This is a genomic window from Streptomyces sp. NPDC096193 (assembly GCF_040302905.1).
Taxonomy (GTDB): Bacteria; Actinomycetota; Actinomycetes; order Streptomycetales; family Streptomycetaceae; genus Streptomyces.
This window is the reverse complement of record NZ_JBEOSJ010000026.1, coordinates 1-56404: the sequence shown is the minus strand read 5'-3', so window position 1 is coordinate 56404 and position 56404 is coordinate 1. Positions and strand designations below refer to the sequence as shown.

Annotated in this window: 53 protein-coding genes and 1 pseudogene (1 of these 54 cut by a window edge); 24 read left to right on the top strand and 30 right to left on the bottom strand. The window is 72.5% G+C overall.

What is annotated here, in order from left to right; all coding sequences use genetic code 11:
* The 6 genes from ABTX78_RS29470 to ABTX78_RS29445 form a co-directional block, all read left to right on the top strand.
* Positions 1 to 355 carry the 3' end of an FAD-dependent monooxygenase gene (locus tag ABTX78_RS29470; protein WP_352209819.1) on the top strand. It extends 1097 nt beyond the left edge of the window, so the window shows 355 of its 1452 coding nt (coding positions 1098-1452); its start codon lies off the left edge, out of view; it ends in the stop codon at positions 353 to 355.
* A 121-nt stretch (positions 356 to 476) separates the two neighbouring features.
* Complete coding sequence (locus tag ABTX78_RS29465) at positions 477 to 1022, top strand: hypothetical protein (protein WP_352209818.1); 546 nt, start codon at positions 477 to 479, stop codon at positions 1020 to 1022.
* Between the two features lie 4 nt (positions 1023 to 1026).
* A complete protein-coding gene (locus ABTX78_RS29460) occupies positions 1027 to 2223 on the top strand; it encodes an MAB_1171c family putative transporter (protein WP_352209817.1) in 1197 nt (398 codons plus the stop codon).
* A gap of 159 nt (positions 2224 to 2382) precedes the next feature.
* The gene (locus ABTX78_RS29455) at positions 2383 to 3444 is read left to right on the top strand and encodes a phosphatidylinositol-specific phospholipase C domain-containing protein (protein ID WP_352209816.1); all 1062 of its coding nucleotides are present in this window, start codon (positions 2383 to 2385) and stop codon (positions 3442 to 3444) included.
* 290 nt (positions 3445 to 3734) lie between these two features.
* Entirely contained in the window at positions 3735 to 4154 is a 420-nt protein-coding gene (locus tag ABTX78_RS29450) for an SsgA family sporulation/cell division regulator (protein WP_352209815.1), read from the top strand.
* 44 nt (positions 4155 to 4198) lie between these two features.
* Complete coding sequence (locus ABTX78_RS29445) at positions 4199 to 5008, top strand: helix-turn-helix domain-containing protein (protein ID WP_352209814.1); 810 nt, start codon at positions 4199 to 4201, stop codon at positions 5006 to 5008.
* 23 nt (positions 5009 to 5031) lie between these two features.
* Here ABTX78_RS29445 and ABTX78_RS29440 read toward each other — a convergent pair whose 3' ends face one another.
* Positions 5032 to 5451: a hypothetical protein gene (locus tag ABTX78_RS29440; RefSeq protein ID WP_352209813.1), complete on the bottom strand. Its 420-nt coding sequence runs from the start codon at positions 5449 to 5451 to the stop codon at positions 5032 to 5034.
* A gap of 476 nt (positions 5452 to 5927) precedes the next feature.
* On the opposite strand from ABTX78_RS29440, the gene ABTX78_RS29435 reads away from it, so the two are divergent.
* On the top strand, positions 5928 to 6929 hold the full coding sequence (locus ABTX78_RS29435; protein WP_352209812.1) for an NAD-dependent epimerase/dehydratase family protein: 1002 nt from the start codon (positions 5928 to 5930) through the stop codon (positions 6927 to 6929).
* A gap of 21 nt (positions 6930 to 6950) precedes the next feature.
* On the opposite strand, the gene ABTX78_RS29430 is transcribed toward ABTX78_RS29435, so the two are convergent.
* Together ABTX78_RS29430 and ABTX78_RS29425 are read right to left on the bottom strand one after the other, a co-directional pair.
* Positions 6951 to 8063: a sensor histidine kinase gene (locus ABTX78_RS29430; protein WP_352209811.1), complete on the bottom strand. Its 1113-nt coding sequence runs from the start codon at positions 8061 to 8063 to the stop codon at positions 6951 to 6953.
* Between the two features lie 2 nt (positions 8064 to 8065).
* On the bottom strand, positions 8066 to 8797 hold the full coding sequence (locus ABTX78_RS29425) for a response regulator transcription factor (protein WP_352209810.1): 732 nt from the start codon (positions 8795 to 8797) through the stop codon (positions 8066 to 8068).
* A 111-nt stretch (positions 8798 to 8908) separates the two neighbouring features.
* Here ABTX78_RS29425 and ABTX78_RS29420 point away from each other — a divergent pair, with 111 nt between their 5' ends.
* From ABTX78_RS29420 to ABTX78_RS29410, 3 genes are read left to right on the top strand one after another with little or no spacing between them, the layout of a single operon-like run.
* On the top strand, positions 8909 to 9622 hold the full coding sequence (locus tag ABTX78_RS29420) for a glycosyltransferase family 2 protein (RefSeq protein ID WP_352209809.1): 714 nt from the start codon (positions 8909 to 8911) through the stop codon (positions 9620 to 9622).
* Positions 9619 to 10338: a TIGR04282 family arsenosugar biosynthesis glycosyltransferase gene (locus tag ABTX78_RS29415; protein ID WP_352209808.1), complete on the top strand. Its 720-nt coding sequence runs from the start codon at positions 9619 to 9621 to the stop codon at positions 10336 to 10338. Before ABTX78_RS29420 ends, ABTX78_RS29415 begins: the two co-directional genes overlap by 4 nt.
* Entirely contained in the window at positions 10335 to 11096 is a 762-nt protein-coding gene (locus ABTX78_RS29410; protein WP_352209807.1) for a class I SAM-dependent methyltransferase, read from the top strand. The genes ABTX78_RS29415 and ABTX78_RS29410 overlap by 4 nt, the downstream gene beginning before the upstream one ends.
* A 322-nt stretch (positions 11097 to 11418) precedes the next feature.
* Here ABTX78_RS29410 and ABTX78_RS29405 read toward each other — a convergent pair whose 3' ends face one another.
* Positions 11419 to 12657, bottom strand: a complete 1239-nt coding sequence (locus ABTX78_RS29405; RefSeq protein WP_352209806.1) for a molybdopterin-dependent oxidoreductase — start codon at positions 12655 to 12657, stop codon at positions 11419 to 11421.
* A gap of 125 nt (positions 12658 to 12782) precedes the next feature.
* On the opposite strand from ABTX78_RS29405, the gene ABTX78_RS29400 reads away from it, so the two are divergent.
* From ABTX78_RS29400 to ABTX78_RS29390, 3 genes are all read left to right on the top strand, one after another.
* Positions 12783 to 14171, top strand: coding sequence for a hypothetical protein (locus tag ABTX78_RS29400; RefSeq protein WP_352209867.1), 1389 nt, complete (start codon positions 12783 to 12785; stop codon positions 14169 to 14171).
* A 144-nt stretch (positions 14172 to 14315) separates the two neighbouring features.
* Positions 14316 to 14747, top strand: a complete 432-nt coding sequence (locus ABTX78_RS29395) for a hypothetical protein (protein ID WP_352209805.1) — start codon at positions 14316 to 14318, stop codon at positions 14745 to 14747.
* Positions 14731 to 15216 (top strand): peroxiredoxin, encoded by a 486-nt coding sequence (locus ABTX78_RS29390; RefSeq protein ID WP_352209804.1) that lies wholly within the window; start codon positions 14731 to 14733, stop codon positions 15214 to 15216. The genes ABTX78_RS29395 and ABTX78_RS29390 overlap by 17 nt, the downstream gene beginning before the upstream one ends.
* 48 nt (positions 15217 to 15264) lie before the next feature.
* On the opposite strand, the gene ABTX78_RS29385 is transcribed toward ABTX78_RS29390, so the two are convergent.
* From ABTX78_RS29385 to ABTX78_RS29355, 7 genes are all read right to left on the bottom strand, one after another.
* Positions 15265 to 16077 (bottom strand): hypothetical protein, encoded by an 813-nt coding sequence (locus tag ABTX78_RS29385; protein ID WP_352209803.1) that lies wholly within the window; start codon positions 16075 to 16077, stop codon positions 15265 to 15267.
* Complete coding sequence (locus ABTX78_RS29380; protein WP_352209802.1) at positions 16077 to 17360, bottom strand: VWA domain-containing protein; 1284 nt, start codon at positions 17358 to 17360, stop codon at positions 16077 to 16079. The genes ABTX78_RS29385 and ABTX78_RS29380 overlap by 1 nt, the downstream gene beginning before the upstream one ends.
* A 72-nt stretch (positions 17361 to 17432) precedes the next feature.
* Positions 17433 to 17600, bottom strand: a complete 168-nt coding sequence (locus ABTX78_RS29375) for a hypothetical protein (protein WP_352209801.1) — start codon at positions 17598 to 17600, stop codon at positions 17433 to 17435.
* A 65-nt stretch (positions 17601 to 17665) separates the two neighbouring features.
* Entirely contained in the window at positions 17666 to 18022 is a 357-nt protein-coding gene (locus ABTX78_RS29370; RefSeq protein WP_352209800.1) for a hypothetical protein, read from the bottom strand.
* A gap of 168 nt (positions 18023 to 18190) precedes the next feature.
* Entirely contained in the window at positions 18191 to 19339 is a 1149-nt protein-coding gene (locus ABTX78_RS29365; protein ID WP_352209799.1) for a zinc-dependent alcohol dehydrogenase family protein, read from the bottom strand.
* 52 nt (positions 19340 to 19391) lie between these two features.
* Positions 19392 to 21464, bottom strand: coding sequence for a phage holin family protein (locus ABTX78_RS29360; protein WP_502993999.1), 2073 nt, complete (start codon positions 21462 to 21464; stop codon positions 19392 to 19394).
* A gap of 93 nt (positions 21465 to 21557) precedes the next feature.
* On the bottom strand, positions 21558 to 21962 hold the full coding sequence (locus ABTX78_RS29355) for a hypothetical protein (RefSeq protein WP_352209798.1): 405 nt from the start codon (positions 21960 to 21962) through the stop codon (positions 21558 to 21560).
* 250 nt (positions 21963 to 22212) lie between these two features.
* Between ABTX78_RS29355 and ABTX78_RS29350 the strand changes: the two genes are divergently transcribed.
* The gene (locus ABTX78_RS29350) at positions 22213 to 22983 is read left to right on the top strand and encodes an MBL fold metallo-hydrolase (RefSeq protein WP_352209797.1); all 771 of its coding nucleotides are present in this window, start codon (positions 22213 to 22215) and stop codon (positions 22981 to 22983) included.
* 17 nt (positions 22984 to 23000) lie between these two features.
* Entirely contained in the window at positions 23001 to 23654 is a 654-nt protein-coding gene (locus tag ABTX78_RS29345) for a DedA family protein (RefSeq protein WP_352209865.1), read from the top strand.
* 58 nt (positions 23655 to 23712) lie between these two features.
* Here ABTX78_RS29345 and ABTX78_RS29340 read toward each other — a convergent pair whose 3' ends face one another.
* On the bottom strand, positions 23713 to 24828 hold the full coding sequence (locus ABTX78_RS29340) for an MBL fold metallo-hydrolase (RefSeq protein ID WP_352209796.1): 1116 nt from the start codon (positions 24826 to 24828) through the stop codon (positions 23713 to 23715).
* Positions 24829 to 24840: 12 nt separating this feature from the next.
* Entirely contained in the window at positions 24841 to 26058 is a 1218-nt protein-coding gene (locus ABTX78_RS29335) for an aminotransferase class I/II-fold pyridoxal phosphate-dependent enzyme (protein ID WP_352209795.1), read from the bottom strand.
* Positions 26059 to 26264: 206 nt separating this feature from the next.
* On the opposite strand from ABTX78_RS29335, the gene ABTX78_RS29330 reads away from it, so the two are divergent.
* A complete protein-coding gene (locus ABTX78_RS29330) occupies positions 26265 to 27776 on the top strand; it encodes a bifunctional phosphatase PAP2/diacylglycerol kinase family protein (protein ID WP_352209794.1) in 1512 nt (503 codons plus the stop codon).
* A 190-nt stretch (positions 27777 to 27966) separates the two neighbouring features.
* Here ABTX78_RS29330 and ABTX78_RS29325 read toward each other — a convergent pair.
* Positions 27967 to 29241 (bottom strand): annotated as a pseudogene (locus ABTX78_RS29325) (MFS transporter); the annotation flags it as partial.
* Between the two features lie 337 nt (positions 29242 to 29578).
* Positions 29579 to 30034 (bottom strand): phage holin family protein, encoded by a 456-nt coding sequence (locus tag ABTX78_RS29320; protein WP_352209793.1) that lies wholly within the window; start codon positions 30032 to 30034, stop codon positions 29579 to 29581.
* Positions 30035 to 30181: 147 nt separating this feature from the next.
* Here ABTX78_RS29320 and ABTX78_RS29315 point away from each other — a divergent pair, with 147 nt between their 5' ends.
* The gene (locus tag ABTX78_RS29315) at positions 30182 to 30991 is read left to right on the top strand and encodes a methyltransferase domain-containing protein (RefSeq protein ID WP_352209792.1); all 810 of its coding nucleotides are present in this window, start codon (positions 30182 to 30184) and stop codon (positions 30989 to 30991) included.
* Between the two features lie 123 nt (positions 30992 to 31114).
* Complete coding sequence (locus tag ABTX78_RS29310; protein ID WP_352209791.1) at positions 31115 to 31465, top strand: VOC family protein; 351 nt, start codon at positions 31115 to 31117, stop codon at positions 31463 to 31465.
* Positions 31466 to 31489: 24 nt separating this feature from the next.
* Here the strand turns inward: ABTX78_RS29310 and ABTX78_RS29305 are convergent, their stop codons facing one another.
* Positions 31490 to 33460 (bottom strand): DUF5107 domain-containing protein, encoded by a 1971-nt coding sequence (locus ABTX78_RS29305; protein WP_352209790.1) that lies wholly within the window; start codon positions 33458 to 33460, stop codon positions 31490 to 31492.
* A 101-nt stretch (positions 33461 to 33561) separates the two neighbouring features.
* Positions 33562 to 34461 (bottom strand): arginase family protein, encoded by a 900-nt coding sequence (locus ABTX78_RS29300; RefSeq protein WP_352209789.1) that lies wholly within the window; start codon positions 34459 to 34461, stop codon positions 33562 to 33564.
* A 485-nt stretch (positions 34462 to 34946) separates the two neighbouring features.
* Here ABTX78_RS29300 and ABTX78_RS29295 point away from each other — a divergent pair, with 485 nt between their 5' ends.
* Positions 34947 to 35693 (top strand): GntR family transcriptional regulator, encoded by a 747-nt coding sequence (locus ABTX78_RS29295; RefSeq protein WP_352209788.1) that lies wholly within the window; start codon positions 34947 to 34949, stop codon positions 35691 to 35693.
* A 63-nt stretch (positions 35694 to 35756) separates the two neighbouring features.
* Entirely contained in the window at positions 35757 to 36824 is a 1068-nt protein-coding gene (locus tag ABTX78_RS29290) for an adenosine deaminase (protein WP_352209787.1), read from the top strand.
* 6 nt (positions 36825 to 36830) lie between these two features.
* Here the strand turns inward: ABTX78_RS29290 and ABTX78_RS29285 are convergent, their stop codons facing one another.
* The 11 genes from ABTX78_RS29285 to ABTX78_RS29235 all read right to left on the bottom strand — a co-directional run bounded on the left by ABTX78_RS29285 (position 36831) and on the right by ABTX78_RS29235 (position 51516).
* The gene (locus ABTX78_RS29285) at positions 36831 to 37763 is read right to left on the bottom strand and encodes a S66 peptidase family protein (RefSeq protein ID WP_352209786.1); all 933 of its coding nucleotides are present in this window, start codon (positions 37761 to 37763) and stop codon (positions 36831 to 36833) included.
* Complete coding sequence (locus ABTX78_RS29280; protein ID WP_352209785.1) at positions 37760 to 39763, bottom strand: S9 family peptidase; 2004 nt, start codon at positions 39761 to 39763, stop codon at positions 37760 to 37762. Before ABTX78_RS29280 ends, ABTX78_RS29285 begins: the two co-directional genes overlap by 4 nt.
* Before the next feature lie 11 nt (positions 39764 to 39774).
* Positions 39775 to 41109, bottom strand: a complete 1335-nt coding sequence (locus tag ABTX78_RS29275; RefSeq protein WP_352209784.1) for a M20/M25/M40 family metallo-hydrolase — start codon at positions 41107 to 41109, stop codon at positions 39775 to 39777.
* Entirely contained in the window at positions 41102 to 41935 is an 834-nt protein-coding gene (locus ABTX78_RS29270; protein WP_352209783.1) for a M55 family metallopeptidase, read from the bottom strand. The genes ABTX78_RS29275 and ABTX78_RS29270 overlap by 8 nt, the downstream gene beginning before the upstream one ends.
* A 111-nt stretch (positions 41936 to 42046) precedes the next feature.
* Positions 42047 to 42808 carry a PIG-L deacetylase family protein gene (locus ABTX78_RS29265; protein WP_502994003.1) on the bottom strand — a complete coding sequence of 254 codons (762 nt, stop codon included), beginning with the start codon at positions 42806 to 42808 and terminating at the stop codon, positions 42047 to 42049.
* Between the two features lie 126 nt (positions 42809 to 42934).
* On the bottom strand, positions 42935 to 43561 hold the full coding sequence (locus ABTX78_RS29260; protein WP_352209781.1) for a DUF1796 family putative cysteine peptidase: 627 nt from the start codon (positions 43559 to 43561) through the stop codon (positions 42935 to 42937).
* Positions 43562 to 43589: 28 nt separating this feature from the next.
* Complete coding sequence (locus tag ABTX78_RS29255; RefSeq protein ID WP_352209780.1) at positions 43590 to 44741, bottom strand: class I SAM-dependent methyltransferase; 1152 nt, start codon at positions 44739 to 44741, stop codon at positions 43590 to 43592.
* Between the two features lie 183 nt (positions 44742 to 44924).
* Complete coding sequence (locus tag ABTX78_RS29250; protein WP_352209779.1) at positions 44925 to 45677, bottom strand: class I SAM-dependent methyltransferase; 753 nt, start codon at positions 45675 to 45677, stop codon at positions 44925 to 44927.
* 222 nt (positions 45678 to 45899) lie between these two features.
* Complete coding sequence (locus ABTX78_RS29245; RefSeq protein WP_352209778.1) at positions 45900 to 48323, bottom strand: ATP-binding SpoIIE family protein phosphatase; 2424 nt, start codon at positions 48321 to 48323, stop codon at positions 45900 to 45902.
* Between the two features lie 123 nt (positions 48324 to 48446).
* Positions 48447 to 50837, bottom strand: a complete 2391-nt coding sequence (locus ABTX78_RS29240; RefSeq protein ID WP_352209777.1) for an MFS transporter — start codon at positions 50835 to 50837, stop codon at positions 48447 to 48449.
* Positions 50838 to 51072: 235 nt separating this feature from the next.
* Positions 51073 to 51516 (bottom strand): SRPBCC family protein, encoded by a 444-nt coding sequence (locus tag ABTX78_RS29235; RefSeq protein ID WP_352209776.1) that lies wholly within the window; start codon positions 51514 to 51516, stop codon positions 51073 to 51075.
* Positions 51517 to 51688: 172 nt separating this feature from the next.
* On the opposite strand from ABTX78_RS29235, the gene ABTX78_RS29230 reads away from it, so the two are divergent.
* The 3 genes from ABTX78_RS29230 (at position 51689) to ABTX78_RS29220 (ending at position 53768) form a co-directional block, all read left to right on the top strand.
* Complete coding sequence (locus tag ABTX78_RS29230) at positions 51689 to 52723, top strand: Rv2578c family radical SAM protein (protein ID WP_352209775.1); 1035 nt, start codon at positions 51689 to 51691, stop codon at positions 52721 to 52723.
* A 100-nt stretch (positions 52724 to 52823) separates the two neighbouring features.
* Complete coding sequence (locus ABTX78_RS29225) at positions 52824 to 53231, top strand: RidA family protein (RefSeq protein WP_352209774.1); 408 nt, start codon at positions 52824 to 52826, stop codon at positions 53229 to 53231.
* Positions 53232 to 53255: 24 nt separating this feature from the next.
* Complete coding sequence (locus ABTX78_RS29220) at positions 53256 to 53768, top strand: GNAT family N-acetyltransferase (protein WP_352209773.1); 513 nt, start codon at positions 53256 to 53258, stop codon at positions 53766 to 53768.
* Here ABTX78_RS29220 and ABTX78_RS29215 read toward each other — a convergent pair.
* Both ABTX78_RS29215 and ABTX78_RS29210 read right to left on the bottom strand, forming a co-directional pair.
* Positions 53753 to 54271 carry a hypothetical protein gene (locus ABTX78_RS29215; protein WP_352209772.1) on the bottom strand — a complete coding sequence of 173 codons (519 nt, stop codon included), beginning with the start codon at positions 54269 to 54271 and terminating at the stop codon, positions 53753 to 53755. The two genes, ABTX78_RS29220 and ABTX78_RS29215, sit on opposite strands and share 16 nt — an antisense overlap.
* A complete protein-coding gene (locus tag ABTX78_RS29210; RefSeq protein ID WP_352209771.1) occupies positions 54268 to 55422 on the bottom strand; it encodes a helix-turn-helix domain-containing protein in 1155 nt (384 codons plus the stop codon). The genes ABTX78_RS29215 and ABTX78_RS29210 overlap by 4 nt, the downstream gene beginning before the upstream one ends.
* Positions 55423 to 55601: 179 nt before the next feature.
* Here ABTX78_RS29210 and ABTX78_RS29205 point away from each other — a divergent pair, with 179 nt between their 5' ends.
* Complete coding sequence (locus tag ABTX78_RS29205) at positions 55602 to 56195, top strand: hypothetical protein (protein ID WP_352209770.1); 594 nt, start codon at positions 55602 to 55604, stop codon at positions 56193 to 56195.
* Positions 56196 to 56404: the final 209 nt, after the last annotated feature.

The following is a 56404-nucleotide window of genomic DNA, read 5'->3' as shown; positions in this document are numbered from 1 at the left end:
GCGGGCCGTCGCCCGCCCCGCCGGAGTGGCCTGGGCCCTGGCGACCGGGCAGGACATCTTCTTCCCCGGCTCCCGGGGCCGGCGGCCGCACGCCGTCGACCGGTTGCTGAGCCGCTATGTGAACCGGCTGGCCGAGACGTCCACGGGCTCCTACTACATGGCCAAGGCGGTCTCGGACGTGATGACTCTGCAGGCCGGGCTCGGCCGGCTGCTCACGCCCGGTGTGCTGCTCGCGGCCCTGCGCGGACCCCTGCGCCCCCAGTTGGAGGGACCGCCGCTGACGTCCGAGGAGCTCGCCATCCTCACCTCGGCCGACACCGGCGCGGACCACGCTCCCGCGCCGGAGGCTCCGTGACACATGCCCGGTTCGCCAGGCTGCTGCGAGGGGCCGGAGCGGGTCGGTACCGTGTGGTCTCACGCGGGCGTTCGCCGCACCGCCGCCGTCCCGACGACAACTCTCAACCGGGGGGAGTGAAGTGAGCCGAAAGAGCGCCATGCGCGAGCTCCGCAACGACCTGGCGCGCGCACTGGAGCAGGCCCGGCCGTCCGAACCCGACGAGGTGTTCGCCGTCATGTGCGCCCAGCTCGGCAAACGGCGCGGCAGGCCGGTGATCCACCGCCTGGTGGACTTTCCGCCGGAGACGGCGAGCGGGCTGTACCTGGACATGGTCGACCGGGACATCATCTGCGTCCAGGCCAACACCCGGCCCTTCCACCAACTGGTCATCTTCGGCCACGAGGTCTGGCACATGATGGCCGGGCACGGGAGTCACACGGAGCACGGCGAGGTCGGCACGTCCGTCGCGGCGCGCCTCGTCACGGACGGTGCCGACATCGATGCCACCGTGCAGAACCTGGCGGCGCGTACGGACTTCCGGCAGGCGGAGGAGACCGAGGCGGAGACCTTCGGGCTGGAGCTCGGGACCCATCTGCGGGGCTGGCTGGAGGGCTCGGCCACCGCCGCGCCGCGCAACGAACTGGCCGAGCGCATCCAGCAGTCGCTCGGCCGACGCCGGACCTGACCCCATGAGGAACTCCGACTACTACCTTCCGGCCATCGCGCTGGGCATCGCGTTCATCACCAAACTTCCCTCCCTGTGGCGTGGTTGGCGCGACCCCCTGGTGCGTTCGGTCCACTTCCTGCTCTTCACGGCGGCCATCTGCTTCTTCTTCGCCGCCCCGCCCACCATCACCGCGGTCAACCGGCTGACCGACACCCCGAACTTCTCGGGCCCGCTCGTCTACTGCATCATGTGCGCCTTCAGCTGCGCGTGCCTGGTGCTCATCGTCAACTGGCGAGGCGGGCCGCAGGAGGTGGTCCGGCGCAGTTCGTACCTCTGGATCACCGCGTACGCGGCGGCCGTCGTCGCACTGCCGGTGCTCTTCGCGCTGGGGGACGCCCCGGTCGAGCGGCTGCGGGACCTCGACACCTACTACGCGAACACACCCTTCGTCCGCGAGATGATCGTGATCTATCTCGCGGCGCACATCGTGTCCGCCGCGGTGACCACCGCCATGTGTCTGCGCTGGGCGCGTGAGGTGGGCCAGTGGCTCCGGGTGGGACTCATCGTGCTGGTCATCGGGTTCCTGTTCAACCTGTTCTTCGGTCTCACCAAACTGACCGCGGTCATCGCCCGGTGGGCCGGGCACGACTGGGACGCCCTCAGTACGACGGTGGCGCCGCCGATGGCCGCCGCCGGTGGACTGATCACCACCGTCGGTTTCCTGCTCCCGCTGCTGGGTCCGCAGGTCAGCGACGTGTGCCGGGCGTGGATCACCTACATCCGACTCGGGGCGCTGTGGCGTCAGTTGCGTTCCACCCCGGGCGACCACACGCCCCTGCCCCAGGTCGCGTGGTGGTCGGACCCCGAACTGCGCCTGACCGTCCGCGAGACGGCCATCCATGACGAACTCCTGCGGCTCCAGCCGTATCTGGACGATTTCGCACGGCAGCGGGCGTACGAGTCGGCGACCGGCCGTGGCGTACCGGCCGCGCAGGCCCACGTGGTGAGCGTCGCCGCGATGGTGGTGGCCGCGGTGGAGGAACGGCGCCGCAGGACGGACCCGGAGGCCGCCGACCGCGGACCGGCCGGCGCCGATGCCCTGACGGCGGCGCTGAGTCCGGGGCGCGAGCGCCTCGTACAGCTCTCCCGCGCGCTGCGGTCCCCGTACGTCGTGGGGGCGGGCCGGGACGCGACACCCGCGGGGACCGGTACGCGGTGACACGGGGGCTTCGTCCTCCCCCCTCCCCCGCCCCCCTCTTTCCACGCCTTCAACGGCCGAGTCCAGTCTCCCCACGGTTCACCCAACTCCCCTAGCCTTCGCTCGACTTGATCGAACCGGCGTCGTCGACGCCATCGACACAGAGGCAGGGAACCCACCATGGGGAAGCTCTCGCGTGCGGCCGTGACGACAGTGGTCGCGGCCGGTCTGCTCGGCGTCGCCCTCGCTCCGGCCCAGGCGGCCACGGACCGGGCGGCGGATCCGGGGCAGCTGCCGTACTCCTCCGCGACCTGGGTCGGTGTGCACAACGCGTACGAGAAGACCAAGTACGGCTACTTCGCGGATGCGCTCGACTCCGGCGCCGGCATGCTCGAACTCGACGTGTGGACCAATGTGTTCGGGCGCTCCTGGCGTGTCTCGCACAGCAACCCCCTCGGCAACGACAACAACTGCGAGAACGCGGCGACGGCGGACCAGCTGCGGACCAAGGCGAGAAACCAGGACCTCGGCGGGTGCCTGTCCGACATGAAGGCCTGGCACGACGCCCACCCGGGCCACCGGCCCATCCTCGTCAAGATCGAGATGAAGGACGGCTTCCAGGGGCAGAACGGGCGCGGCCCCGCCGCGCTGGACGCCCTCCTCACGGCCCGGCTCGGTGACGCGCTGTACCGGCCGGCGGACCTCGCGGCCGGACAGCCGGATCTCGACACCGCGGTGCGGACGAACGGCTGGCCCATACGATCCGCGCTCGCGGGCAAGTTCGTGATCGAGCTGATTCCGGGCACGGTGGAGGAGAGCAACCCGCTCGACACTCTGTGGACCGACCGCGAGTACGCGACGCACCTCAGGTCCCTCGCGGCTGCGGGGCGGCTGCGCGACGCGGCCGCCTTCCCCGCGGTGCACGGCGCGGCCGCCGGCGACCCGCGCACGCGGTACGCCGACACGACCATCCGCCCGTGGTTCGTCCTCTTCGACGGGGACGCGGGGACCTACTCCGGTGGGACCATCGACACCGCCTGGTACCAGCGCAACAGGTATCTCGTCGTGATGACGGACGCGCACAATGTGACGCCCGCCATCGACGGGACGAACCCGACCGAGACGCAGGCGCAGGACCGGGTCGGGCTGCTGGCGGGACGCAGCGCGAGCGTGGTGTCGGCCGACTGGTATCCCCTGCCCTCCGTCCTGGCGACGGTGGTGCCGCGGGCCGGAGCGCAGTAACAGACATCACCCCTGTCACAGCGGACCCACCGTGCGGGAACCGCCCAGGATGGTTTACCGTTCACCTATAAGCGGATGCGCATCGCTGTGCCCACCCGCCCCTTTGCCGCCCCGGCCAGAACCCCCGTCTGGCCGGGGCTTCTCCTTGCCCAGCCACCCGCCTTCCCCATGTGATGCAGGTCACATTGGACAGTGGTGGTGTCGAGAAGTGGTGAGGGCCCCGGCTGCGTCGTAGAGGCATGAGGAGCTGAACAGCCGCCAGCCGCAGCACCCGCAGAGGAGCGATGCCGATGTTCCCGACCGTCGAACAGTCCGTGCCGGCCCATCTGATCAGCGACGCCCCGCAGCCCGCTTCCCTACCGGTCACCCTGACCTACCGCGCCGACGATCCTCTGGCCGTCCGGATGGTCTTCCCGGCGGCGGTCTCCCTCAGCGGCACCACGGTGACCTGGACCTTTGCCCGCAGCCTGCTGGACGCCGGCCTGCGCACACCGTCCGGCACGGGCGATGTGCACGTGTGGCCGTGCGGACGCACCCGGACCATGGTCGAACTGCGCTCCCCCGAGGGAGTGGCGCTCCTGCGGTTCGCGACCGGCCGGCTGCGTCACTTCCTCCTGCACGCGTACGCGACCGTGCCCGCCGAACTGGAGACACGGGCGATCGACATCGACAGCGGACTGGCGTCCCTGCTGGGCGAGGCGCGCGGCTGACGGCGACGCCGCCTCCGGCCGGTGCGCCGTACTACGGTTTTGGTATGGCAACTGTTGCGCCCGGCACAGGAGTAGGACCGCTGCTGCGCGGCTGGCGGGAGCGCCGCCGGGTGAGCCAGCTGGAGCTTGCCCTGCGCGCCGACTCCTCGGCCCGCCACATCAGCTTCATCGAGACGGGCCGCTCGCGCCCGAGCGAGGAGATGATCCTGCGCCTCGCGGAACACCTGGAGGTGCCCGTACGGGAGCGGAACGCCCTGTTACTGGCGGCCGGTTACGCCCCCCGGTACGCCGAGACCTCCCTCGACGATCCGGCGCTGGGCGCTCTGCGCGAGGGCCTGGAACAGCTGCTGCACGGCTACGAGCCCTACCCGGCGATCATCGTGGACGGCACCTACACCGTGGTCGCGGCGAACCGCGGCATCGCGATGCTGCTGGACGGGCTTCCCGAGCATCTGCTCACGCCCCCGCTGAACGCCATGCGGATCACGCTCCACCCCGAAGGGCTGGCCCCGAAGATCCGCAACCTTCGGGAGTGGCGCGGCCATCTGCTGGCCCAGATGGAACGCCAGATCGCCCTGGCCCGCTCCGCGGAACTGCGCGAGCTCTACGACGAGGTCGCGGCCTACCCCCTCCCGGCCCCCACCGACGCCGAGCCGCCCCCGGCCGATCCGGCTCCCGGTCCGGTGTTCGCCCTGCCGCTGCGGATCGAGCACGAGGGCCGCGTCCTGTCGTTCGTCTCCTCGATCTCCACCTTCAACACCCCGATGGACGTGACGGTCGCGGAACTGGCCGTCGAAACACTGCTCCCGGCGGACCCCGCGACGGTGAAGTACCTCCAGTCCCTGACGCCCTAGGGACCCTCGCACGTCGGGCCGGATCAGTGCCTGGCCATGGCGCGCAGGGCGGACCACTGGAGAACGGCGAAGGCGGCGACCGTGAGAGCCTGCAAGAGGATCCACACGGTGCCGGCGGTGCTGGGCTCCAGCCAGAGCGCGAGCGCGGCGATGCTGAGGACCGACCAGGCGAGGTTGGCGTCGACGACGACCTTCACGGCGGCTGCCGGCGGCTGCGCCCGCGCGGCGAGATACCCCACGCCGGCCCCATAGACGGTGAGACAGACCCCGAGCCCCAGCACCACCCCTCCGTCGACCCCGAGCAACCGCCCGAGGGGCCCGGAAGCCACGGCGTACGCCAACCCGTTGGCCCCGGTCACCAGGGCGTCGAGCGCGAGAAACCGGCGCAGCATGATGCGCGGTTCGGTGGTGCGGGAGATACCGGCGAGCAGAGTTGCGGACATGACGAATCAGCCTCCGTCGAGGTCGTAGGGCCTGCGCTGGGAACCCGGAGCTCGGACGGAGTGCGCCGCCCGAGTTCCGGTACCGCAAGAGTGCCGGGCGGGGGCGGGGCGGTCGATTACGCGGGAGGTAATGCGGAGGATGATCGAGCAGGCCTTGCCTCGTGGCCGAAGCGCAACCGTGGCGGTCTGCGTGAAATCAACCATCTTTACGGCGGTCGTGGACTCTGCACACTCGACCCCGGCGGCACCGTCCTGGCCGAGTTCATCACCGCGCCCTACGCCTGAGAACTCCTGTCGGAACGACTTCAGGGGTCGCCGGCGGATGAGTGCGCATGCCGGCGTGAGGAAGGCTTGGAGCACGTTCCTCACCGCCGCGAACGCACAAGCCCGTCCGACTCACGCCTCCCGTCTTACGGAGTCATGACGTACCGCCGTCGCACCCCGGTACGGCGGCTCCGCCGAGCTAGCGTGGCCGTATGCGTGTACTGGTCACCGGCGGTGCCGGGTTCATCGGGTCCCATGTCGTCGCTGCTCTCCGGGAGCGGGGGCACGAGCCCGTGGTCTTCGATGTCGCAGAGGATCCCGCGGCCGACGTACGGGATCCGGTGGCCGTCGCGCAGGTGCTCGGTGGGGTGGATGCCGTGTGTCATCAGGCCGCGATGGTCGGGCTCGGCAACGGGGTCGCCGACGCCGCCGAGTACGTCTCGCGCAACGACCTCGGCACCGCCGTGCTGCTCGCCGCCATGGCCGAGGCCGGTGTCCGGCGGCTCGTGCTCGCCGGGTCGATGGTCGTGTACGGGGAGGGGCGGTACGCGTGCCCGCTGCACGGAGTCGTACGGCCAGGGCCGCGTGACGTCGCCGATCTCGACGCGGGGCGGTTCGAGCCCACGTGCCCGGTGTGCGGGGAGGGACTCTCCCCCGGGCTGGTCGGGGAGGACGCCCCGGCCGATCCGCGGAACGTTTACGCGACGACCAAGCTCGCCCAGGAGCATCTGGCCGCCGTCTGGGCCCGCTGTACCGGCGGGGCGGCGGTGTCGTTGCGGTACCACAACGTGTACGGGCCGGGGATGCCGCGCGACACCCCGTACGCCGGTGTCGCCTCCTTCTTCCGCTCGGCGCTCGCCCGGGGGGAGGCACCGCGTGTGTTCGAGGACGGGGGTCAGCGGCGGGACTTCGTGCATGTCCGGGACGTGGCGGCGGCCAACCGGGTGGCGTTGGAGGCGGAGGCGGCCCCCGGGGTGCTCGCCGTGTACAACACCGGCAGCGGTGACCCGCACACCGTCGGCGAGATGGCACGGGCGCTGGCCGCCGCGTACGGCGGGCCCGAGCCCGTCGTCACCGGGGAGTACCGGCTCGGGGACGTACGGCACATCACCGCGGACTCCTCGCGCCTGCGGGACGAGCTGGGCTGGAAGCCGGAGGTCGGATTCGCGGAAGGCATGACGGAGTTCGCGCGGGCCGGGATGCGGCAGACGTAGGGCCCGGCGAGGTCGACCGCGTCAGGAAGCGGCTGCGGGGAGCACCACCTCGAAGCGGCAGCCGCCGGGGATGTTGCGTACGCCGGCCCGGCCCTGATGCGCCTCCACGATCCCCCGGACGATGGCGAGCCCCAGGCCCGCGCCGGCCGGAGGTGTCCGGGCGTGGGTGCCGCGCCAGCCGGTGTCGAAGACGCGGGGCAGGTCCTCCTCGGGGATGCCGCCGCAGCCGTCCGAGACCGACAGCACCACGCCCTCGGGGGAACGTTCCACCGAGACCGCGACGGTGCCGTCGGCCGGGGTCCGGCGGATGGCGTTGACCAGCAGGTTGCCCAGCACCCTGCTCATCTCCTTGCTGTCCACCTCCACCGGTACCGGCTCGATGCGGCCGCCGACCAGCCGCACGCCGTGCTGCCTGGCGAGCGGGTCGACTCCCGCCAGCGCGTCGCCGACCAGGTCGTAGAGGGAGGTCCGGGTGGGCATCAGCGGCAGGGTGCCGGCCTGGATGCGGGAGAGTTCGAAGAGGTCGCCGACCATGTCGTTGAGGCGTTCGACCTCGGTGCGCATCTGCTTCAGATAGCGGTCGGGGTCGGCGGCGACGCCGTCCTCCAGGGCTTCCGACATGGCGCGCAGACCGGCCAGCGGGGTGCGCAGGTCGTGCGAGATCCAGGCGACGAGTTCTCGACGGGAGGCCTCCAGGGCGCGTTCCCGCTCACGGGACTGGGCGAGCCGGGCGCTGGTGGCCGCGAGTTCGCGGCTCAGGAACTCCAGTTCGGCGGTCGCCGGGCCGTCGGGGGCCGCGAAGTCCCCACCGTCACCGAACGAGCGTGCGGCCACGACGAGTTCATGGCTGCGCGCGACGACCCAGCGGCCCAGCAGCAGCGCGGTGGCCAGCGAGACGACGGCCGCCATCGCGACGACGGTCGTGACGACGGTCAGGTCGTGCGGCGACAGGAACATCGCCCAGGCGACGGCGAGTGTGCCCGCGAGCATCGCGACGACGCCGACCGCCGCGACCACGGCGAGTGAGGCGGTGAGCGAGCGGCGCCGGATGAGGCGCAGGAGGCCCGCTCCGGCCAGACCGGTGGCCGCGGCACCGGCGAAGGCGTACAGGGCGATGAGCAGGGTGTCGCGCACGGTCAGCTCTCCTCTGCGGCGGGGTCGAAGCGGTAACCCACGCCCCACACGGTCTGGATCAGGCGGGGCCGGGCCTGGTCGGTCTCGACCTTGCCGCGCAGCCGGCGGATGTGGACGGTGACGGTGGACAGGTCGCCGAAGTCCCAGCCCCACACCTCGCGCATCAGGTCCTCGCGGCTGAACGCCCGCCCGGGGTTGCGCAGGAAGAAGCAGAGCAGGTCGAACTCGCGCAGTGTCAGGGCGAGTTCGGCCCCGTTCCGGGTGGCACGGCGGGCCTCGGGATCGACGGTCAGGCCGGCCGCCCCCAGCCGGTGTCCGGCGGCAGGCCCGCTGCGGCGCAGCACCGACTCCACACGCAGCACCAGTTCGCGGGGGCTGAAGGGCTTGGTGACGTAGTCGTCGGCGCCGACTTCCAGGCCCAGGATGCGGTCGTCCTCGTCACCGCGGGCGGTGAGCATGATGACCGGCACGGGGCCCTGGCCGCGGATTCGCCGGCACACCTCAAGGCCGTCCATGCCGGGCAGCATCAGGTCGAGCACCACCAGGTCCGGCCGGTGCGAGGCGGCGCGGGCGAGCGCCGTCGGACCGTCGTCGGCGCGGTCGACGACATACCCGGCTCGGTCCAGATACCCGGCGACGACCTCGGCGACGGTCGGATCGTCGTCGACGACCAGGACCCGGGGGGATCCGCCGGTGGCTTGCGTCCCCAGGGACTCGTACGGCTGCTGCTGCATGCCCCCAGCCTGGCACCGTGCCGCCGGCGAACGGCACCCCGGTGCCCGACGTCCGCGTTTCGTAAGGAGTGGGAGTCCGGTATGCCCGATTCGCACTCGTAGGGTGAAGCAGTGACCACGACACCTTCCGACGTCGATGTGGTGCTGCCCTGCCTGAACGAGGCCGAGGCCCTTCCCTGGGTGCTCGAACGGATTCCGCCGGGCTGGCGCGCCATCGTCGTCGACAACGGTTCCACCGACGGCTCGGCCGCCATCGCCCGCGCGTGCGGCGCCACCGTCGTGGAGGAGCCGCGCCGGGGCTTCGGCGCCGCCTGCCACACCGGGCTGACCGCCGCCACCGCCGACGTGGTGTGCTTCTGCGACTGCGACGCCTCCCTCGACCCTTCGCTCCTCGTCCCCTTCGTCCGCGAAGTGCGCGACGGCCAGGCGGACCTGGTGCTCGGCCGTCGGCGTCCGCAGGGCCGGGGCGCATGGCCCGCGCACGCCCGGGCCGGCAATCTCGCCCTCGCCCGGATACTGCGCCGCCGCACCGGCCTGCGCCTGCACGACCTCGGCCCGTTGCGCGCCGCCCGCCGGGAGCCGTTGCTCGCCCTGGGCCTCACCGACCGGCGCAGCGGCTATCCGCTGCAGATGGTCGTCCGCGCCTCCGACGCCGGGTGGCGGATCGCCGAGCACGACGTGCCCTACCTGCCGCGCACCGGAGCGTCGAAGGTGACCGGCACCTGGCGAGGGACCTGGCAGGCCGTACGGGACATGAGCCGGGTGCTGGGCGAGACCGCCGCGTACTCGGGTGGCACCGCATCCCCAGGAGGAACCGTCCGTTGACCACGCTCCTCGTCATCGCCAAGGAGCCGCGGCCGGGTCGGGTCAAGACCCGGCTGAGTCCGCCGTTCACACCGGGAGAGGCGGCGGAGCTGGCCGAGGCGGCCCTCGCGGACACCCTGCGCGCCGTGGCGGCCACGCCCGCCTCCCGGCGCGTCCTCGTCCTCGACGGGGCCCCCGGCCCCTGGCTGCCGGCCGGCTTCGACGTCGTACCGCAGTGTTCGGGCGGGCTCGACGAGCGGCTGGCGGACGCCTTCGCGCACTGTGACGGTCCGGCCCTGCTCATCGGCATGGACACCCCGCAGGTGACGCCCGAGTTGCTCACCGTCGACTTCGCCGGCTGGGACGCCCACTTCGGCCCGGCCCAGGACGGCGGCTTCTGGGCCCTCGGCCTGGCGCACCCCGATCCCTCCCTGCTGCGGGGCGTGCCGATGTCGACCGCCGAGACGGGTGCGGTCCAGCGGGACCGACTCGTCGCCGCCGGTCTACGGGTGCACGACCTTCCGCCCCTGCGGGACGTCGACACGGCCGCCGACGCGCACGCCGTCGCCGCTCTTGTCCCGCACGGCCGCTTCGCGGCACGGCTGGCCCGGTGCACGGCGGTCACGACAGTCCCGGCGGGTACGGCGGGAACAGCGGCTATCAGCACGGAGTCCGGACCGCCCGGCCGACCGGACGCCGACAACCAGTCGCCCCCGCGACCGGCCGCACCCCGATGAGCACGCCTCCCGCCACCGCCCTCCCCTGGGCGAGCGCCGACCCCTATGCCGCCGCCCTGCGCGCCGGCGGCGGCCCGTTGTTCCTGCGCCGCGCCGACGGCTCGCTGCTGCCGCTGGAGGTGGAACGCTGGTGCGCCCGCGCCGACGCCGTCGACCGGAGCGTGCTGGACCGGTGCGAGGAGACCGTGCTCGACGTGGGGTGCGGGCCCGGGCGGCTGGTGGCCGAACTCGCCGCCCGGGGGCGGGCCGTCCTCGGTATCGATGTCAGCGAGGCCGCCGTCGAACACACCGTGCGGCTCGGCGGTCAGGCGCTGCGGCGCTCGGTCTTCGCGCCGCTGCCCGGCGAGGGCCGCTGGGGCACCGCCCTGCTCATGGACGGCAACGTCGGCATCGGCGGCGACCCGATCGCCCTGCTGGACCGGCTCGCCGGAGTCCTGCGCCCCGGTGGCCTGCTGATCGCCGAGACCGTCCCGGTGGACGTCGACGAACGGGACCGGGTCCAGGTCGTCGGGCCCGGCGGCACCGGCGGCACCGACGCCGTCTTTCCCTGGGCGCGGCTCGGCACACGGGCGCTGCTCCGCTACGCACAGGGCTGGGAGCAGGCCGGTCAGTGGACGGCCGGCGGACGGTGCTTCGTCTCCCTGCGCAGCCACAGGCGGAGCAGCAACAGCAGCGCCGCGCCACCGAAGAGAACGGCTGTGATCAGCAGCCAGCGGGCGAGGAACACGTCCGCGGAGAGCCCGGTGGCGGACCGGTAGCGCACCTCGACCCTCCCGCTGATCAGCGGGAACCACACCAGCAGGAGCAGTCCGGAGAGGGCCGTCGGTACGCGCACGTACGGGACCAGCTCCCGGCGGCGGACCGCGCCCAGCCCGCGGACGAGCGCCCGGTCGGCGACCGCGTACAGGGGCACCAGCACGAGATCGTGCAGCAGCGCCGCCCCCACGAACCAGAGGGCGACGCCGAGCCAGTCGTCCGCGAGCAGCCGCACACCCGCGTAGGCGGCAAGGGCGAACGAGCAGGCGAGCAGCAGCAGCTGCATGGGGCTGCCGACCGGGATCCGTCGAAAGAGCGGAAGCATCAGAGGTCTCCGAACGTCATCCGGGCCACCCACTTGGTGTTCAGCACACCGGGAGCCGCGGGCACGATGATCCGTGCCGGGTGGCCGTGGTCGGGGGACAGCTGCTCGCCGTTGACGTACAGGGCGAGCAGGGAACGCGGGTCGGCCACCTGGTTGGCACGCAGGGCGGCGCGCCGGAAGGCGCCTCTGCGCTGGAGGGACTCCACGAACACGTCGGGCGGGTCGCCGTCGTGACCGACGAGTGCCGCGAGGTCGCGCAGCCGTACCCCGCGCCACCATTGGTCCGACGTCGACCAGCCCTCGACGCAGGCGATGGGCAAGGCCGCGCTGTGTGTGGGAAGTCGGAGCAGCTGCTGCCGGCTGAGGCGGACGGTGCCCGAGCGTCCCGTCACGACGAGTCGCCACGCGTCCTCACCGGTCTCCGCCGCGACGATCCCGGCGTACCGCGCTGTCTTGTTGATCTGGAAGCCGTTCGGGCCGCTGCCGGGGTCGTCGCCGCCGTGCGGTGCGAGGAGTGCGGTGCGCCTCGGCAGGCCGTCGAAGTTCTGCCCCACCGTCGTCGCGAACAGCAGCAGCGAGCCGCCCCCGACGAACCACAGCGCACCCCGCCGGGAGACGGTCGGCTCGGCCGGGCGCGGCGACACCAGGTCGTTCTTCTCCTCCCGCAGATGCCGCACGTTGCGCAGCGCCGCGGGCATCTTCAGCAGCACGTGGGCGACGAAGGCGGCGATGAACACCCACGCTCCGTAGAAGTGCAGCGGATAGAAGGAGCCGGGGAAGATGTAGTCGAGCTGGACGTTGAGCACACCGGTGACGAACTCGAACAGCGCCCCGCCCACCAGGAGGAGCAGCGAGATCCGCTCCAGGGCGTGGGCGAGCGAGCGGGCCGGCGGCAGCGTGAACAGCCTCGGCACCACGGACCACAGCTTGGCGAGCAGGACGGGGATCAGGGTGACGCCGAGGGTGACGTGGACGCCCTGGTTGAGCCGGTACAGCCAGTGCGGGTTCGTCGGCCAGGAGAAGAGGTAGAAGCCGAGAATCCCCTTGCCGGGGGTCGTGTCGTTCACCGGCGACAGGTCCGGGTTGTAGGCGGCGTACGAGACGAGGCCCGTCACGAACAGCACGGTGATGCCGAAGAGCAGGACGAGGCCGAGGACCGAGGTGAACCGGGGTCCGCGCAGGGGGCTGCGCCAGAAGCCGGGCGAGGAGGGAAGCCATGGGGCATCGGGGGCTGGCATGTCCCGACGGTAGGCCCGGACCACCCCGCGAACGGGCGCGCGACTCATGACGAAACGCTGACATCGGCCCGTACGGCGGTCTGTGGACGGGTCTGGCGGCCTAGCGTTCCGGTGTGATCCGCACCCTGCCCCACGCCGAGTCCGACGCCACACCTTCCACCGAGAGCCGCGGCCTGCGCCACGACCTGTACGCCGCCGGAGCTGCCGTACTGCTCGTGACGGCGGCCGTTCTGGTCGGCCACCACATCCAGGGGAACAGCCGTACGCTGCTGGTCAACTGGCCTCCTCTGCTGGCGTCCTGGGGGCCTCACCTGGGCCCCGGCACTCCGGCTGCCGTGCTGGTGGCGATCGCCACGGTGGCGTACGGCCCCGCGCTCGCCGCCCGACTCCCCTGGCGGGCGCTGCTCCCCCTGACGTGGGTCACGGCCATGGCCTGGATCTTCGCCCTCGCGCTGATCGACGGGTGGCACCGGGGCGTCGCCGACCGGCTCACCACCCGTCACGAGTACCTCCAGGTCGTCGACCGCTTCTACGACATTCCGGCAGCCCTGCGGGACTTCACCTCGCACATCCTCATCGGCTCCCCCGACAACTGGCCCGCCCACGTCGCCGGCCACCCGCCGGGCGCCACGCTCACGTTCGTCCTGCTCGACCGGGCCGGGCTGGGCGGCGGTGCCTGGGCCGGGGTGTGGTCCATCACCGTCGGAGCGACGGCCTGCGTGGCCGTGCTCGTCACGGTCCGCGCCCTGGCCGACGAGGCCCTCGCACGCAGGGCAGCGCCCTTCCTCGTCCTCGCCCCGGCCGCGGTGTGGATGGGCACCTCGGCGGACGCGTACTTCGCGGCGGTGGCGGCGTGGTCAGTGGCTCTGCTGGCCCTGGCGGTCACGAGGCGGTCCGTGATGTGGGCGGGGGCTTCGGGACTGCTGTTCGGTCTGACCTGCTATCTGTCGTACGGCCTCACGCTCTTCGCCCTGATCGCGGGGGCGGTGCTGCTGCTCGGCCGGCACGGAATCCGGGAGCGCCCCCGCCTGTCGGTCGCGCTGCTCGCCGGCCTGGCGGTCGTCCCGGTGGCGTTCACGCTCGCCGGGTTCTTCTGGTGGGAGGCGTACGACGTGCTGGTCACGCGCTACTACCAGGGTGCGGGCGGTATCCGCCCCTACGGCTACTGGATCTGGGGCAACCTGGCGTGCGCGGTGCTCATCACGGGTCTGGCGACGGCGGCGGGTCTGCGGCGGGCCGGAGCGCTGCTCCTGCGGCACCGCGGCGGTGCGCTCACCCGCCCCGGCGGCCCCGTCGCCGACGCCCGTCTCGCGCTCCTCGTGGCCGCCGCCGTCCTCGCCCTGCTGGTCGCCGACCTGTCCGGCATGAGCAAGGCGGAGACGGAACGCATCTGGCTCCCCTTCGCCCTGTGGCTGCTCCCGGCCTGCGCGTTCCTCCCCCGTGCCCGCGGCTGGCTCGCCGCCCAGGCACTGCTGGCGCTGCTGCTCAACCACTTGCTGCTGACCGGTTGGTGACCGAGGCCAAGGCTTGCCGCGAGGCACGGGACGGCCCGGAGAAAGACCGGCGCCCGGGCAATCCGCCACCCCTCCCGCTCCGAAGACAACGATGACGGCGCGCCCACCGGCGGTGCGCGGATCACCCGGGTACTGGGGGCGCAGATGCGAGCGACGGTACGGGTACGGGTACTGGCCACGGACGGGCCGCAGGTGTGGATCGCCGTGAGCGGGCGGCTGGCGCGGAGCACCCTGCCCGCCCTCGCCCATTCGCTGCGAGACCGCGTGGGCGAGGGCTTCACGGCCTTCTTCGTGGACGTCAGTACGCTTGCCGATGACCGGGACGTACCGGCCGAGGCGTTACGGGAGTTGTTCCCCGGCGGCGCACGGCTGACGTTCCACCTCATCGGTCCGACCGGCGGTCTTCGATTGCAACCCGGCCACGATCGCCGCCTGGTCTTCCATCCGGACCCCTCGTCGGCGTGGACTGTCTGGGTGAGCGGTCCGCCCCCCAGGGGCACCAGCGGCCGCCGAGCAGCACGTACCGCCGCCGTCCGTACCCGTAGCCGCAGGAGTTCCCTTGGCAGCATCACCTGAACCCGGCAAGCACGTCCCCGACTTCACCCTCCCCGGAGGCGTGCTCGTGGACGACGCATTCGAGCGGCGCGAGTTCGCGCTCGCCGCGGTGCGGGGGCGGCCGCTCGTGCTCGCGTTCTACCCCGGGGACGACACCACCGTCTGCACCAAGCAGCTGTGTTCGTACTCCAGCGGTCTGGAGTCGTTCACCGAGTGCGGCGCCGAGGTGTGGGCGATCAGCCCGCAGGGGGTGGACAGCCACGAGGCGTTCGCGCGCAAGCACGGGCTGCGGATGCCGCTGCTCGCGGACACCGACCGGGCCGTCTCCAAGGCGTTCGGCGTCGCGGCCCCGGGGATAGGGCTGCGGCGCGCGGTGTTCGTCGTCGCCGGAGACGGGACGCTGCACTGGAAGCATGTCGCCCTCTTCGGCGCGACGTTCCAGTCGAAGGAGACGCTGGCCGCTCAGCTCGCCTCGCTCCAGGAGGCGTAGTTCGTCGGGCGAGTGGCTGCCGGTGGTGGCAGCCACTCGCCCCGCGTGTCAGGCGGTCGGCGGTACGCCGGAGGGGCGGCCCGCGCCCCGTGTCAGCGCGTATCCGGCGATCGCGCCGAGCGCACAGAGCAGCCCGCCCGCGACCGTCCAGATCCAGCGGTCCGACCACCAGCCGGAGGACCAGCCGTCCTCGGGCTCACCGAGGACGCCCGCCTGCTTCGGTTCGCCCGCCGTGTCGGCCGTCTTCGCGCCCGCCACCAGCGGAGCGGCGAGCGAGCCGTCCACGGCGGAGGCGCCGCCCGCGTCGGACACGTCCGCACGGACCTCGGCGCGGACCGGCAGTCCGAGATCCTCCTCGGGGAGCTCGGTCACGGTCAGGCGGATGTAGTAGCTGCCGGGCAGCGGGTCGTTGTCCCACGGCTCCGCCCAGGAACGGACGGTCCGCAGCGTGCAGGACAGCTCGACGGCCGCCGCGTCCTTCGCGGCCGCCCGGGTCTGCATGCCGTACATACAGGCCTGGCGCCGGCGCAGCCCGTCGTACACGTCGAGCCGCCAGGTGGACGAACCGGTCCGGGTCGCCGACTCGGGCAGGGTGACGGTGGCCTGCACCGTGGCCCGGTGGCCCGCGTCCGCCGGGAACACCCAGTACAGGTAGTCGCCCGCCGACGCGGTGGCGGTGGCGGGCTGCCCCTGCTCGATCGTGGTGGCGTCACGGAAGCCGGTACCGGCCTCGGTCGGCCCCGCCCCGCTCGCGCCGTCGCTCGGGGACGCCGACGGGTCGTCGGCGACGGCGGCACCCGCCGTACCGCAGAGCGCGGCGGCGGCGAGCAGCACGGTCGTCAGTGCGCGTGCGATACGCATCAGTTGGTCCTCCATACGGCGACGCGCCAGCGCGAGATCCAGCCCCACAGCACTCCGGCCAGCAGGCCCGTGAGCGCGAGGACGGCCAGGAGCCACCAGCCGCGGCCGAGACCGAAGGCGGCGACGTCGGACGACTCGTCGGGCGCGTCCACGATGTCGACGGTGAGCTCGACGGGCATACCGGGCGTGGTCTTCACCGCGGGGGCCGCGGCGAAGGCGTTGCTGACCTCCAGACAGACGGACTCGGCGGCGGGCTCGGTGTCGTCCGCGTCGTCGCCTTCGGGCTTCGGATAGCGCAGGCCGGTGGAGATGACGTCGGTGCGTCCGTCACCGGCCTCCGAACCGCGGACGATCTCCCGGCCGTGCACGGTGACGGCCCGCAGGAGTACGCCGTAGTCGTTGTTGACGGCGCGGTCGGCGCCGATGCTCACCGAGGCGCGCAACTCCTGGCCGGGCAGCACGTCCACGCGGTACCAGCGGTGCTGGCCGAACGTCTCCCGGTCGCTGTAGAGACCCGGTTCGAGCCGCGGGGCCTTCGCGCACTCCGTCGCGCCCTGGGTGGCGACGGGGGTGACCACGGGCTCGGCCGCCCGGTCGACCAACTGATTGACGCGGTCCGAGAGTTCGTCCGTGTGCTGCACCGAGGTGTACGTCCCGCCGGTGGCCTCCGCGATACAGCTCAGCTGATCGCGGGTCTTCGCGTCCGGCACCAGTCCCAGGGTGTCGATGACGAGGTGGATGCCCTTGGCCGCGATGTCGCGCGCGACCTCGCACGGGTCGAGCGGGGCGCAGGTGTCCTCGCCGTCCGTGATGAGCACGATCCGCCGGGTGCCGTCACCGCCCTTCAGGTCGTCGGCCGCGCCGAGCAGCGCCGGACCGATGGGCGTCCAGCCGGTGGGGGCGAGGGTGGCGATCGCGGTCTTGGCCTCGGTCCGGTCGAGCGACCCGACGGGGTAGAGCTGCCTGGTGTCCTTGCAGCCGACCTTTCTGTCCTTGCCGGGGTAGTCGGCCCCGAGGGTGCGTATGCCGAGCCGGACTTCGGCGGGCACGGCGTCCAGTACGTCGTTGAAAGCCTGCTTCGCCGCCGACATACGGCTCTGGCCGTCGATGTCGCGGGCACGCATCGAGCCGCTCACGTCGAGCACCAACTCGACCTTGGGGGCTGCCTCGGGGGACTTGTCCGCCGGTTCGTCGTCGGCGGCGGCGCCTGCCGGGAAGAGCCCGACGGCGAGGGCGGCGAGCAGGCCGCACGCCCCGGCCGCCAGCCGTTTTCTATTGATCATCAGCGGATCGTATTGATGATCTGCTGATGCTCCAAAACCGGCCGGTGGCAGGGGCGTCGGGCGGTGCGGGCGTCAGACGGCGCCGTCGTCGTTGCGCGAGCGGCGGGCGTCCGACCTCGGTTCGGACTCGGTCTCGGGAGGCCTGCGCCGCTCGGTGGGCTCGACGGTGTGCGTGGTCTCGGTGCGGGCCGCCTCTGCGCGGACCATGGCGCTGAGCGCGGCGAACGGATCGATGGGCATGGCTGTGCACCTCGCGTGGTGTGGGGGGTGATGGTGCGGAACAGTGCTGAGGTCCCTCAGCACTGTCAGCAGCGCAGCACCACACAGCGCACGGCGCGCGGAACGCGTGGGGGCCCGTCCGGAAAGCGCTGGGCGGACCGGACGGCTCGTCCGGGCCCGGCGCGGGGGTCGTCACCCGGCGGCCGCAGCGAGGCGCGGGCCCGGGCCGGCGCGGACGTCCCGGTGTCACCCTCCTCGGGTTGACCTGGGTTCGTCGGGTCGGCGGGCGCGGAGGCCGGGGGCCGGAGTTCGCCGACCGCCACCGCCTGCGCCCCGGGTCCGAGGGACGTGCCCAAGAGGGCGAGAAGAGCCACCAGCGCTATCGGCGCAGCCCGGCGCGCCAGGGCGCGGAGGGCGACGGTGTAGTGCGCGGGCTGGTTCATGGGGCGCGACCTTCCTGGACAGGCCTCCTTTACCCCTGCGGACCCACGGCGCGGCCGTCGTAGCCGGAGATCCCCTCCACCGGGGGACACCGATTAGCCCGATTCCCGTACACGCCGGAACCGGACGGGTGCACCGGCCGGCCGCGCGGACGTCTCCGCCCGTGGCCCTCACACCCCGTGCGGACGGATCACCGTCACTCCGCTGCCGGACGCGGCGCCGAGCGACGCGAGGGCCTCCGGGACCGCGTCCAGGCCGATCTCCCTCGTCACGAGGAGATCCGGGCGCAGCGCCCCGGAGGCGACCATCGCCATCATCGCCGGGTAGTCATGGGCGGCCATGCCGTGGCTGCCGAGGATCTCCAGCTCCAGCGGCACGACGCGGTCCATGGGGAGCCGTACGCCCTCGGGCAGCAGGCCCACCTGGATGTGACGGCCCTGGCGGCGGAGGCACTGGACCGAGTTCACACAGGTCACCGGGGAACCGAGGGCGTCCAGCGAGAGGTGGGCACCGCCCCCGGTCACCTCACGGACGGCTTCGGCCACGGCGCGGTTGGGGGTGGAGTCGGTCGCGGCGATGTTCGGGGTGGAGTCGGTCGCGGAGCCGGTGGAGGCGGAGGCGGCCGCGGCGCTGTTCGGGACCGAGGCGTCGACGCCGCCCGCCGGCGCGGAGGCGTTCACACAGACCTCGGCGCCGACCGCCCGCGCCAGTTCCAGAGCCGTCGGCGACACGTCGACCGCGACCACCCGTGCCCCGCACGCCGCGGCGATCATCACCGCGGAAAGCCCCACCCCGCCGCAGCCGTGCACCGCGACCCACTCCCCCGCCCGCACCCGGCCCTGTCCCACGACCGCACGGAAGGCGGTCGCGAACCGGCAGCCGAGACCGGCGGCGGTGGCGAAGGACATCGCGTCGGGAAGGGCCACCAGATTGGTGTCGGCGTACCGCAGGGGCACGTACTGCGCGAACGACCCCCAGTGCGTGAACCCGGGCTGCTCCTGGCGTTCGCACACCTGCTGCGCTCCCCGCGCGCATGCCGCGCAGCGGCCGCAGGCGCAGATGAAGGGCACGGTGACACGGTCCCCCGGGTGCCAGTCGGCGACGTCCGCGCCGACCGACTCGACGACACCGGCCAGTTCGTGGCCGGGCACGTGCGGCAGCGTGATGTCGGCGTCGTGGCCCATCCAGCCGTGCCAGTCGCTGCGGCACAGCCCGGTCGCCTCCACGCGGATCACCGCACCGTCCTGCGCGGGCACCGGTTCGGGCACCTCCCGTACGGCGAGCGGCTTCCCGAACTCCTCGAACACGACAGCACGCACCCGGCCACTCCCCACATCGGCACACGCGATGGACCCCACAGCGCGGCTCACGTTATCCGGGCGACGCCAACCGGCCGAGGGGGGCGATCGGCACCTGCGGACCCTCGGACTCGTTCAGCCAGCGCCGCAGGACCTCGTGCACCTGCTCCGCACCGATCAGTTCGCCGCCACCGTTCACCGGCGGTGACAGCTCCAGCGGCGACAGCAGGAAGGGCTGGGACTGCTCGCCGCCGAGGCCGCCGTGGGAGCCGATCTGCGGCTCGAAGGCATGGACGGTGCCCGTCTCGGGGTCGTACATCGAGTTGACCATGATGTCCGCGACGTGCGGGAAGGAGTCGGTACGGCGTACGGCATCGGCCACGCCGGCGCCGAACACCGCCAGCGGGCCGTCGTCGTCCAGCTCCGCCAGCGGGATCTCCACCCCGCCGGGGCCGAGGACCAGCGAGCCGTGCGCTTCGCTGCGCACGAGGAGGAACCCGACACCCGGATGGCCGGCCAGCGTCCGCAGCAGGGCGGGGTGGCGGGCGTCGATCTCCTCGCGGCTCAGCCGCGCGGGCACGTCGGGGAAGGAGATCAGCGCGAGATTGCCGGAGGCGAGCACGATCGGTTCGGAACTCGGTGCGGCGACCTCGTCGGCTCCCTCCACCGGCCGCCGGTGCAGTGCGGTGTGCAGAGTGAGGCGCGCCGCGTCCCGCGCCTCCGCGCCGCTCTTGGAGCGCTCGGCGCGCCGGGACACCGGCAGGCCGCAGCCGGCCCGGACGAGGTCCTTGAGGGTGAGACCGTAGGCGCCCTCGAAGGTCTGGCCCGGGCTCTGGCCGTGATCGGACAGCAGCACGATCCGATAGCCGCGCGGGGTGTGCTCGGAGACCTTGGCGATCAGGGCGAGTGAACGGTCGAGCCGCTCCAGGACCTGCATCGCGTCGCTGCTCTGCGGTCCCGAGTGATGTGCCACTTCGTCGTAGGCGACGAGGTCGGCGTAGACGGCGGTGCGCCCGGCGAGCATGTCCCCGAGCACCGCGGCGACGACGACGTCGCGTTCCACGACGGTCGCGAACGCCCGGATGAAGGGGTACAGACCGCCGCGGCCGATCCGCGGTGTGTCACCACGCAGCCGCGCCCCGGTCGACTGGCGGATCTCGCGGACCACTTCGGCGAGGAACGCGCCGGCCGTGCGGACGGCGTTGGCGGGGTCGGAGAAGTAGGCGAAGTACCCGGCCCGCGAACGGTTCGCCTTGCCGCGCCGGGCCGCCATCGACAGCACCAGGGCGAGCTGGTCGGCGCCGCCGCTGAAGAGGTTGCCGCGGCTGGCTCCGTCGACGGTCAGCAGCCCGCCGTCGCCGGTGCGCTCGATGGCGCGGCGCTGGAGTTCGGCCGCGCTGGCGGGCCGGTTGCTGACCATGACCCGGCCGGTGTCCTTCTCGTACCAGCGGAAGGCGGGGACGTCGTGGTTGGTTCCGTGCAGGATGGCCAGCTGGCTGGCGCCGGTCTGACTGGACCAGTCCGTACGCCAGGGGGTCAGCCGGTGGGTCGTGGCGAGCCACTCGGCGACGGTCGGCATCACACCGTCCTTGGCCGCGCGCTGGAGCACCTCGTGACCGACTCCGTCGAGCTGGAGGAAGACCGTGCCGTCGGCGGCGGTACGGCCGACGTCCTCACCGCGTCTTCGGCGGCGCCGGGTGGCGAGCCGGGAGAGCCGGCGCCGGTAGGCGTTGTCGTCGTGCACGGCGAGGGCCGTGGAGGTTGCGGAGGCGACGGCGGACATCACGGCGGCGACGAGGACCGCGGTCTCCGGGGCCGCCTCTCCGCCGCCGTCGGGGCTCAGCCGGAGGGCGAGCAGCAGCAGGGAGCCGTTGAGGAAGAAGACCAACAGGCCGAGCAGGAGGGCCGGTACGAGCAGCAGCGCCCGTACCAGCACCGGCCACACCAGTGCGCTCAGCAGACCGAAGGCGCCCGCGCCCCAGGCGGCGGTCACCGCGGTACGGGTGATGCTCTCGCCGTCCTCGGACTGGAGCCGGAAGTCGGGCAGCAGCCCGGCGAGAGCCAGCATCGTCAGCGTCGAGACCATCCACACGGAGGCCACACGCAGCAGGGTGCTCCCCGCCCTGCGCCATCGGCTTTCGACCACGCCGCTCCCACCTCACCCCTGGATCAGGCCTCCAGCGTGGCACAGCGGCGGGCACGATCCGCTCGGGCGTCCCCGCAGGCCGGGGGCGACGGGTCAGCGGCCGTTGTAGCCGGCGGTCGGCATGGAGAGCCTGCGGTGGACGTCCGCCTTCATGGACGCGTCGTAGACGGGCTCGTCCAGGCCCGCCGTCTCCAGCCGCACGCCACGGCGCTCGCACTCGGCGACGAAATCCCGCACCGAGGTCAACGCCCGTGCCAGTACGCGGTCGTTGGGGGCGACGAAGAGGTCCACCTCGCCGGCGTCCACATCGGCCCACAGCCCGCAGTGGTCGTGCCGCAGCCCGTAGAACAGCAGCTGCCGCGTGACAACCCCGCCCTTGTCGGCGGCCCAGCGGGCGCACATCGCGTGCTGACTGCGGGTGTCCACGAGGAACGGGTCGCTGTCGAGCTCCTCGAGGGGCGTCAGGCTGGCGATCGCCGCCACTCGTAAGGCATCCATGCACATCCCCCTGCGCTCTCCGGTCGCGCCGACCCTACTCCGACCGGACCTGCTCCAGGGAGCGCGCACCGAGGCGCATCAGAGGGCGCGACGGGAGCGGGCGGCAGGCTCGTGCGCCGGGACGCCCGGGCCTGCCGGGCACGACAGGCCATAGGCTCGGGCGGGTACCCGCCCGCGAAACGGGCAGGGGTTCGCAGAACGGTCCTCGTGGTTCGCACAACGGGCCGACGTGGGCATAAGGAGGCGCTGCGTGCCGGTGGAAGTCACCTGGTGGGGTCATGCCACCTGCACGGTCGAGGACTCCGGGGTCCGGGTGCTGACCGACCCGTTGTTCGTCCGCCGGTTCGCGCATCTGCGCAGGCGGCGCGGGGCCGTGCCGCCACCGGAGGCGGCTGTCGCCGACGTGGTCCTCGTCTCCCATCTGCACTCCGACCATCTGCACCTGCCGTCACTGGCCAGGATCGCGCCGGGCACCCCGCTGATCGTGCCGCAGGGCGCGACCCGATCCGTGCCGGGCCTGAAGCGGCTGCGGCTGCCGGTCACCGAGGTGCTCCCCGGTGACGAGGTGCCGGTCGGCGAAGTGGTGGTGCGCGCGGTGCCCGCCCTGCACGACGGACGGCGGCTGCCGGTCGGGCCGCACCGGTCGCCCGCGCTCGGCTATGTGATCACCGGGGAGGCCCGCACCTACTTCGCCGGGGACACCGGACTCTTCGACTCGATGGCGGACGAGGTGGGTCCCGTCGACGTGGCGCTGCTGCCGGTCGGTGGCTGGGGTCCCTACCTCGGGCACGGGCATCTGGACGCGAGGCGGGCCGCCGAGGCGCTGGTGTCCCTCGCGCCGGGTGCCGCGGTGCCGGTGCACTACGGCACGTATTGGCCGATCGGGATGGACGGTGTCCGCCCGCACGAGTTCTACGCCCCGGGCGAGGAGTTCGTACGCAAGGCGGCGCGGATCGCGCCGAAGGTGGCCGTGCACCGTCTCGGCCACGGCGAGCGGGTCAGACCGGAGGCGAGGCGGTGAGCTCGAAGGCGGCCGAGATGTTCGGGAAGCTGTCGGACCTCCTGGCCCAGCTGCCGCCGGAGTCCACCCAGCAGGCCGTCACCTACCCCTCACTGTTCCTGCTGGTGACGCTGGGAGCCCTGGTGCCGGTGGTGCCGACGGGCGCGGTCGTCAGCTCCGCGGCGGTGGTGGCCTTCCATCAGACGTCTCCGCTGAGCCTGCTGTTCGTCTTCCTGGTGGCGTCCTTCGCCGCGTTCCTGGGCGATGTGACGCTGTACTGGCTGGGGCAGCGCGGCGTCGGATCCAAGAACGGCTCGCGCTGGCTGGCCGCGCTCCGCGACCGCGCCACGCCGGAACACCTCGAACAGGCGCAGGGCAAGCTGGACGACCACGGCGTGGCGGTCCTGGTGCTGTCGCGGCTGGTACCGGCCGGGCGCATTCCGGTGATGCTGGCCTGCCTGCTGGCCAAGATGCCGCTGCGCTCGTTCGTGCGGGGCAACATTCCGGCGTGCCTGGCGTGGGCGGCGACGTACCAGCTGATCGGGATACTCGGCGGCTCGCTGTTCGACGAACCGTGGAAGGGCGTGGTCGTCGCGGTGGCGCTGACGGTGGTGCTCAGCGGGGCGCCGCCTCTGTGGCGCCGGTGGCGCCGGAAGGGGCACCGGCCGGACTCGTCGGGGCAGCACGCGTAGGCAGTCCGCCGCCTTCGGATCACGGTCCGGCGTCCCGCCGGCCCGTGCGAAGGTCCCGTCAGCTCGCGTCCAGCACCCGCGAACCGCCGACCGGGAGGTCCCACAGCTGCTCGCGCGGCCGGCCGGTCCGCTCCCATGCCGCCCGCACCCGAAGGAGCGGTTCGAGGACGGGTTCCGCCGAGAGGACGAACGTCCCCCAGTGCATCGGCGCCATGTGCCGCGCTCCGAGATCCTCGAAGGCGCGCACGGCCTCCTCCGGATCGGTGTGCACATCGCTGAGCCACCAGCGCGGTGCGTAGGCGCCGATGGGCAGGAGCGCGAGATCGAGACCGGGGTGGCGGCGGCCGATCTCCCGGAACCAGTGGCCGTAGCCTGTGTCGCCGGCGAAGTACACGGACCTGCCCAGCCGGTCGCCGAGCACCCAGCCGCCCCACAGCGAGCGGCACGTGTCGGCGAGGGTCCGCTTGGACCAGTGGTGGGCCGGTACGAAGTCGAAGCGGACGCCGTCCAGCTCCGCGCCCTCCCACCAGTCGAGCTCGGTCACCCGGGTGAAGAGCCGGCGGCGGAACCAGCGGCCGAGTCCGGCGGGGGCGAAGACCGGGGTGTGCCGCGGCAGTCTCTTCAGGGTCGGGGCGTCCAGATGGTCGAAGTGGTTGTGGCTGATGACCACGGCGTCGACCGGCGGCAGGTCCTCCCAGCGCACCCCGACGGGGGTGACCCGCGCCGGGGTGCCGAAGATCCGGCGGGACCACACGGGGTCGGTCAGCACGGTGAGCCCGCCGATGCGCAGCACCCAGCTGGCGTGTCCCGCCCAGGTGACGGCGACGGCGGTGGCGTCGACGGCAGGCAGCGGACCGGGCTCGAAGGGCAGCAGCGGGACGCCCCGGAGACCGTCCCGGCCGGGGCGCACCGCGCCCTCACGGGCGAGACGGGCCATGGCCCGTACCCCGGGCAGCGGTGCGGTCAGACGGTCGGCGAACGAGCGGGGCCAGTGACGGATCTCGCCGATCGGACGGGTCCGCCGGTGCGGTTGTATGCCTCCGGTCGCCGGGGACGCGGTGGGCTCCGAGGTGGTGAGGGCCGGCCCTTCCGCCCCCGTGCGGTCCGCGCCGGGCGTCTGCTCGGTCCGGTCTGCCTGTCGCGAGTGCTCCGCCTGCTCGGTCTGTTCCGTCATCCGGGGCTCCGTTCAACGCAGTTCGTCGAAGGCCGTTCCAAGAATGCTCAATGCCCTGGATACGTGCGGCAATTCCAGGGGCGCCGGTGAGGTGAGGGATTCGTGACGCTGTTCGGGGCCGGCCCCCAGCAGCGGCCCCGCGTCCAGCCGCACCCGCAGCTCGCCCAGCTCGTCACCGAACCGGTGCCCGCCGGGCGCGGGTGACCCGAGACGGTCGCTCAGATACTCCTCGAGCTCCATCGAGTCGGTCACACCCAGCCGGGCGAGGGGGGCGCGCAGCGGGCCGAGATCGGCGTAGAGGTGCCGGCCGGCCCGCGGCGGGCGGGCGACGGCTCCGGAGACGAGCACCGCGTGGTGCATCGCGGTGGTCACGGTCCCGTACAACGCGGCCGCCTGCTCCGACCTGGTGACCACGGGCCCGGGCTCGTCCAGTGCCAGGGCGGCGGCGGCCGCGACGGGTTCCGCCACCACGGAGCCGAGGGCGGTGAGGATGTCGAGGGTTCTGGCGCGCCGGGCGGACCCCTGCTCCGTCGGGGGGAACCGGGCCACGGCGACCGGCCACGAGGCGGGCATCAGTCCGCCCGCCAGATCGCTGAGTACGGTGACCTCCCCCGGGCACATCTCCGCCGGGCTCACCAGCACGGTCTCGTGCGGCCGGTGAAGGGTGTCCCGCCAGGTCTCGTCGCTGATGATGAGCAGGCCCTCGGCGACCGCAGCCTCGCAGGCCTCGCGCATGAGCTCGGGCGGCGCCACGGTCGCGGTGGGGTCGTCGGCGACGGAGAGCAGCAGCAGCCCCGGGTCGCCGCCCTCCGCGCGCACCCGGCGCACGGTCTCCAGCAGCGCGTACGGGTCGGGCACGCCGCCGCACTCCGCCGGGGTCGGCACGTGGTACGCGGGCCGGCCGAGGAGCCGGGCCTGCGGGGTCCACCAGGCGGGGCAGGGACGGGGCAGCAGCACGTCCCCGCGGTGGGCGGCGATGAGCGCGAAGAGCAGGGGCTGGGGCCCGGACGCGGCGACGACCTCGTCGGACCGGCTGCGCAGCCCGCGCCGCGACCAGTAGCCGCAGGCCGCCTCACGCAGCTCGGGGCCGCCGCCCGGCGGCTCGCCCACGGGCCGTGCGGCCGCCGCGGCGGTCGCCTCGGCGAGCTCCGGCAGTACGGGCAGGCCCGGCTCGGGCGCCGGCGGTCCGTAGCGGACAGGTCCGCGGCCTTCCGGGTCCGTCCGCTGCATGCCGCCGCCTCCGCCGTTCGTGTCCCAAGGGCCCGCCCGGCCCACGAGCCCTTTATACGGAGGTTTGCCCGAGAGTGCCGCGCGGGAGAGCCGGTCCGTGCGAAACGCGGCGGGCATCTGCCGGAGGGTTCTCGGATGTCGGACGGACGGCTGTCCGATGCCGCACGTTCAGCGTGGCGGCCCCGTCCACGGGGTACCCGCGACCCATGTCTGACGCTCGTGCACAGGTGAACCCTCAGCTCCGGGACAGGATCTCGGCGCTGCTCAGCAGTTGGGACCGGCAGATCTTCAGCACGGTCGCCGCCCGGGAGTGGCCGGGTGCCGAGCCGGTGCTGCCGCGGCTGAGCCGCAGCGCCAACCACGGGCTGCTCTGGTTCGGTGCGGCGGCCGGGATGGTGGCGCTGGGGCGCAGCCCCCGCTCCCGCCGGGCGGCCGTACGCGGTGTGGCGTCCCTGGCCCTGGCCTCGGCCACCATCAACACGGTCGCGAAGCGGTCGGTGCGCAGGGCACGGCCGATGCTGGACGCGGTGCCGGTGATACGACAGCTGAAGCGGCAGCCGTTCACGACGTCCTTCCCGTCCGGGCACGCGGCTTCGGCCGCCGCCTTCGCGACCGGTGTCGCCCTGGAGTCCAAGAGCTGGGGCGCGATCATCGCCCCTGCCGCGGTCTCGGTGGCGTTCTCGCGCATCTACACGGGCGTGCACTACCCGAGCGACGTCCTGGTGGGGGCGGCACTGGGGGTCGGGGCGGCCTTCGCCGTGCGCGGGGTGGTGCCGACCCGGTCCCAACTGCCGCCACCCGGCCGGCCGCAGACCAGCGCGCCCGTGCTGCCCGGCGGCGACGGCCTGGTGGTCGTGGTCAACCGGCGGTCGGGCTCGGCGGATTCCTCCCACCTGCTGCAAGAGGCCCTGCCGATGGCCGAGGTCGTGGAGTGCGAGCCGGAGGATCTGCACGCGGAGCTGGAGAAGGCGGCCGGACGCGGCCGGGCGCTGGGCATCTTCGGCGGCGACGGCACCATCAACCGGGCGGCGGTCGTGGCCGCGCACCGCGGAGTGCCGTTGGCGGTCTTCCCCGGCGGTACGTTCAACCACTTCGCCTACGACCTCGGCATCGAGTCCGTGCACGACACGTGCCGGGCGCTCGCGGGCGGCGAGGCCGTCAAGGTCGACCTGGGCCGCTTCACGCCCGGCCCGCCCGCCGCCGAGGGCAAGGAGCGCTCCGGATACTTCCTCAACACCTTCAGTCTGGGCGTCTACCCGGAACTGGTCCGTATCCGCGAGCACTGGTCGCCGCGGATCGGCGGCTGGCCGGCCGGGGTGCTCGCGGCGCTGGTCGTCCTGCGCGGCGAGCATCCTCTGGAGGCCGACGTCCAGGGCCGCCGGCGCCCGATGTGGTTGCTGTTCGCGGGCAACGGCATGTACCAGCGCATGGGGCCGACGCCCGGGCACCGGCTGGATCTCGCCGACGGGCTGCTGGACGTGCGCGTGGTGCACGGCGGCCGGTGGCCGGGCGTGCGGCTGCTGGCGGCGGCACTCGCGGGACCGCTGAGCCGGTCGCCGGTGCACGCGGCGCAGAAGCTGCGCCGGGTCCGGATCACGGGCCTGGCGCCGGGCACTCCTCTGGCGTTCGACGGTGAAGTGACCGAGGCCCCTGGTGAGTTGGTCATCGACAAGGCGGCGGAGGCGCTCACGGTGTACCGGCCGCAGGCTCTTCTGTGACGCCGGGCGTACCGTCCGGCGCGGACGCGGGGACGTCACCCGATGGGGCCCGTCGCGGGCGCGGGCCACATCGGGGGCACGGGCCACATCGGGGGCACGGGCCAGGCGTTGCGTGGTGCGAGGCGGACGGCGTGTGCGTGTCGCCATCGGGGGACGGCGTGTCGTGCGCGGAGGACGGCGTGTCGTGCGCGGCGGGAAGCTCACGGCCCAGGCGGGCGAGCGGGGACAGAGCCATCACCGCCGGGGACAGCATCATGCCTGCGGCCGTCACCAGCAGGCTGGTGCGCAGTCCCCACTCCCCCGCAAGGAATCCGCCGAGCAGAGAACCGAGCGGGGTCGGTCCCATGCCGACGAACGTGATCGTGGCGGCCGCGCGGCCCTGCAACCCGGCCGGGGTGACGGCCTGCCGGACGGCCATGACGGTGACGTTCACCAACTGACCGCCGAGCCCGAACACGAAGCCGACCGCAAGGAGCGCGGGAACCGTCACCGCGGAGGAGCCGCGCAGCGCGGGCACACACAGGAACACGCCGTCGCCGACGCAGGCCGCGCACACGAGCACGGCGCCATGGCCGAATCGGCGCGGCAGGCGGGCCGCCAGCAGTGAGCCCAGCAGCGCACCCGGCCCCGCCGCCGCGAGCGCCAGCCCCACGACGGTGCCGGGCAGGTGCAGTTCCCGCGGCAGGAAGAGCAGATAGACGGTCATCATGGCCGCGAAGGAGAACTGGAAGGCGGCAGAGGCCAGGCACACGGTCCGCAACGTGGTGTCGCCGGCGACGAAACGCAGCCCCTCATGGATCCGCCACCAGACCCGAGGGCGATGTTCCGCGCGCTCCGGGACGGATTCCGAGCGGCGGATCCGCCGGATCGACAGGAACGACAGCACGAAGAACAGCGCGTTGCAGGCGGTGGTGAGCGGCGCCGACAGCAGGGTCACCAACGCACCGCCGAGAGCGGGACCGGCGATCTGCGCCGCGGACCGGCTGCCCTCCAGCGCGCTGTTGCCCCGCACCAGTCGGTCGCGTTCCACCAGGCGTACGAGAGACGCCTGGTAGGCCACGTCGAAGAACACGGACAGGGTCCCGACGGCGAAGGCGAGCGCCAGCAGCGCGGGCAGGCCCAGCGCGCCGAAGAGGCCGGCCACGGCGGCGGCGGCCAGGACCAGGGCCCGGCCGACGTCCGTGAGGACCATCGTCGTACGGGTACGCCATCTGTCGACCCATGCGCCGGCCAAGAGCGAGAGCAACAGGATCGGTGCCTGTCCCACCGCGCGAAGGGCGCCCAGTTGGCCGGCACTGGCGTCGAACGTCACGACGGCGAGGAGCGGCAGGATCACCAGATTCGCGTGTTCGCCGAGCTGGGAGGCCGTCTGCCCCATCCAGAGTCTGCGGAAGTCCGCGTCCCGCCACAGGCTCGACGAGGCGGGCCGGCCGGAATCGGATACGGCGGAGGAAGCGGGCGGCACGGGGACCCCTCGGGTTGCCGACAACGTGGCCTGTCACCGGGCGCGTATCAGGCGCGCCGGTTCAGGCAGAGGAAGGCTCGCTGTGCCGCAACGTCAGGGCAGCACGCGATGACGGGCCGTTCGCGGCCCACAACGTCAACGCGCGCTCGGAAGACCGACCATGCCTCAGCTCCTCGTGGGTGACTCGCCGCGCCGGAACCCTAGTCTTCGACGGCCCGGCGCGAAAGGGAGTTTCGCTCGCCCCACCCGCGAACCGGAAGGGGCGTCCACCGGTGCACGCCCCCTTCTCCTGTCCGCGCGCGCCCCTCGCCGGGTCGGGGACCCGCTCTCTGCGGGGCTACTCCTTTTCGCGTGCGTGCGGTACGGCCGGCGGCGTGACGGGCGGCGGACCGACCGGGCTCCCGGCGGGCGGTACGACCGTGCTCGCGGCGGGCGGTACGACCGGGGGAGCCTCCGGCATGGGCGGCTCGTCGACCACCGGCGCGGTTCCGGTCGTGCCGGCGACGGCAGCGCCCGGCCCCGGCTTCGCGGCGCGCTTCATCATCTCGGCCGCGGCCAGCAGCAGGACGGCGACGATCAGGGCGGCCGCCCAGCCGGGTATCACGAGGGCGAGCGCGAGGACGGCGCAGGCGACGACCGCCGCACCGCCGTAGAGACCGGCGGCACTGGCACCCGCGTACATGCGGGCGGCGTGCCGCTGCTTCCTGGTCTGCTCGCGCAACTCGTCCTTGATGGCGTCCCGGACGACCTGCGCCACATTCTGAGCCGTGAGATCCGACAGGTTCGTGTCCATGGGGCGCGGGTACCCGGCGGCCTCGGTGCCTAACGCGCGGACTGCCCGGCGGGTGTCCACCATACAAGACGGCGGTCTCACGATTCGGAGATCAGGCCTAGGCTGTTCTCATCGTCCGGGGCAGTTCGCACCAGAGGAGATCCGGCCATGCCACAGGAGACCGCCGTCTACACCCACGGTCACCACGAGTCCGTACTGCGCTCGCACACCTGGCGCACCGCGGCCAATTCGGCCGCGTACCTCCTCGGCGAGCTGCGGCCCGGCATGCGGATCCTCGACATCGGCTGCGGCCCGGGGACCATCACCGCCGATCTGGCGGCCCTGGTCCCCGAGGGCCATGTCACGGGCGTGGACATGGCCGCGGACATCGTCGGAAAGGCCCGCGAGCTGGCCACCGAACGCGGCCTGGGAAACACGGACTTCACCGTCGCCGACGTCCACGCGCTGGACTTCCCCGACGACTCCTTCGACGTCGTCCACGCCCACCAGGTGCTTCAGCACGTCGGCGATCCGGTCCAGGCGCTGCGCGAGATGCGGCGGGTCTGCCGCCCCGGCGGCACGGTCGCCGCGCGCGACAGCGACTACGGCACGTTCACCTGGTTCCCCGAGACGACTCTGCTGGACGAGTGGCTGGACCTCTACCGTCGGGTCGCACGGGCGAACGGCGGTGAGCCCGACGCCGGTCGGCAGCTGCTGTCCTGGGCCCGCGCCGCCGGCTTCGAGGAGGTTACTGTCACCGCCTCGGCGTGGTGTTTCGCCGGAGCGCAGGACCGGACCTCGTGGAGCGGGCTGTGGGCGGACCGTACGACGGCATCGGTGTACGCCGAACTCGCCGTCGACGGCGGTCACACCACCACCGACCGGCTGAGCGCCATCGCCGAGGGCTGGCGGGCGTGGGGCTCGCACGAGGACGCCTGCTTCCTGGTCCCGCACGCCGAGGTGCTCTGCCGAGCCTGAACGCGCCGCGGGGACCCCTGCGGACACGACCGGCCGGACGCGACGGACGCCGCGGATCTTCGCATCGCGCCCTCAATCGGGCAACCGATTCCGCCTCCCTGCCGCCTTGATTAGGCTCTGCGTATGGAGATCCTGGGAACCACGCTGCGCATCTGCGTCGACGACCTGGAGGCCGCGGCGGCCTTCTACCAACGCCTCACCGGCACCGAGCCGATGCGCTTCGAGCGCGGCGGTGTCTCGGTGGCGGCCGTCGGCTGCTTCCTGCTGATGAGCGGCCCCGAGTCGGAGCTCGAAGTGCTGCGCAAGGTCACGGCGACGATCGCGGTCGCCGACGTGGACGACGCGTACGCCACCCTCTCCCAGGTCGGCGCGCAGGTCGTGGCGGGGCCGGTCCCCACCCCCGCCGGCCGCAATCTGATCGCCGTTCACCCCGACGGCACGGTCTTCGAGTACGTCGACCGCAAGGCGGTCTGAGCACCGGCCGCCGGGGCGCGTGCGTCAGCCCTGCGGCCGCATCCGGTACTCGTACGCGTCGGGCAGCGGGTCGTCCGTCGTGGCCGCCCAGACCTCGTTGAGGATCTCCGCGCCCTCCCGGAGGTCGGCGACCTCGAAGCCCTCGTCGAAGATCTCCCGCGCCTCCTGTGGCCGGCCTTCGGCGAGGAGCAGTCTGGCCTCCGCGAGACGGAACCGGCCGCGCTGCCGTACCGCCGGACGCAGCCGGGACCAGACCGAGCGGGCGTCCGCCGGGCGGTCGGCCGCGAGGAGGGCGTCGATCGCCTCACGGCCGAGAGCCACCAGCGCCGCCGTCCACGCCTCGCCGTCGTCGCGACGCTCATGGCACAGGTCCTCGAAAGCCTCCAGATAGCGTTCGGCGGCCCGTTGGCCGTTGCCGCCCTCCTGGTCGGCGACGGCGAGGCAACGCAGCAACGGCCAGCGCGAGGGGGCGAGTGCCAATCCCCGCTCCCAGCTCCGGACGGCCTGCGCGAGATCGCCGGCGTGCCACTGGGCGACGCCCAGGTGGTACTCGGTCAGCGGGTCGGCGGGGGCGGTCTCCAGCATGTCCCGCCAGTGCGGTGCGACGAGTGAGGGACCCGGCGGGGCGACGCGGCGCGGCTCGGGCAGGACACCGGATGCCAACAGCTCGCGCCAGGGCTCCTGTTCCTCGCCGAGCGTGGACTCCTCGAAGGGTGTGCCGGGCAGTTTGCGGCCCGCGCGCAGGACTTCGAGCGCGCCCCAGCCGGATCCGCGGGCGAGCCGGGTGGCCGGCTCGCTGTCCGCGCAGGGCAGCCAGGCCTCGTACGCGGCGTCGACGGCCTCGCGCGGCAGTGCGTCCGCGAGGCGCGCCTCCACCTCCGCACGGGCCGCGCCCCAGTCGTCGCCGTGCACCGTGCCGGGGTCCGCGGTCAGCGGGCCGTACGACTCCAGCCAGCTGAATTCCTCGCCGCCGTCCAGCCGTACGTGTTCCAGCTGGGTGCGGGCGAGACCGGCCTGGATCTCGGCGTATCCCGGGGTGCCCGGCTCGGTCAGCCACTGCTGCCAGCGGCGGCCACCGCGTCCGGAGCCCCACAGGAACAGCTTCCGGCCGCGCAGGGTGTCGGTCGACGTCTGCACGAGACCCTGCCCCGCGGCGTCCAGGGAGGCGATCCACTTGCGGGCCTCGGGGGGCACTTCGTAGAAGTAGTCGGCCGGATACTCACTGCGCAGCGGGTACGTCCGGTCCGCGCCGCGGTACTCCGGCACGGGCACCCGGCGCAGGCTGCGTTCGTAGCCGAAGTGCCAGGCCTCGTCGGCGGGGGCGAGCACGCGGGTGGTCGGGTGCTCCTCGACGGCGATGTTGGACCACCAGTACACGGGCGCGGGCTTCTCGTGCGGATTGCGGATCCGCACGCCGACATGGAGGAACGCGGAGTCGGCGGGCAGCCACAAATCGACCTGGAAGGGCAGGTCCCGCAGCCGTTCCCACTCCCAGATCCTGACCATCTGACCGCCGTCCGGCGCGGGCACGACGGCCGCGTGCAGGGGTGCGCAGGACAGCGTGGTGTGGCCGGTCGCGCCGATGTTCCACTCGATGCCGCCGGAGTACCAGGCGCCGTTGAGCGCGAAGTCGGCGGGCTGGAACACCGGGTTGCTGTAGAGGAGTTCACGGCCGGTGGGCTTGTGGTGCAGCGAGTGGATGCGGCCGCCGAGGCCGGGGAGCACGGTCGCACGCAGATGGTCGTTCTCGATGACGATCGCGTCGAGATCGGCGGGGGCACGGTGGCGGCCGTAGCCGTCCAGCACGCGCACCGGCAGCAGGGTGCGCAACGGCTCGTAGCCGATCTGCCGCGCCATCTCACGCGGCAGTTCCGCTCTGGTCCGCTCGTCGATCGCGTGCATCTCGTCGAGCGGTCGCAGCGCGGGCAGCGGGTTCGGCGGCCCCACGGGGGCTGCGGGCAGGGTCAGTACAGTGCGCCGGACGGTCGTGGCCAAGGCAACCTCGCTTTGCTCGCCGCGGGGCCGCCGACGGTTCCGGCGGCAACCCGACGACCATGGAACAGGGTTGTCGCCGCCCCGGCCAGAGGGCTCGGGGTTCAGTCCTCGGTGAAGGCGGCGACGATCAGGTCGGTGAGCAGCGCTCCGGCGCCGCCCTCCGGGTCGAGATCGGGGTCGTACACGGTCACATTCATGCCCACGCAGCGGGGCGATCGCACCAGTCCCTTGAGCAGCAGCGTCAGCTCGTGCGGCAGCAGCCCGTCCGGGTCGGGGCTGTCGACGGCAGGCATTACGCGCGGATCCAGCGCATCGGCGTCGAAATGGACCCAGTAGCCCTCCAACGGGGGCACTTCGAGGGTCTGTACGACGGCGCGCGTCAGTTCGGGGACACCCCACTCCCGCAGCTCCGCCACCGTCATCGTCGGGATCTTCAGCTCGGCGAGTTCGGCGCGGTCGTCGTGGAAGTGGTCGCGGATCCCGATCAGCCGGATGTCCTCGTCCCGCAGATAGGGCCGCAGCCCTTCCAGGTTCGTCAGGTCCTCCTGGCCGCGTCCGGTGGCGAGTGCCAGTTCCTCACCGGCCGCCGCGCCCACGTGCGCGGAGTTGCCGGGGTGCCGGAAGTCCGCGGAGGCGTCGACGGCGGCGAGTCCGTACCGGCCGATCCGGCGCAGGGCGAGCGAGGCGCCGAGCTGGATCGAGCAGTCGCCGCCGAGGACCACGGGGAAGTCGCCGGCGCGCACATGGTGTTCGATGCGGTCCGCGAGCCTCGGGGTGTACGCGGCGATCGCGGCGGCGTTGAAGACTCCGTCGCCCTCCTGCCAGTCGCCGCGGTCGTAGCGCGGCGGCACGACGACACCGCCCTCGAAGGCCCCGAGCCGCTGAACGATCCGCTGCTCGCGCAACGCGCCGGCGAGCTTGTAGCAGCCCGGCACGGTTCCGGGGGCGGGCGGGCGCAGGCCCAGGTTCGAGGGGGCGTCGACGATCACGATATTTCGCATCGTTCCATCCTCACGCGCGCCCACCGGGTCTTCAATGTGCGCGACGCGAGGAAGGCGGCGGCGGGAGGCGGGCGGGCGAGGAGGCCGGTGACGGACTGCCGTACGTCAACGGGCGGGCATCTCCGAGATGATGCCCGCGCAGGAGCCAGGGCCGACGGTGCGCGGTACCGCGGCGAGCGGCGGCGGCGGCCTCGGTCGGCGGCGGCGGCGAACTCCTCGCCGTCGTAGGCGCAGAGGCGGATCGCGACCCCACTGCCCTGCGCGTGGCACGGAAGTGGGGGGAAGAAACCGGGGGAGGAATCCAGGGGGGAGAAATCGGACATCGCGTCAGGTCGACCCGCGACGCGAGGGCCTGTCGGGCACCGGGCCGGGCGTACGCGCGGAGACATGGCAAGCTGACGACACCGGCCGTCGGCGGCTTGCCACCCTGAGCGCCGTTCACCATCCTTGTCTGACAAGTGGCCGGGGCGAACCGAGGAGGGGCCATGGCAGTCGGCGGTCAGCAACGCAGACCGGTCGTCGTGCTGTACGAGCGGATCGCCGACGCGATCCACGACGGCACCTACCCGCCCGGCTCCACCCTCCCGTCGGAACCCCGGCTGGCCGGTGAACTGGGAGTGAGCAGGCCCGCCCTGCGCGAGGCCCTGCTCCTGCTCCAGGAGGACGGACTGCTCTCGGTCCGGCGAGGGGTCGGCAGGACCGTCAGCGATCGCCCGCCGCGGCGGGGCTACGAGCACATCCAGCCGCTGGAGGGCCTGCTCGTCGCGGGCTCCCCGCTCCGGGTGCGGCCGCTGCTGCGCACCGTCGAGGAACCCACCGACTTCACCACCCAGCACCTGCTGGCACCCGCCGGCGCGGGGCTGCGGTTCTGGGAATCACTGCTGGCCGGGGACGGTACGGCCGCCGCCCTCAGTCAGGAGTGGGCGGCCGCCGACGAGGTGCTGGAGAAGGCGCACCCCGACTTCGCCGAAGCGCTGCGCACCGCGTCCGCCCCTGCCGGCTCGATGCTCGCGGTCCTCACCGGCGCCTCGCGCGGGGTGGCCCTGACCGCGCACAGCGCGATGAGCGCGACGCTGCTCGGTCGGCGTCGCGGCGAGCAGCTGGGCCGGGCGGCCGACACCCCCGCCGTACTGATCACCCAGGTGGTACGGGTCGGGGACACCCCGATCCTGGCCGCGAAGCACATGCTGCCGACGGGCGCCCCCGCGATGCCGGTGCTTCAGACGAACTGACCGGCCGGACCGTGAGACGGCCGTCACGGCCCACTCGGAGCGGGTGCCGTACACTCCCGGTGCATGCACTTGTCTGACATCCTGCGCGCGCCCAAGGCCGTCCTCCACGACCACCTCGACGGCGGCCTGCGCCCCGCCACCATCATCGAACTGGCCCGGGAGTGCGGCTACCGCGATCTGCCCACCGAGGACCCGGCCGCGCTCGCGGCCTGGTTCCGTGACGCGGCGGACTCCGGCTCGCTCGAGCGCTATCTGGAGACCTTCGCCCACACCTGCGCGGTGATGCAGACCCGCGAGGCGCTGGAGCGTATCGCGGCGGAGTGCGCCGAGGACCTGGCGGCGGACGGCGTCGTCTACGCCGAGGTGCGCTACGCCCCCGAGCAGCACCTGGAGCGCGGTCTGACCCTCGACGAGGTCGTCGACGCGGTCAACGCCGGATTCCGCGAGGGCGAGCGCCGCACGAACGGCCGGATCACCGTCCGCGCCCTGCTCACCGGCATGCGTCACACCGACCGGTCGCTGGAGATAGCCGAACTCACGGTCGCCCACCGGAACCGTGGAGTGGCGGGCTTCGACATCGCGGGCGGCGAGATCGGCAACCCCCCGGCCCGCCATCTGCCCGCCTTCCAGCATCTGAAGCGGCACAATTGCCACTTCACGATCCACGCGGGCGAGGCCGTGGGCGCCGAGTCGATCCACGAGGCCGTGCAGGTCTGCGGCGCCGAGCGGATCGGGCACGGTGTGCGCATCACCGACGACATCACGGTGCACGACGACGGCACGGCTGAGCTGGGCGGGCTCGCCGCCTACGTCCGGGACAACGGCATCGCGCTGGAGGTCTGCCCGACCTCCAACCTCCAGACGGGCGCGGCCAAGGACTACGCGACGCACCCGCTCGACCTGCTGCGCCGCCTCGGCTTCCGCGTCACGCTCAACACCGACAACCGACTGGTGTCGGGGACGACCATGAGCCGGGAGTTCCAGCACATGGCCGACGCGTTCGGCTACGGGCCCGAGGTCTTCGAGGAGCTCACGGTCGCCGCGGTCGAGTCCGCGTTCCTGCCGCTGCCGGAGCGCCACCGGCTGATCGACGAGGTCGTCCGGCCGGGGTACGCGGCGCTCGGCAACTGACCGTCGTCAGATCAGCGCCGGCTCGTCCAGCGTGAGGGTGCACGACTCGGCGTCCAGTGTTGCCCGGACGCCGAGCGGCATGGTCAGAGCGGTGTCTCTGTGGCCGAAGCCCAGTTCCTCGACCACCGGGACACCGAGGCCGCCCAGCCGGTCCCGCAACACGGCCCGGATCTGTTCGTACGGGCCGCACTGCGCCCAGGAACCGAGGGCGACACCCGCGACACCGTCGAGCCAGCCGGAGCGCAGAAGCTGGGTGAACACCCGGTCGAGGCGGTAGTCCTCCTCGCCCACGTCCTCCAGCAGCAGCAGTCCGCCCCGGGCGGAGGGTCTGGCGTGCGGTGTGCCGATGTCCGCGGCGAGGAGGCTGACGCAGCCGCCGAGGGTGACGCCCCGGGCCCGGCCGGGGATCATCGTGCGGGCGGTGTCCAGGCCGAGCGTGCGCACCGACTCCGGCTCGAACAGGGTGGCCCGCAGCGACTCCTGCGTGCGGTCGTCCTTGAGGAAGGTGACCGCACCCACCATCGGCCCGTGCAGTGTGGCGAGGCCCATGCGGGTCGCGAACGCCTCGTGCAGGGCGGTCACATCGCTGTAGCCGACGAACACCTTGGGCCCGGCCGACCGTATGGCCGTCCAGTCGAGGAGGTCGGTCATACGCTGCGCGCCGTAGCCACCGCGGGCACAGATGACCGCCGACACCGACGGGTCGCACCAGGCGTCGGTCAGGTCCCGGGCGCGGTCGTCGTCGGATGCGGAGAGGTACCAGAACTCCGGGTGCCGCCCGCGGACATGGGGCATCACGACAGGGCTGAGACCCCAGCCCCGCAGGATGCCGAGGCCTTCCTCCAGGCGGTCGTCGGGGACGGGACCGCTCGGAGCGACGACGGCGACCCTGTCCCCCGCCCGCAGTCGTCGGGGCCGCGTCAGGGGCGTGACGGTCACTTCCTGAACTCCAGCAGAGGGATGTCGGGCCGGTCGATGCCGAAGGTCTGGGCGTACAGGGAGAGTTCGGCCTCCAGGGCGCGGATCATGGTCTCCGCACGGCGGAAGCCGTGGCCCTCCCCCTCGAAGGCGATGTAGGCGTGCGGCACACCGCGGCCCGCCATGCGCGCCAGGAACCGCTCGCACTGGACGGGCGGGCAGATCACATCGTCCAGACCCTGGAGCAGCAGGAACGGTGTGGAGATCCGGTCGACGTGCTCCGACGGCGAGCGCTCGCGATAGCGGCCGGGCACCTCGTCGATCGGCCCGATCAGCGACTCCAGATAGCGGGACTCGAAGTCGTGGGTCTCGCTGGCGGCCCAGCTCACCAGGTCCAGCACGGGGTAGATGACCGTGCCGCAGGCGTACACATCGGTGCTGGTCAGCGATGAGGCGGTGGTCCATCCTCCCGCGCTGCCGCCGCGGATGGCGAGGCGGGCCGGATCCGCGGTGCCCTCGGCGGCGAGGGCGGCGGCGACGGCCGCGCAGTCCTCGACGTCCACGACCCCCCACTGCTCACGCAGGCGCTCGCGATACTCCCTGCCGTAGCCGGTGGAGCCGCCGTAGTTCACCTCGGCGACCCCGATGCCGCGGGAGGTGAAGTAGGCGATCTCCAGGTCGAGGACGAGGGGGACCTGACTGGTGGGGCCGCCGTGGGCCCAGATCACGAAGGGCGGCAGCTCGTCGTCGGGCGCGGCCCGGTCGGGGCTGTGGGGCGGATAGATGTGCGCATGGATCACCCGGTCGTCGGGACCGGCGAAGGTACGGATCTGCGGTTCCGGGTAGTACGCCGGGTCCACCGGGTCGTCGTGCGCCGAACCGATCACCCGGGTGCGGCCGGTGCGGGTGTCCAGCTCGACGATCTCGTAGGCGCTGCGCGGACTGGCTGCCACGCCGATCACCCGGTCGCCGTGCACGGTGAGCATGGGGGCCCAGTCGGTCCAGGGCCCGGCGGCGTCCACGAGTTCGCCGGTCTCCGGGTCGAGTATCCCGAGGGTGGTGGCGCCCTTGCCGTGGATCACGGCGACGAGTCCGTCGGCCAGGGGGCGGAACCAGGTGAGGCCCAGCTTCCACAGCGGCCCGCCGAACTCCTCCCCCCGGCCGGGGCACAGCGGGGTGGGCCGCACGACACCGGACCCGAGGGCTTCCCGCCGGACGCGCTGGAGCTCCCACCAGTTGCCGGCGTCGGAGACGAAGAGCAGCGAGCCGTCTGGGGCCCAGTCGACCTGACAGACCGACTCGTCGCTCTCCCCGACGACAGGGCGCACCGAGGTGAACGGGCCGTCGCCGGTGACCTCGCCGAGCATCACCACGGTGCCGTCCCACGGCATCCGCGGATGGTCCCAGGCGATCCAGGCCGCGTGGCGTCCGTCCGGCGAGAGCCGCGGCCCGGTGACGAAGCGGTGGCGGTCGTCGGAGAGTTCCCGCACGGCGCCGCGGTCCCGGGCGGCCGAGCCGTCCAGCGGCACGGCCGCGATCACGCGCCGCACATCGGTGGGTGCCTCGCCGGTGAACTCCTCCAGCACGCACCACGCTTCGTTCCGCTCGGCGTGGATCCTCGGCTCGGCCCAGCGCAGCCCGCCGCCGAGGGACGACAGCGGCGTGAGGGGGCGCGGCTCAGCGCCGGGCTCGTCCGGCTCGTAGGCGTACAGCCGCTGGTCGACGAAGTTCACGAAGACGACGAGCGCTCCGCCGTCGCCCTCCACGACGCCGTCCCAGGGGTGTCCGCCGTACTCGATGACGCGGCTGCGGACGTTCCACGGAGCGGGGAGCACGGATTCCTCGACGCCGTCGGCCCGGCGGCGCATCAGGGCCCGCCTGCCGCCTTCGGTGGGGCGCGGCGCGGTCCACCAGACCTCGTCACCGACCATGCCGGGGAACTCCGGCCTGCCGCTGTGCGACGCGGCGAGCGCCGCGTCGATCGGCGACGGCCACGTTCCGTAGGCTCCTGTCGGTACCATTCCCACTCCCCCTATGCGGACCGCAGATAGTGGTCGAGCACCCGCACCCCGAAGTGGAGTGCCTCCACCGGGACCCGCTCGTCGACACCGTGGAACATCGCCGCGTAGTCGTAGCCCTGGGGCAGCTTCAGCGGCGAGAAGCCGTAGCCCGTGATCCCGAGCCGGGAGAACTGCTTGGCGTCGGTGCCGCCGGGCATGCAGTAGGGCACGACATGGCCTTCGGGGTCGAACCGTTCGACGGCTGCGCGCAGTTGGGCGAAGGTCGGGGAGTCGACGGGTGCCTGGAGGGGCACCTCGCGATGGTGGAACTCCCAGTCCACGTCCGGTCCCGTCAGCCGGTCCATGGTCTCGCGGAACTCGTCCTCGCCGCCGGGCACCATGCGTCCGTCGATGAACGCCGTGGCATGGCCGGGGATCACATTGATCTTGTAACCGGCGTCCAGCATGGTCGGATTGGCGCTGTTGCGCACGGTCGGCTCGACGAGCGCCGCGGCCGTGCCGAGCTTCAGCATCAGTGCGTCCGCGTCGAAGTCGTCGGCTTCCACGTCGGCGTCGAGACCCTGGAGGGCGGCGAGCTCGGCGAGAGCGGCGCGCACCGTCGGGGTGAGCCGCAGCGGCCACCGGTGGTCCCCGATCCTGGCCACGGCGGCTGCGAGGCGGCTGACGGCGTTGGTCCGGTTGACCTTGGAGCCGTGGCCGGCCCGGCCGTGGGCGGTGAGCTTGAGCCAGGCGGTGCCCCGCTCCCCCGCGGCGATGGGGTAGAGCGTCATCCCGGGACCGGCGTGGAAGCTGAACGCCCCGGACTCGCTGATCCCTTCCGTGCACCCCTCGAAGAGACCGGGGTGCTCGTCGGCGAGGAAGCCGGAGCCGTCGGCAGCACTGGCCTCCTCGTCGGCGGTGTAGGCGATGACGATGTCCCGCCGGGGCCTGACGCCCGCGCGGGCCCAGGCCCGGACGACCGCCAGGATCATGGCGTCCATGTTCTTCATGTCGACGGCGCCGCGGCCCCAGACGACGCCGTCGCGGATCTCGCCGGAGAAGGGGTGCACCGTCCAGTCGTCGGGCTCGGCGGGCACCACGTCCAGATGACCGTGGACCAGCAGGGCGTCGGCCGACGGATCGGTGCCCGCGATACGCGCGACGACATTGGTGCGCCCAGGGGTGCGCTCCAGCAGGGTCGGCTCGATTCCGGCGTCGGCGAGCCGCCGCGCCACGTACTCCGCGGCGGGCCGCTCGACGCAGTCCCCGCCCCCGCGGTTGGTCGTGTCGATCCGGATGAGCTCGGAGGTGAAGGTCACCACCTCGTCGAGCGCCCGGTCGTCAATGGGCCCTGTCACGTCAGCCATACTGCTCCTCCATCGCCGCCGAGACGATCGTCGTGACCGCTTTGAAGGTGCGGATGCCCTCGTACATGGTCTCGCTGCTGTAGGTGACGCGCCGCTCCCCGCTCTCCGCGACCCCGGGCACGACGGTGGCGGCGGCGGCGAGATGGTCCGCGTCGAATTCCAGCTCCATAGCGAACGGCCCGCCGCGCACCGGTTCGTGACGCACGGCGAGCGCGGTCGCCTCCTTGGCCGCGGCACGGATGTCGGCCGCGGTACGGGCCGGGGTGCGGCACACCGCCGCGTACCGCGAGACATGGTCCTTCACCGCGACCGTGCGCGCAGCGGGCGCGTATCCCCCGGCGTCCAGGCAGGTCAGGTCGTCCCCGGTGACAAGGACGACCGGCACGCCGTACTCCGCGACCACATGCGCGTTCAGCAGGCCCTCGCTCGCCCGGGTGCCGTCCAGCCAGACGCCGGTGATCGAGTTGGCCAGGTAGGTGTGCGCGAGCACGCCCTGGGTGCCGGCGCCCGTGTGATAGCCGACGAAGGCGATGCCGTCCACGTCGCCGTGCTGCACGCCCTCGACCATGGACAGGGACTTGTGCTTCCCGGTGAGCATCTGCACGCGCTCGTCCAGTTGCTCCAGCAGCAGATTGCGCATGGTCCAGTGCGCTTCGTTGATGAGCACCTCATCGGCGCCGCCGTCGAAGAAGCCGAGGGCCGCGGCGTTCACATCGGAGGTGAACAGGGCCCGGCAGCGCTCCCACTGGGGAGTGCCCGGCAGCACGTCGGCTGGCCAGGTGACACCGGTGGCGCCCTCCATGTCGGCGCTGATGAGGATCTTCATGCCACGAAACCGTACGCGTCGCCCGGCACGTCGACCAGCCCTGTGGATAACCGCCTCTGGGGTGGACCACTGGCGTCACCCGTTCCGGTCAACGCGCGCCGTCCTCCGACGTCAGGACCCTGCGTCCGGAGGTGTCCCCGGCTCCAGGGACCAGACCAGCTCGGCGCTCAGCGGTCCCGTGCGGGCGAGGAATCCGCCGTGGTCAGCGGCGAGCAGGGCGTGCTGCGAGCCGTGACACAGCACGGCCGCCCGCTTGCGTGCCCACTGGTCGTCGTCGAGGCGCAGATCGTGTCGGACCGTGGTGCGGTGGCCGTCCAGCAGCTCCCGGTACGCCGGGCCGTAGGTGGTGTCCGCCGCGAGGGCCGCGCCGGCCCCGTCGGTTCCCCACTCGGGCAGATGACCGGTGTAGGGGAGGTCGGCGTACACCCAGGGCAGGGGCGCGCGGAGGCCGGCGAGGAACGTCAGGGCCCGGTGCCGCACCTTCCCGTGGTCGGGCTGGTTCGTGCCGAGCGGGACGAGGAGGGGGACGTCCGGCGCGAGGGTCTCCAGGAAGGCGTCCAGGCCGGGGAGTTCGGCGCTGCCGGCATAGGGGCCGTCGGGGTGGTCGAGCACCACCTGCTCGGCACCGAGCAGGTCGCACGCCGCCGCGTCCTCGGCCCGGCGGCAGCGAAAAGCCTCGGCCGCGGAGGAGAAGCCGCAGGCGCTGTCCCACCAGGACGTGGGAGCGTCCGCGGGCGGGGCGCCGCCGTACACGGTGACGATCGCGGTCGGGCCGGGCAGCAGGGGCAGCAGCCCGCCCAGGGAGAGGGCGGCGTCGTCGAAGTGCGGCGAGAGGACGACCGTGCGCCATACGGAGTGTGCGGACACAGACAGGCTCCTCGCGGGGGTGGGACGGACGGGAGGGAGGGGTGGGGTCGGCCGGCGCCGGCACCCGGGGAGCCGCGGTCGCGCCCGTGCGTTCAGGGATCAGCCGTGACCGGACCCCGGGGATTCAAGGGATCAGCCGGAGCCGGACCACAGGGAGTGCGGGTCGAGCCGGGCGAACGCGGCGTCCCAGGCGTCGTCGTCGCCCTCCCAGCGTCCGGGCCGGGCCGCGACGGTGTCCCAGGAGGTGCCCGGCGGCAGCGCGGCGGCGTCCGGCGGAGGCGTTCGGCGCAGCCACAGCAGCGCGAACCGGTGGCCGGGACTGCGGGCGGACAGCAGTGCTCCGAGCCGTCGGAGATCGGCGGCGGTGAGTTCGTCGAAGGCGTCGTGGTGCACATAGAGCACCCGGGCGTCGGAGGCGGTCAGCTCCCGCCACCGTGCGGCCAGGTGCTCGAACTTGGCCTTCACGGCCGGGAACTGCCGCGCGATGTCGTCCGCGGTCAGCGGTTGTCCCTCCGCGGCCCGGAACTCGTGGAAGAACCGGATGTCGGACCCCCGGTCGAGTGCGCAGGCACCGTCGCTGAACGGCTCGGTCAGTCCGGGCCGCAGCACATTGCGGAAGTCGGCTTCGACGGCTTCGAGCACGGACTCGAACTCCAGGTCCAGCCAGTCGAAGAAGTGCGCGCGGTCGCTGCCGGTGATGCGCCGGATCTGGTAGGTCGACTCGCAGTGGTAACCGAGCCCGACATAGACGTCGTACACAGGATCCCTCCGGGTCGCGACAGCGATGTCAGCCGGCGGTCCGGCGCAGCAGGACTCCGACGCTGCCGCGTTTGCTCAGATAGGCGCGGCCGCCGCACACCGACTCCACGGCGGGGAAGACCAGTTGGGTCTCGTCGACCTGTTCCCAGCACGTCGAGGCCGCGAGCCAGGGACGCAGCCGTGTGGCGAGGGCCTCCGGTTCCAGGGCGACGAAGACCAGATCGGCCGGAAGCGTGTCCAGGAGGCCGAGATCCTGGCCGTAGTAGAGCATCTCGATCAGCAGGTACGCGGCGCCCGGAAGGCGTCGTTCGGCGGCGAGCGCCTCGAGGCCGTCGGGGTGCACACGGGCTTCACCGGCGACACGTTCGGCGAGCCGGGCACGGAACAGCGCGTTGGGCTCGGTGGCCTCGACGTCGAAACCCTTGCCGGTGAGCCTGGTGGTGAGCGCCCCCTCGCAGGCGCCGACCTCGATCAGCGGCCCGTCGTCGAGGGTGCACCAGCCGGCGATCCACGAGGTCGTGGCGTCGAGTCGTTCCTGCTCGTAGGCGGAGGTGGCGAACTCCCACGGGTCGACGACCGAGGCCGCGTCGTCCCCGAGGCTCGCGAGAAGGGCGAACAGCCGCTCGCGCTCGTCGGCACCGGCGGTGAAGAAGCGTTCGGTCGCCGGGATGCGGGCCGTGTCGATCCGGTGCTGGGCGGAATCGGTCCGCAGCAGATGACCGCAATGACGGTTCACGAAGCGGAGTTTGGCGGTGACGAGGTCGCGGTCGAGGGGACGGTCGACGTCGCTGACGACCTGGAGATAGGGCGAGTGGCCCACCGCGTGGAGGACGGGCAGGTCCCCGGCCGCGGCGGCGGCGTCCCTCCCGAGCAGGCCGCGGCTGCCCCGGTTGTCGGCGGGCGAGTGTGTCCAGACGCGGGCCGGCCGGCCCGCCGCGGCCTTGCCGATGGCTTCGGCGAGCGGTCCCGGTCCGGGCGACGCCGCGGCTTCGTCCACCGGCCGTTCCCGCCGGGCCAGTGCGGCGAGCCGGTCGGCCCGGTCGCTTCCGGCGGGCAGCACAACCGATTCCGCGGTGCCGCTGCACAGGACGTGGATCTCGTGGGCCTCGGGATCGGTGAGTACGGAGAGGAAGTCGAGAACCGCGTCCTCGGCCCTCAGCACCACCACGATGTCGATCAACAGCCCGGTCCCATCAGCAGCTCGGCAGGAGCGGACCCGTGACCGGGTGAGCGGTGCCGGGTCCACAGCGCACCCTAACCACAGTTCACCGTCGTGGTCCAGACCAATTTCCGGCGACGGGAGCAACCGACAGTTCGTCATACGACCTGCCGGTAAAGAAGAAGGGAACCCGTGGGGCGCGGCTCAGCGACGGCCGAGAACCAGCCACTTCGAGGGCAGCTCGATCCGCGAACCGTCCTTCTGGTACTCGGTCGTCGTCAGCGGAAGGCTCCCGCTCGCGAACACCGTGAGTCCCGCCGTACGGAAGTACTCGACCAGGTCCGCGTCCGACATCGCGCCGGGCACGATGCCGTGCCGGAACACCGGCACGAGCTTGGGCGGCGGCCCGGACGCCGCCTGGGCCAGCAGGGCCAGCTGCTGTCCCGCGGCCTCCGCCGGCTCCACCACGAACGCCCGGCCCCGCGCACCGACCAGGGTCGCGATCGTCTCGGCGAGGACCTGGCGGTCCTGCGGGTCGCTCTGGTGGAGCACCCCGCGCATATAGACGTTGCAGTCGCCGAGCTCCTCCCGCAGTGCGGCCACCTGCTCGGTGTCGACGGCGTCGAGCTGCCGGAACCGCATCTCGCCGGAAGGTGCGTCGCCGCCGCCCGCGGCCGGGGACTTCTCCTGCTGCGCGGCGAGCTCGACGGCGGCGGCCGAGAGATCCGCGCCCATCACCTTCGGGAAGCGGTCGGCGAGGAAGCGGGTCTGGGTGCCGTTGCCGCAGCCGAGGTCCAGCAGGGTCAGTCCGGGGTGGTCCACATGCGGCTCGTACAGCGCCAGGTGCAGTCCCGCGGTGAGCGCCGGTTCGGCGTCCCAGAATACCGAACCCGGTTCACCGGAGGCCTCGCCCCAGAAGCCGTCCCAGGCGTCCTTGTACCGACTCGTCACGCTCATGACCAGCTCCCCAGGGTGTGACACCACGTCAAGATCGGTCTACCGCACCGGTGTTACGGCGACAAGCATCGTGCGCATACCTCCACGTCGCGTTCGACGGCGTGAGGGTCGGGCCACGAGAGCCTCGTCGACGCAGGAACGGGTCTGCATTGCGCGTGGCCCGCTTGCACCGACGCAGACCCGCCCTCCGCGTGCCCACTCGTACGGACACGGACGCGCCCCCTACGGGTGGCCCGTTCGCGCCGCCACTGTGCGGGGCAGAGCCAGCTCGAACCAGACGGTCTTGCCGCCGGCCGTACGGCTGGTCCCCCACTCACTTGACAGCGCGCTCACCACCCGCAGTCCGCGCCCGCCTTCGTCGTCCCCCGAGGTGTCGAGCAGCGTCGGCAGGGTGTGGTCGTCGTCCGCCACTTCGCACAGCAGCGACTCGGCTCTGACCAGCCGCAGTTCCGCACGTCGCCCGGCCGCGTGCCGGATCGCGTTGGTCACGACCTCGCCGACCAGGAGCTCCACGGTCTCCGTGACCGGGGTGATCCCCCAGGCTGCCAGCTGTCCACGGACCAGTCGGCGCGCCCGCGCCGCCTCCCGCGGCTCCAGCGACAGTTCCCAGGTGGCGACCGATTCGGGGGCGATGCCGTTGAGCCGCGCCATCAGCAGCGCGACGTCGTCCTTGCGCCCACCACGGGTGTTGAGCGACCGGATGATGGTGTCGCAGGCGTCGTCCATCGAAGCGGCCGGGTGAGCCGCCGACTCGCACAGCGTCGCGAGACCTACGCCGATGTCCTCTCCCCGCACCTCCACCAGCCCGTCGGTGCACATCACGAGACGGTCCCCGGGGGCCACGGGCACCCGGACGCTCCGGAAGGGCACTCCGCCGACGCCGATCGGGGCCCCGGTGGGCAGGTCGAGCAGTTCGCTGCGCCCGTCGGCCGCGCGGACGATGACCGGCGGCACATGCCCGGCGTTCGCCATCAGCAGCTCGTGCCGGATCGGGTCGTAGACCGCGTACAGACAGGTGGCGAGATAGTGCTCGCCGAGGCGCCGGGCTAGGTCGTCGAGGTTGCGCAGCAGCTGCTCGGGGGGCAGGTCGAGCGCGGCCATCGTCTGTACGGCGGTGCGCAACTGACCCATCATCGCGGCTGAGTTGAGCCCGTGTCCCATGACGTCGCCCACCACCAGGGCGGTCCGTGAACCCGGCAGCTTCACGGAGTCGAACCAGTCGCCGCCGACCCGGCCCAGCAGGGTGCCGGGGAGATAGCGGGTGGCCGTGTCGCACCCAGCCATCCGCGGGGTGACCTGCGGCAGCATCGAGTCCTGGAGCGTCTCGGCGACGCTCTCCTGATAGGTGTACATCCGGGCGTTGTCGAGGACGAGCCCGGCGCGGGCGGCCAGTTCGGCCCCGGTCACCCGGTCCATGTCGTTGAACAGGGCGCGCTCCGCGTGGCGCAACAGGATCATGAAGCCCAGAACGACGTTGCGTGCCTTCAGCGGCACGACGAGCATGGAGCGGCCGTTGATCAGCGGCCGGATGTCGCGCTTCTCGAACTGCGAGGCGATGGCGGTGCCCATCTGCTCGCTGATCCTCGGCACCAGCACCGGATCACCGGTGGTCATGCACTGGAAGAACGGGGTGTGCTCGGGGAACGGCATCGATTCGCCGACCGGTACGACATCGTCCCAGCGACCCGGTTCGTCGACGTGCTCAAGGGCGACCCGGTGCCACAGGGTGGTCGCGTCCGGCGGCCCGTCCGGGAAGCCCTCGCCCGCGATGACCTGCTCGCGCAAATAGGTGCCCGCGACATCGGTGAAGCGCGGTACGACGGCCGCGCTGACCTCCTGGATGGTGCGGGAGAGGTCGAGGGAGGATCCGATGCGCCCGCTCACCTCGTTGAGGAATTCGAGGCGTTCGCGTACCGCGGCGAATTCGAGGTCCTGCTGCGGGTCACCGGCGTCCGGGTGCCGACCCGCGGCGACGGCCTCGGCCGCCCGCTGCCGTGCCCTGCGTTCGGCGCGCCGCGGCACACCCCAGTCGGGCGTCACCGGCACCCGGTCGTGGTGGCTGAACTCCAGTACCGGATAGCCGAGGTCGAGGATCTGGGAGACGATCCGTGTCGACTCCCGCACGCTCATGCTCGGCAGGATCTCGGGGAGTCTGCGTGCCAGTTCGTCCGAGCCGGAGAACTCGGTGTGCAGGGCGAAGCCGGGCGCGATGCGCTCGACACTCTCGTCCTCCGCGCCGAACAGGAGCGCGTCCGCGGCCAGTACGAGAAGTCGCTCGGTGCCTGGTCCGACCATGGGATACGCCCACCAGAGCACGTCGATGCGTTCGCTGCCGGGTTCGGAGAGCCGGGCCCTGCCCGCCGCCGGGTAGGAGGTGCGGCCGTTCAGCGAGGCGTCGAGGCCCGTGCCGAGGCCGCCGTAACCGTCGTATCCCTCGTACTCGCCGTCGGCCGCCAGCGCCCCGGTGACCGGGAGCAGTTCGGTGGCGGGCCGGCCGACGGCCTCCTGGCGGGAGTGGCCGAAGAGCCGGCGGGCTCCGGTCGACCAGTGGGAGACCAGGCCGTCGCCGTCCACGACGACCACGGCGAGCGGAATCCGGCCGGCCACGGCGAACGGCCCGGGCGGTGTCGGAACACCACTGTCCATGGCTGGGAGGCTCCTTCCCCGCCGCCGGAAACCGCGGCCTCGGCACCACGGTACGGCGGCGGCGACACCGTGTGCGGCGCAACCGCGGAAGAGGTGGTGCGCCCGCGCGAAACTGACAAATAGTCAGTCCTCGTGTCCCAACTGGAGATCGCGTTCGGTGCGCCCTCCGCCCGCGACCTGCAGCACTGTGGCGACCGGCGGATAGCCCGCCGCGATCACCGTGTACTCACCCGAGGAGAGGTCGACGAAGCGGAAGGTGCCGTCGGGGCCCGTGGTGAGGGTGTCGACCACATTGCCCGCCGCGTCGAGGAGCGTCACGCGGGCCTCCTCCACGGGGCGCCCGCCGCCGGCTCTCACCGTGCCGCGCAGCACCGCGCCGCCGGCCAGTTCGATGTCCTGCCGGGTCTCCCGCGAGGCCTGCACGCTCACCGGGAGCGCGGCGGGGCGGAAGGCGGGGGCGCTCGCGGCGAGCGTGTACTCCCCCGCCACCAGTTCCGTCATCACATACCCGCCCTCGCGCCCGCTGCGGGTGGTGGCCACGACATCGCCGCGGACATCGGTGAGGGTGACCGTCGCCTCCCGTACGGGCAGGCCGTCGGCGGTGGTCACCGTCCCGGCGAGTCGTCCGGCGCCGCCGAGGACCACGTCCAGTTCGACGGGGCGTTCGCCGACGGTGACGGTGACCGCCTGCGGCTGGTGCCCGCCGGCGGCGGCGATCATCACATAGGAGCCGGAGCCCGGCACGCTCAGCGCGTACCGCCCGTCCTCGCCACTGGCGCCCCGGCCGATCTGCTGCCCCTGGACGTCGATGAGGGTGAGGGCGGCGCGCGGCACGGTGGTGCCGTCGTGGTGCTGGACGGTCCCGCAGACGGGGACGCCGAAGGAGTGCGCGGGCGCACTGCGGGCGGGGGGCACCGCAGCGGTCTCGGCGGCGGAGGCGTTGTGGGACACCAGCGGTTTCTCCTTGAGGAAGAAGGCGATGAACAGGCCGAGCACGAGCACCGGCACGAGATAGAGGAAGATCCGCGGCATGGCGTCGGCGTACGCCTGGATGTAGCCGTCGCGCATCGCCGGCGGCATGGCGTGCACGAGCTGCGGGGTGATCGACTCCGGGTCCGGCAGGCCCGCGCCCCGCGGGAGGCGGTCGGCGAGCGAGTCGGTGAGCCGGTCGGCGAAGAGGGTGCCGAAGACGGCCGCGCCGACGCTGCCGCCGATCTGGCGGAAGTAGTTGTTGGCGCTGGTGGCGGTGCCGAGGTCGGCGGGCGGTACGGCGTTCTGCACGGCGAGGATCAGCACCGGCATCACCAGTCCGATACCGACGCCGAGCACCGCCTGCCAGACGCTGTACTCCAGCCGGGACGTGTCGGTCTCCAGGCGCGAGAGCAGCCACATACCGGCGACCGAGACCGCGCTGCCGAGCACCGGGTACACCTTGTAGCGGCCGGTGCGGCTGATGAGCTGGCCGGAGATGATGGAGGCGACGACGATGCCGCCCATCATCGGGAGCATCAGCAGGCCCGACTCGGTGGCGCTGGCCCCGTCGACCATCTGGAGGAAGGTCGGCAGATAGCTCGCGGCGCCGAAGAGTGCCACGCCGACGACGGCGCCGACGAGGCTCGTGATGTTGAAGACCGAGTCGCGGAACAGCCGCAGCGGGATGATCGGTTCGGGGGCGAAGGACTCGACGACGAGGAAGAGAACGGCCGTTCCGGCGGCGCCGGCCGCCAGGCCGAGGATGACGCGCGAGTCCCAGGCGTACTCCGTGCCACCCCAACTGGTCAGCAGGACCAGGCAGGTCGAGGCGGCGGCGAGGAAGAACGCGCCCAGCACATCGAGCCGTCCTCGTGCGACGGGCTTCGGGAGCTTCAGTACGGCGGTCACCACGATGAGCGTGAGCACACCGAAGGGGACGTTGAAGTAGAAGCACCAGCGCCACGAGACATGGTCGGTGAAGAACCCGCCGAGGAGGGGTCCGGCCACGGAGGCGAGACCGAAGGCGGCTCCGATGAGGCCCATGAACCGGCCGCGGTCCCGGGCCGGGACGATGTCGGCGATGATCGCCTGGACGCCGATCATCAGTCCGCCGGCGCCGATGCCCTGGATGGCGCGAAAGGCGATGAGCTGATCCATGCTGCGGGACCATCCGGCCAGCGCCGAGCCGATGATGAAGACGACGATGGCGAACTGGAAGACGCCCTTGCGTCCGAAGAGATCGCCGAGCTTGCCGTAGATGGGCAGGCCCACCGTGGAGGTGAGCAGATAGGCGGTGATCGCCCAGGGCATCCGGTCCAGCCCCTGGAGCTCACCGACGATCTTCGGCAGCGCCGTCGCGACGATCATCTGCTCCAGCGCGGCGAGGAGCAGCGCGAGCATCAGGCCGCAGAAGACGAGGCGTACGCGCCGGGGGCTGAGCGGTTCGGGCGCCGCGGCCGCGGCGGCCGGGGGTGCGGGATCCGAGGGACCGCCGGCGACCGGTGCGGCCTGCTCGTCCTTCACCAGAGTGATGCCGCCCACGTATCTGCTCCCCTCGTCACGCCCTGCGCGGCGTCATTCTTCGCATTACACGCCAAGAGGGAGCAAGCGGGGCGGTGTTCGGGGAAGCGGCGCGCCGGGGCGCCAACTGCCCTTCGGGGGGCGCGCGTCGGGCGCTCATCAGGGGCTTTCCCGCGGCTCGTGGCGCCGGGAGCGCATCACGAGACCGCGGGGAAAACCACTCGAAACGGTGAGTGTTACGGCGGCTGGGGCCGGCCTACTTCTCGACCTCGTGCGCGAGCTTGTCGAGCTCGGCGTCGTAGATGCGGGCCAGCCCCTTGGGGGCGAAGGTCCGCTCGAAGAATCCGCCGATGCCGCCGGCGCCGTCCCAGACGCTGGTGACGACGACCTTGGACCTGCCCTCCCCGGCGGGGGTGACGATCCAGGTGGTGACCATGGAGGAGTTGCGGTCCTTCTCGACCAGCTGCCCGTCGGTGGGCTCGGTCACCTCGAGGAGGCAGTCGCGGACGCGCTTGCTCGTGGCCTGGAGCTTCCAGTGCACGAGGGTGCCCTCGCCGTCCCCGCCCTCCCGGACCTCGTACTCGCTGAAGTGCTCGGGCAGCAGCTTCGCGCGGGTGTTCTCGTAGTCGGCCAGGGCATCGAACACCTTCTCCGCGTCCGCCGAGATGATTCGTTCCGTGGTGGCCTCGACCTGCGCCATCGCTGTTCCTCCAGCACTCGGTTGTTCGGGGTGGCGCTAGCCAACCACCTCGGGTGCGGGCACCCAAATCCGCGGCGTCGGCGCCGTCGGACCACACGGCTTCACGCAGGGGTTGCGGTGATCAAGGGAACACGTGTTCTATTCTGGGGTCAGTGCTACCGAGGAGGCGACCATGCGCTGGGACAATCTGGTCGAGAACCCCGCAACGGCCGGGGAGACCGCGCTGTTCGGTACGTCCGCAGTGACCACCAGGACGTTCGACACGCCGGAGTTCCGGGGGATCACCTTCCACGAGGTCCGCGCGCGTTCGATTCTGAACCGGGTGCCCGGAGCCTCCCGCATGCCGTTCGAGTGGACGGTGAACCCATACCGCGGCTGCTCGCACGCCTGCGTGTACTGCTTCGCCCGCAAGACGCACAGCTATCTCGATCTCGACACCGGGCTCGGCTTCGACTCCCAGATCGTGGTGAAGATCAACGCGCCCGATCTCCTCCGACGACAGCTCGCGTCCCGCCAGTGGGAGGGCGCGCATGTCGCGATGGGCACGAACGTCGACTGCTATCAGCGGGCGGAGGGGCGCTACCGCCTGATGCCGGGCATCATCTCGGCGCTGCGGGACCGGGCGAACCCCTTCTCGATCCTCACCAAGGGGACGCTGATCCTGCGCGACCTGGATCTGCTGGTACAGACGGCGGAGGTGACCGACGTCGGGATATCCGTGTCGGTGGGCTTCATCGACGAGACACTGTGGCGCACGGTGGAACCGGGCACACCGGCACCGGAGCGCCGCCTCGACGTCGTCCGCACCCTCACCGACCACGGCATCGGCTGCGGGGTGCTGATGGCACCCGTCATCCCCTTCCTCGGCGACCGCCCGGACCAGCTGCGCGCGACGGTGAAGGCGATCGCCGCCTCGGGAGCCACCTCGGTGACGCCGCTCGTGCTGCATCTGCGGCCCGGCGCGCGTGAGTGGTTCATGGCCTGGGTGGCCGAGCACCACCCCCATCTCGTACGGCGCTACGAGCGGCTGTACGCGGAGGGGGCATACGCACCCAAGTGGTACCAGCGGCGGATCACCCGCCATGTCCACGAACTGGCGGCCGAGTTCGGGATCGGACCGGCGGACCGTGGGATGCCCCGGCGGATCCGTACGCCGGAGGCCGCGGTCGAGGAGGCGGTCGCGCCGACGCAGCTGACCCTGCTCTGAGTGCGCGCGCCGGGCGGGCGAGGGAGCCGCGGGGCCGGTGGGCGAGCGGGCGCGGGGCCGTCCGGTCCGGATTGTCAGTGGCGTACGCAAGGATGTACGCATGACTGCACAGCTCACCCATGTGAAAGCCCCTCACGGCGTGGCCCCCGGCACCGGCTACAGCCATGTCGTCTGGGGCACCGGCCGGTTCGTCGCGATATCCGGGCAGTGCGCCTTCGACGAGGACGGCAGGATCGTGGGCGAGGGCGATCCCGCGGCACAGGCGCGGCAGGTGTTCGAGAACATCCGCCGGTGTCTCGCCTCGGCGGGTGCGACGTTCGCGGACGTCGTGAAGCTGACGTATTTCGTGACCGATGTCGCGCAACTGCCGGCGGTGCGTGCCGCTCGGGACGAGGTGTTCGCCGGGCTGCACCTGCCGGCGAGTTCGGCAGTCCAGGTGGCTGCCCTGTTCCGTCCCGAACTGCTCGTGGAGATAGAGGCGTTCGCGCTGGTCGGGGAGGAGATCTGAGCTGTGGGGGTGCGGATCCGGGACATGACCGTCGATGACTGCGACGCCGTCGCCACCGTCCGGGTGCGCGGCTGGCAGGCCGCGTACGCGGGGCTGATGCCGCAGTCGTACCTCGACGCGATGAGTGTGGCCGAGGACGCGGAGAAGCGCCGCGGCTTCTTCGCCCGGAGCGCGGGCCGGGTGACGAACGTGGTCGCGGAGCGGGACGGCACCGTGGTCGGCTGGGGCTGCTTCGGGCCGAGCAGAGACGCGGGCACGACCGCCGACAGAAGTGAGTTGTACGCGATATACGTGCTGCCCGAGCAGGTCGCCACGGGGGTGGGGCGGCGGTTGATGGAGGAGCTGACGCGCCGGGCGTGGGAGGCCGGGTTCCGCGGGATGGAGTTGTGGGTGCTGAAGGAGAACGACCGCGCGCGGACGTTCTACGAGCGGGCGGGTTTCACTCCTGACGGCGCGGAGGAACTTTTCGACGTGGACGGTGTACCGGTACCGGAGGTCCGCTACACGCGGCCTCTCAGCGGTCAGCTCCTGTCCTGACGGATGTTGACGGGTGCCGTCGACGGATGCGCGCCCGCCCTCGTCCCGGTCCCGGCCTGCGCGCCCGCATCCGACTCGACGCCCGCGTCTCGTTCCCCGCCCGCGTCCGTGCCCGCTTCCGTGCCGCCGTCCGCGTCCGTCTCGGAATCCGTCTCGCTCCCGGCCGGGATCCAGCGGCGGGAACCGGAGTCGTACTCGTGGACGGGTTTGCCCTGGTAGCCGCTCGTGCGGAAGGGGCGCCCGTGGTCGTCGATGCGCACGGTGCCGGAGCGGGCGCCGCTGCTCCACGCCAGCTCCAGGAACCAGTCGCAGTCACAGGTGACCGTGCGGCCGGTGACCAGCAGGATCTCCGGGTCCTTCGCCGACACCTTGTAAGGGAAGGAGAGTGCGGGGATCGCGTCTCCCGCGTCGTTGCCCGCCACGGAGCGGGCGACCGGGCGGGAGGCGTCGAGGTTCACGTCGAACAGCCGCGGAGTGATCGATCCCCCGCAGCCGGGGCTCATGCTGTAGGCGTCGACCGCAGCGGTGCACGCCGCGCGACCACCCGGACCTGGATGCCCTGGAGCACGACGGCCGTGTCGCTGCGGCCCTGCACCGTGATCCGTACGCCGGCGTCGCCCGCGTGCACCGCGCCCACGGACCGCGCCCACTGTTCGGCGTCGGCCTCGGCAGGCGGAGGGGGTACGGCGGAGGGGCCGCGCTTCACGAGATAGGTGTGGCCGCAGCCGTTCTGCCACACATGCTGATCCGTGGTCCAGGTGAAGGGCGTGCCGTTTCCCCGGGGTTGGGATCCGTCAGGCTCCCGGGTGGCCTTCGTCCGGGGTTCGGCGCTCTTCCCCTCCCCCGAGCCGTGCTCCCCTTCCGCCACCTTGGTGCCGGCCGCCTCGGGCGTGGTGAGCTCCTGGGGAGCGGAGCCGTCTCCCGGCGGCTGCGATGTGCCCGCGTCCTGGTCGCCCGGTTGCTGAGCCGTCGTGCGCTGCCGGTCCGCGGCGGAGAGCGGTGACCGGTCGAAGGCCATGAGCAGGACGAGCGCGAGGACGGACGCGACAAGGGCTGCGGCGTAGGCAGCGGGGCGACGCGGCAGACGCGAGCGGGCCCATGCGGGCACGGCTGCCGGTGCGGCCGCTCGCCGGGGCCGGCCTGCGGATACCCGGTCTGCGTGCGGGGGCCGGCCCGGCACGGGGACGCCGTCACTCTCGTCCTCGGCGGACGCGCCCGGAGCGGGGGCGCCCGGAGCGGGGGCGTCCGCTACCTCCGAGGTGTCCGAGGTGACCGACGTTCCCGGTGCTCCAGAGTTGCCCGAGGTGGCTCCAGAGTTGCCCGAGGTGGCCGTGGGGCCCGAAGTGCCGTGCGGGTCACCGGCGTCCGCCCGTACGCCGCCGTTCTCCATGCGCCGTCGGCGGTCGGCGTCCGCCCGTACCCACAGCCGGTGCAGCGCGATCAGGTCGTCACCGGCGCAGCCGCACAGCCGGGCCAGTCGTTCGATCGGCGCGAACTCCACCGGCACCGTGCTTCCCGAGCAGTAGCGGTGCAGAGTCGACGCGCTGACGCCCACCCGGCGTGCCAGCGCGCCGTAGCTGCGGCCCGACGCGTCCCGGATCTCGCGCAGCCGCTGCGCGAACGCCTCGGTCTCGGACTCTCTCGGTGTGCTCACGCCTTCCAACTCCCCCCGGCCGTCCCAGGACGGCGTTTCACCCCCGGTGAAGAGTCCCACGTCATCGGGGGTGGAATGGTTCCACGGTTCCGGACGTGCCTCAGGTGCTTGCCGCCACCTCACGAGCCGTCAAAGCTGGTGATCGCTCCACCAACCACGACCAACGGGGAAGTCCTTTCATGAACATGTTCCGCACCGCTGCCCTGACCACGGCGGCCGTCGGTCTGACGGTCGTCACGATCGGCGCGGCCACCGCCGCTCCCGTGACGCCCGCCTTCCTTTCCGCCTCCCAGCTGCCGGCCGCCTCCACCGCCTGGCACGCCGACCCGGTGAAGCCCGGCACGGGCGACGACTTCTGCACCCAGGGCGTCGCACCCGACGCGTCCAGTAGGCACCGGGAGTTCAGGACCGAGCTGGACACCGGGGCGCAGCAGACCATTACGGTCGCGGCCACCGAGGCCAAGGCGAAGGCGCTCGTCACCAAGCTCCGCGCGTCGGTCGAGAGCTGCCTCGACCGGATGAAGGAGCAGTACCCGACCAGCGAGGGCGAGGCCTTCCACCACGGCAGGGTCGGTGTGGAGGACGGTGCGAACGTCTACAGCATCGACACCCACGACACCGAGATCGGCTCCTCCGACATCGCGCTCTATTCGGTCGGCCGCGACGGCAAGGCCGTGACGGTGGTCCGCTGGAGCCAGCTGGGCGAACTGGACGGGGCGCCCCTGGACGGGTTCCGGAAGACCACCCGCACCGCGGTCGCCAAGCTCTACTGATCCTCGCGCGGCGCGGGCACGCCGTCCGGCGCGCATGAGCACGCCACAGACTGCCCGTCGGGTTCTACCGACCCCGACGGGCACATCGGGGGAGCCCGCGGGCTCCGGGCCCCGTGCCGGCGGGGGTCGACACCGTCGGCACGGGCGAGGAGGTAGCCGAGCGTGGCGCCCCGCCAGCCGGCGGAGCCGGGCGGGCAGGAACTTGGCGT

Excerpts from the sequence above, each read along its gene's own strand:
- ABTX78_RS29460 (WP_352209817.1), top strand. The coding sequence starts at position 1,027 with ATGAGGAACTCCGACTACTACCTTCCGGCCATCGCGCTGGGCATCGCG.
- ABTX78_RS29455 (WP_352209816.1), top strand. The coding sequence starts at position 2,383 with ATGGGGAAGCTCTCGCGTGCGGCCGTGACGACAGTGGTCGCGGCCGGT.
- ABTX78_RS29450 (WP_352209815.1), top strand. The coding sequence starts at position 3,735 with ATGTTCCCGACCGTCGAACAGTCCGTGCCGGCCCATCTGATCAGCGAC.
- ABTX78_RS29445 (WP_352209814.1), top strand. The coding sequence starts at position 4,199 with ATGGCAACTGTTGCGCCCGGCACAGGAGTAGGACCGCTGCTGCGCGGC.
- ABTX78_RS29440 (WP_352209813.1), bottom strand. The coding sequence starts at position 5,451 with ATGTCCGCAACTCTGCTCGCCGGTATCTCCCGCACCACCGAACCGCGC.
- ABTX78_RS29435 (WP_352209812.1), top strand. The coding sequence starts at position 5,928 with ATGCGTGTACTGGTCACCGGCGGTGCCGGGTTCATCGGGTCCCATGTC.
- ABTX78_RS29425 (WP_352209810.1), bottom strand. The coding sequence starts at position 8,797 with ATGCAGCAGCAGCCGTACGAGTCCCTGGGGACGCAAGCCACCGGCGGA.
- ABTX78_RS29410 (WP_352209807.1), top strand. The coding sequence starts at position 10,335 with ATGAGCACGCCTCCCGCCACCGCCCTCCCCTGGGCGAGCGCCGACCCC.
- ABTX78_RS29405 (WP_352209806.1), bottom strand. The coding sequence starts at position 12,657 with ATGCCAGCCCCCGATGCCCCATGGCTTCCCTCCTCGCCCGGCTTCTGG.
- ABTX78_RS29395 (WP_352209805.1), top strand. The coding sequence starts at position 14,316 with ATGCGAGCGACGGTACGGGTACGGGTACTGGCCACGGACGGGCCGCAG.
- ABTX78_RS29385 (WP_352209803.1), bottom strand. The coding sequence starts at position 16,077 with ATGCGTATCGCACGCGCACTGACGACCGTGCTGCTCGCCGCCGCCGCG.
- ABTX78_RS29380 (WP_352209802.1), bottom strand. The coding sequence starts at position 17,360 with ATGATCAATAGAAAACGGCTGGCGGCCGGGGCGTGCGGCCTGCTCGCC.
- ABTX78_RS29375 (WP_352209801.1), bottom strand. The coding sequence starts at position 17,600 with ATGCCCATCGATCCGTTCGCCGCGCTCAGCGCCATGGTCCGCGCAGAG.
- ABTX78_RS29370 (WP_352209800.1), bottom strand. The coding sequence starts at position 18,022 with ATGAACCAGCCCGCGCACTACACCGTCGCCCTCCGCGCCCTGGCGCGC.
- ABTX78_RS29355 (WP_352209798.1), bottom strand. The coding sequence starts at position 21,962 with ATGGATGCCTTACGAGTGGCGGCGATCGCCAGCCTGACGCCCCTCGAG.
- ABTX78_RS29345 (WP_352209865.1), top strand. The coding sequence starts at position 23,001 with ATGTTCGGGAAGCTGTCGGACCTCCTGGCCCAGCTGCCGCCGGAGTCC.
- ABTX78_RS29340 (WP_352209796.1), bottom strand. The coding sequence starts at position 24,828 with ATGACGGAACAGACCGAGCAGGCGGAGCACTCGCGACAGGCAGACCGG.
- ABTX78_RS29335 (WP_352209795.1), bottom strand. The coding sequence starts at position 26,058 with ATGCAGCGGACGGACCCGGAAGGCCGCGGACCTGTCCGCTACGGACCG.
- ABTX78_RS29330 (WP_352209794.1), top strand. The coding sequence starts at position 26,265 with ATGTCTGACGCTCGTGCACAGGTGAACCCTCAGCTCCGGGACAGGATC.
- ABTX78_RS29320 (WP_352209793.1), bottom strand. The coding sequence starts at position 30,034 with ATGGACACGAACCTGTCGGATCTCACGGCTCAGAATGTGGCGCAGGTC.
- ABTX78_RS29315 (WP_352209792.1), top strand. The coding sequence starts at position 30,182 with ATGCCACAGGAGACCGCCGTCTACACCCACGGTCACCACGAGTCCGTA.
- ABTX78_RS29310 (WP_352209791.1), top strand. The coding sequence starts at position 31,115 with ATGGAGATCCTGGGAACCACGCTGCGCATCTGCGTCGACGACCTGGAG.
- ABTX78_RS29300 (WP_352209789.1), bottom strand. The coding sequence starts at position 34,461 with ATGCGAAATATCGTGATCGTCGACGCCCCCTCGAACCTGGGCCTGCGC.
- ABTX78_RS29295 (WP_352209788.1), top strand. The coding sequence starts at position 34,947 with ATGGCAGTCGGCGGTCAGCAACGCAGACCGGTCGTCGTGCTGTACGAG.
- ABTX78_RS29290 (WP_352209787.1), top strand. The coding sequence starts at position 35,757 with ATGCACTTGTCTGACATCCTGCGCGCGCCCAAGGCCGTCCTCCACGAC.
- ABTX78_RS29280 (WP_352209785.1), bottom strand. The coding sequence starts at position 39,763 with ATGGTACCGACAGGAGCCTACGGAACGTGGCCGTCGCCGATCGACGCG.
- ABTX78_RS29275 (WP_352209784.1), bottom strand. The coding sequence starts at position 41,109 with ATGGCTGACGTGACAGGGCCCATTGACGACCGGGCGCTCGACGAGGTG.
- ABTX78_RS29270 (WP_352209783.1), bottom strand. The coding sequence starts at position 41,935 with ATGAAGATCCTCATCAGCGCCGACATGGAGGGCGCCACCGGTGTCACC.
- ABTX78_RS29250 (WP_352209779.1), bottom strand. The coding sequence starts at position 45,677 with ATGAGCGTGACGAGTCGGTACAAGGACGCCTGGGACGGCTTCTGGGGC.
- ABTX78_RS29245 (WP_352209778.1), bottom strand. The coding sequence starts at position 48,323 with ATGGACAGTGGTGTTCCGACACCGCCCGGGCCGTTCGCCGTGGCCGGC.
- ABTX78_RS29235 (WP_352209776.1), bottom strand. The coding sequence starts at position 51,516 with ATGGCGCAGGTCGAGGCCACCACGGAACGAATCATCTCGGCGGACGCG.
- ABTX78_RS29230 (WP_352209775.1), top strand. The coding sequence starts at position 51,689 with ATGCGCTGGGACAATCTGGTCGAGAACCCCGCAACGGCCGGGGAGACC.
- ABTX78_RS29225 (WP_352209774.1), top strand. The coding sequence starts at position 52,824 with ATGACTGCACAGCTCACCCATGTGAAAGCCCCTCACGGCGTGGCCCCC.
- ABTX78_RS29220 (WP_352209773.1), top strand. The coding sequence starts at position 53,256 with ATGACCGTCGATGACTGCGACGCCGTCGCCACCGTCCGGGTGCGCGGC.
- ABTX78_RS29215 (WP_352209772.1), bottom strand. The coding sequence starts at position 54,271 with ATGAGCCCCGGCTGCGGGGGATCGATCACTCCGCGGCTGTTCGACGTG.
- ABTX78_RS29205 (WP_352209770.1), top strand. The coding sequence starts at position 55,602 with ATGAACATGTTCCGCACCGCTGCCCTGACCACGGCGGCCGTCGGTCTG.